47 protein-coding genes, 1 tRNA gene and 3 riboswitches (1 of these 51 cut by a window edge) are annotated in these 50,976 nt (G+C 55.7%); of the genes, 29 read left to right on the top strand and 19 right to left on the bottom strand.

Annotated elements, in window-relative coordinates; genetic code table 11:
• Window positions 1-474 (bottom strand): hypothetical protein (locus D8M41_RS07725; RefSeq protein ID WP_202975995.1); only part of this gene is annotated, 474 nt, incomplete at its 3' end.
• A gap of 1,751 nt (window positions 475-2,225) precedes the next feature.
• On the opposite strand from D8M41_RS07725, the gene D8M41_RS07720 reads away from it, so the two are divergent.
• From D8M41_RS07720 to D8M41_RS07680, 9 genes are all read left to right on the top strand, one after another.
• A complete protein-coding gene (locus tag D8M41_RS07720) occupies window positions 2,226-2,732 on the top strand; it encodes an asparaginase domain-containing protein (RefSeq protein WP_126926736.1) in 507 nt (168 codons plus the stop codon).
• A 35-nt stretch (window positions 2,733-2,767) separates the two neighbouring features.
• Window positions 2,768-3,244, top strand: a complete 477-nt coding sequence (locus D8M41_RS07715) for a hypothetical protein (protein ID WP_037233027.1) — start codon at window positions 2,768-2,770, stop codon at window positions 3,242-3,244.
• 159 nt (window positions 3,245-3,403) lie between these two features.
• Entirely contained in the window at window positions 3,404-4,609 is a 1,206-nt protein-coding gene (locus tag D8M41_RS07710) for a hypothetical protein (protein ID WP_126926735.1), read from the top strand.
• 229 nt (window positions 4,610-4,838) lie between these two features.
• On the top strand, window positions 4,839-7,403 hold the full coding sequence (locus tag D8M41_RS07705) for an APC family permease (protein WP_126926734.1): 2,565 nt from the start codon (window positions 4,839-4,841) through the stop codon (window positions 7,401-7,403).
• Window positions 7,404-7,562: 159 nt separating this feature from the next.
• Entirely contained in the window at window positions 7,563-8,243 is a 681-nt protein-coding gene (locus D8M41_RS07700; RefSeq protein ID WP_094758583.1) for a hypothetical protein, read from the top strand.
• Window positions 8,244-8,370: 127 nt separating this feature from the next.
• Window positions 8,371-9,033 (top strand): hypothetical protein, encoded by a 663-nt coding sequence (locus D8M41_RS07695; protein ID WP_126926733.1) that lies wholly within the window; start codon window positions 8,371-8,373, stop codon window positions 9,031-9,033.
• Window positions 9,034-9,208: 175 nt separating this feature from the next.
• Window positions 9,209-9,892: a hypothetical protein gene (locus D8M41_RS07690; protein ID WP_126926732.1), complete on the top strand. Its 684-nt coding sequence runs from the start codon at window positions 9,209-9,211 to the stop codon at window positions 9,890-9,892.
• Between the two features lie 186 nt (window positions 9,893-10,078).
• Window positions 10,079-10,825 (top strand): hypothetical protein, encoded by a 747-nt coding sequence (locus tag D8M41_RS07685; protein WP_126926731.1) that lies wholly within the window; start codon window positions 10,079-10,081, stop codon window positions 10,823-10,825.
• Between the two features lie 163 nt (window positions 10,826-10,988).
• Complete coding sequence (locus D8M41_RS07680) at window positions 10,989-11,807, top strand: hypothetical protein (protein ID WP_126926730.1); 819 nt, start codon at window positions 10,989-10,991, stop codon at window positions 11,805-11,807.
• Here D8M41_RS07680 and D8M41_RS07675 read toward each other — a convergent pair.
• A complete protein-coding gene (locus tag D8M41_RS07675) occupies window positions 11,804-12,133 on the bottom strand; it encodes a hypothetical protein (protein WP_126926729.1) in 330 nt (109 codons plus the stop codon). The genes D8M41_RS07680 and D8M41_RS07675 overlap by 4 nt on opposite strands.
• Window positions 12,134-12,227: 94 nt before the next feature.
• Window positions 12,228-12,887, bottom strand: a complete 660-nt coding sequence (locus D8M41_RS07670) for a DedA family protein (RefSeq protein ID WP_126926728.1) — start codon at window positions 12,885-12,887, stop codon at window positions 12,228-12,230.
• A gap of 391 nt (window positions 12,888-13,278) precedes the next feature.
• Between D8M41_RS07670 and D8M41_RS07665 the strand changes: the two genes are divergently transcribed.
• The 4 genes from D8M41_RS07665 (at window position 13,279) to D8M41_RS07650 (ending at window position 17,011) form a co-directional block, all read left to right on the top strand.
• Entirely contained in the window at window positions 13,279-15,477 is a 2,199-nt protein-coding gene (locus tag D8M41_RS07665) for a RecQ family ATP-dependent DNA helicase (RefSeq protein ID WP_126926727.1), read from the top strand.
• Window positions 15,478-15,507: 30 nt separating this feature from the next.
• The gene (tadA, locus tag D8M41_RS07660) at window positions 15,508-16,026 is read left to right on the top strand and encodes a tRNA adenosine(34) deaminase TadA (protein ID WP_094758590.1); all 519 of its coding nucleotides are present in this window, start codon (window positions 15,508-15,510) and stop codon (window positions 16,024-16,026) included.
• Window positions 16,027-16,163: 137 nt separating this feature from the next.
• Window positions 16,164-16,781 (top strand): TetR/AcrR family transcriptional regulator, encoded by a 618-nt coding sequence (locus tag D8M41_RS07655; protein WP_094758591.1) that lies wholly within the window; start codon window positions 16,164-16,166, stop codon window positions 16,779-16,781.
• A 143-nt stretch (window positions 16,782-16,924) separates the two neighbouring features.
• Window positions 16,925-17,011: transfer RNA gene (locus D8M41_RS07650), tRNA-Ser, on the top strand.
• Between the two features lie 542 nt (window positions 17,012-17,553).
• Here D8M41_RS07650 and D8M41_RS07645 read toward each other — a convergent pair.
• Entirely contained in the window at window positions 17,554-18,933 is a 1,380-nt protein-coding gene (locus D8M41_RS07645; RefSeq protein WP_094758592.1) for a hypothetical protein, read from the bottom strand.
• 616 nt (window positions 18,934-19,549) lie between these two features.
• On the opposite strand from D8M41_RS07645, the gene D8M41_RS07640 reads away from it, so the two are divergent.
• The 4 genes from D8M41_RS07640 (at window position 19,550) to D8M41_RS07625 (ending at window position 22,814) form a co-directional block, all read left to right on the top strand.
• On the top strand, window positions 19,550-19,921 hold the full coding sequence (locus D8M41_RS07640) for a hypothetical protein (RefSeq protein ID WP_126926726.1): 372 nt from the start codon (window positions 19,550-19,552) through the stop codon (window positions 19,919-19,921).
• Window positions 19,922-20,062: 141 nt separating this feature from the next.
• Window positions 20,063-20,515, top strand: a complete 453-nt coding sequence (locus D8M41_RS07635; RefSeq protein WP_126926725.1) for a hypothetical protein — start codon at window positions 20,063-20,065, stop codon at window positions 20,513-20,515.
• Window positions 20,516-20,832: 317 nt separating this feature from the next.
• Entirely contained in the window at window positions 20,833-22,311 is a 1,479-nt protein-coding gene (locus D8M41_RS07630) for an O-acetylhomoserine aminocarboxypropyltransferase/cysteine synthase family protein (RefSeq protein WP_126926724.1), read from the top strand.
• Window positions 22,311-22,814 carry a CoA-binding protein gene (locus tag D8M41_RS07625; RefSeq protein WP_126926723.1) on the top strand — a complete coding sequence of 168 codons (504 nt, stop codon included), beginning with the start codon at window positions 22,311-22,313 and terminating at the stop codon, window positions 22,812-22,814. The genes D8M41_RS07630 and D8M41_RS07625 overlap by 1 nt, the downstream gene beginning before the upstream one ends.
• 660 nt (window positions 22,815-23,474) lie before the next feature.
• Here the strand turns inward: D8M41_RS07625 and D8M41_RS07620 are convergent.
• Window positions 23,475-24,278, bottom strand: coding sequence for a trimeric intracellular cation channel family protein (locus tag D8M41_RS07620; RefSeq protein ID WP_006888541.1), 804 nt, complete (start codon window positions 24,276-24,278; stop codon window positions 23,475-23,477).
• Window positions 24,279-24,486: 208 nt separating this feature from the next.
• Between D8M41_RS07620 and D8M41_RS07615 the strand changes: the two genes are divergently transcribed.
• Together D8M41_RS07615 and D8M41_RS07610 are read left to right on the top strand one after the other, a co-directional pair.
• Complete coding sequence (locus tag D8M41_RS07615) at window positions 24,487-25,104, top strand: L-alanine-DL-glutamate epimerase (protein ID WP_126926722.1); 618 nt, start codon at window positions 24,487-24,489, stop codon at window positions 25,102-25,104.
• Window positions 25,105-25,212: 108 nt separating this feature from the next.
• Window positions 25,213-26,094, top strand: a complete 882-nt coding sequence (locus tag D8M41_RS07610) for an MFS transporter (RefSeq protein WP_238693497.1) — start codon at window positions 25,213-25,215, stop codon at window positions 26,092-26,094.
• A 282-nt stretch (window positions 26,095-26,376) separates the two neighbouring features.
• Here the strand turns inward: D8M41_RS07610 and D8M41_RS11975 are convergent, their stop codons facing one another.
• The 7 genes from D8M41_RS11975 to D8M41_RS07580 form a co-directional block, all read right to left on the bottom strand.
• Entirely contained in the window at window positions 26,377-27,096 is a 720-nt protein-coding gene (locus D8M41_RS11975; protein ID WP_238693496.1) for a transposase, read from the bottom strand.
• Between the two features lie 6 nt (window positions 27,097-27,102).
• Window positions 27,103-27,699: a transposase family protein gene (locus tag D8M41_RS11970; RefSeq protein WP_238693495.1), complete on the bottom strand. Its 597-nt coding sequence runs from the start codon at window positions 27,697-27,699 to the stop codon at window positions 27,103-27,105.
• Between the two features lie 159 nt (window positions 27,700-27,858).
• Window positions 27,859-29,499, bottom strand: coding sequence for a mercury(II) reductase (gene merA / locus D8M41_RS07600; RefSeq protein WP_001031935.1), 1,641 nt, complete (start codon window positions 29,497-29,499; stop codon window positions 27,859-27,861).
• Between the two features lie 28 nt (window positions 29,500-29,527).
• On the bottom strand, window positions 29,528-29,920 hold the full coding sequence (merR, locus tag D8M41_RS07595) for an Hg(II)-responsive transcriptional regulator (RefSeq protein WP_001863748.1): 393 nt from the start codon (window positions 29,918-29,920) through the stop codon (window positions 29,528-29,530).
• A gap of 518 nt (window positions 29,921-30,438) precedes the next feature.
• Complete coding sequence (locus tag D8M41_RS07590; RefSeq protein WP_126926721.1) at window positions 30,439-30,882, bottom strand: GNAT family N-acetyltransferase; 444 nt, start codon at window positions 30,880-30,882, stop codon at window positions 30,439-30,441.
• Window positions 30,883-31,014: 132 nt separating this feature from the next.
• A complete protein-coding gene (locus tag D8M41_RS07585; protein WP_023133585.1) occupies window positions 31,015-31,545 on the bottom strand; it encodes a carboxymuconolactone decarboxylase family protein in 531 nt (176 codons plus the stop codon).
• On the bottom strand, window positions 31,545-32,126 hold the full coding sequence (locus D8M41_RS07580) for a peroxiredoxin (protein ID WP_023133587.1): 582 nt from the start codon (window positions 32,124-32,126) through the stop codon (window positions 31,545-31,547). Before D8M41_RS07580 ends, D8M41_RS07585 begins: the two co-directional genes overlap by 1 nt.
• Before the next feature lie 186 nt (window positions 32,127-32,312).
• Here D8M41_RS07580 and D8M41_RS07575 point away from each other — a divergent pair, with 186 nt between their 5' ends.
• The gene (locus tag D8M41_RS07575) at window positions 32,313-32,897 is read left to right on the top strand and encodes a GNAT family N-acetyltransferase (RefSeq protein ID WP_126926720.1); all 585 of its coding nucleotides are present in this window, start codon (window positions 32,313-32,315) and stop codon (window positions 32,895-32,897) included.
• Between the two features lie 131 nt (window positions 32,898-33,028).
• On the opposite strand, the gene D8M41_RS07570 is transcribed toward D8M41_RS07575, so the two are convergent.
• Complete coding sequence (locus D8M41_RS07570; RefSeq protein ID WP_126854264.1) at window positions 33,029-33,346, bottom strand: acylphosphatase; 318 nt, start codon at window positions 33,344-33,346, stop codon at window positions 33,029-33,031.
• A gap of 108 nt (window positions 33,347-33,454) precedes the next feature.
• Window positions 33,455-34,147: an SDR family oxidoreductase gene (locus D8M41_RS07565; protein ID WP_126926719.1), complete on the bottom strand. Its 693-nt coding sequence runs from the start codon at window positions 34,145-34,147 to the stop codon at window positions 33,455-33,457.
• A 296-nt stretch (window positions 34,148-34,443) separates the two neighbouring features.
• Between D8M41_RS07565 and D8M41_RS07560 the strand changes: the two genes are divergently transcribed.
• Window positions 34,444-36,186: an MFS transporter gene (locus D8M41_RS07560; RefSeq protein WP_126926718.1), complete on the top strand. Its 1,743-nt coding sequence runs from the start codon at window positions 34,444-34,446 to the stop codon at window positions 36,184-36,186.
• 125 nt (window positions 36,187-36,311) lie between these two features.
• On the opposite strand, the gene D8M41_RS07555 is transcribed toward D8M41_RS07560, so the two are convergent.
• Complete coding sequence (locus D8M41_RS07555; RefSeq protein ID WP_126926717.1) at window positions 36,312-38,459, bottom strand: AMP-binding protein; 2,148 nt, start codon at window positions 38,457-38,459, stop codon at window positions 36,312-36,314.
• 5 nt (window positions 38,460-38,464) lie between these two features.
• Window positions 38,465-38,581, bottom strand: a riboswitch (SAM riboswitch).
• Window positions 38,582-38,886: 305 nt separating this feature from the next.
• Between D8M41_RS07555 and D8M41_RS07550 the strand changes: the two genes are divergently transcribed.
• The 6 genes from D8M41_RS07550 (at window position 38,887) to D8M41_RS07530 (ending at window position 44,798) form a co-directional block, all read left to right on the top strand.
• Window positions 38,887-39,237 (top strand): VOC family protein, encoded by a 351-nt coding sequence (locus tag D8M41_RS07550; RefSeq protein WP_006888509.1) that lies wholly within the window; start codon window positions 38,887-38,889, stop codon window positions 39,235-39,237.
• Between the two features lie 645 nt (window positions 39,238-39,882).
• Window positions 39,883-40,050, top strand: coding sequence for a hypothetical protein (locus tag D8M41_RS11580; protein ID WP_153269373.1), 168 nt, complete (start codon window positions 39,883-39,885; stop codon window positions 40,048-40,050).
• 596 nt (window positions 40,051-40,646) lie between these two features.
• Window positions 40,647-42,269: an asparagine synthase-related protein gene (locus D8M41_RS07545; RefSeq protein WP_161970777.1), complete on the top strand. Its 1,623-nt coding sequence runs from the start codon at window positions 40,647-40,649 to the stop codon at window positions 42,267-42,269.
• Window positions 42,253-42,564: a PqqD family protein gene (locus tag D8M41_RS07540; protein ID WP_126926715.1), complete on the top strand. Its 312-nt coding sequence runs from the start codon at window positions 42,253-42,255 to the stop codon at window positions 42,562-42,564. The genes D8M41_RS07545 and D8M41_RS07540 overlap by 17 nt, the downstream gene beginning before the upstream one ends.
• Window positions 42,557-42,973, top strand: a complete 417-nt coding sequence (locus D8M41_RS07535; RefSeq protein WP_094758597.1) for a lasso peptide biosynthesis B2 protein — start codon at window positions 42,557-42,559, stop codon at window positions 42,971-42,973. The genes D8M41_RS07540 and D8M41_RS07535 overlap by 8 nt, the downstream gene beginning before the upstream one ends.
• A gap of 67 nt (window positions 42,974-43,040) precedes the next feature.
• Window positions 43,041-44,798, top strand: a complete 1,758-nt coding sequence (locus D8M41_RS07530; protein WP_126926714.1) for an ABC transporter ATP-binding protein — start codon at window positions 43,041-43,043, stop codon at window positions 44,796-44,798.
• Window positions 44,799-44,813: 15 nt separating this feature from the next.
• Here the strand turns inward: D8M41_RS07530 and D8M41_RS07525 are convergent, their stop codons facing one another.
• Window positions 44,814-45,674 carry a transcriptional initiation protein Tat gene (locus D8M41_RS07525; protein WP_126926713.1) on the bottom strand — a complete coding sequence of 287 codons (861 nt, stop codon included), beginning with the start codon at window positions 45,672-45,674 and terminating at the stop codon, window positions 44,814-44,816.
• A gap of 293 nt (window positions 45,675-45,967) precedes the next feature.
• Between D8M41_RS07525 and D8M41_RS07520 the strand changes: the two genes are divergently transcribed.
• Window positions 45,968-47,059 (top strand): C4-dicarboxylate ABC transporter substrate-binding protein, encoded by a 1,092-nt coding sequence (locus tag D8M41_RS07520; RefSeq protein ID WP_238693499.1) that lies wholly within the window; start codon window positions 45,968-45,970, stop codon window positions 47,057-47,059.
• Window positions 47,060-47,158: 99 nt separating this feature from the next.
• Here the strand turns inward: D8M41_RS07520 and D8M41_RS07515 are convergent, their stop codons facing one another.
• The 3 genes from D8M41_RS07515 to D8M41_RS07505 form a co-directional block, all read right to left on the bottom strand.
• Window positions 47,159-48,091 (bottom strand): ABC transporter permease, encoded by a 933-nt coding sequence (locus D8M41_RS07515; protein WP_126926711.1) that lies wholly within the window; start codon window positions 48,089-48,091, stop codon window positions 47,159-47,161.
• 2 nt (window positions 48,092-48,093) lie between these two features.
• Complete coding sequence (locus D8M41_RS07510; RefSeq protein ID WP_126926710.1) at window positions 48,094-49,143, bottom strand: aliphatic sulfonate ABC transporter substrate-binding protein; 1,050 nt, start codon at window positions 49,141-49,143, stop codon at window positions 48,094-48,096.
• Between the two features lie 113 nt (window positions 49,144-49,256).
• Window positions 49,257-50,078, bottom strand: a complete 822-nt coding sequence (locus D8M41_RS07505; protein ID WP_126926709.1) for an ABC transporter ATP-binding protein — start codon at window positions 50,076-50,078, stop codon at window positions 49,257-49,259.
• 4 nt (window positions 50,079-50,082) lie between these two features.
• Window positions 50,083-50,164, bottom strand: a riboswitch (SAM riboswitch).
• A 176-nt stretch (window positions 50,165-50,340) separates the two neighbouring features.
• Window positions 50,341-50,450, top strand: a riboswitch (SAM riboswitch).
• Window positions 50,451-50,554: 104 nt separating this feature from the next.
• Between D8M41_RS07505 and D8M41_RS07500 the strand changes: the two genes are divergently transcribed.
• Window positions 50,555-50,976, top strand: partial view of an LLM class flavin-dependent oxidoreductase gene (locus D8M41_RS07500; protein ID WP_004006498.1) — the 5' end (the start) only. Its footprint extends 1,006 nt past the window's final position; 422 of the gene's 1,428 nt are visible here — the first part of the coding sequence; the start codon lies at window positions 50,555-50,557; its stop codon lies off the right edge, out of view.

Genomic DNA, 50,976 nt, shown 5'->3' with positions numbered 1-50,976 from the left:
CTTGCCGGTAATGTGAAGCCACCCACTGGCGTAGTCCTGGGTGTGGAGGGCTGCGATTTCTGAGCGCCTGAGGCCGGCGTGAGCGCCGAGCAGGATCATAAACCGCTCTTCGGTGGTAGCTGCTTCCACTAGGGCGTCGGTGATGATGCGGGTCGGGATAGCGCGGCACTGGTATCGAGGCTGGGGTATGGACGGGATAAGCCGTGTGGGATTGTCGTCTCGTGTGCCAGTGAGGGTGAGGTACCGGAAGAATTGCCGGATGGATTGGAGAGCGCTTTTACGGGTGGCGGGCTGCCAGCGGGGGTTTGCAAGCCATTGGGTAACTTGATCTTCGGTGATGGTCAGGGCCGTCTCGGATGGGTAGGTGCGCGCGAGGTACTGGATCCAATGTGTGCGGGTCGTAACGGTTGAGGTTGCTTTTCCGGAAGCGAGTTGCCAGGTCGTAAAGTTGCTCTGCTGTGGTTCCCAAAGCATGGTTTTTCTTCTCTCTGTGTGCTGTGATTGGTTGCACATCCAGAGTAGAAGGGCAAGAAAAAAGCCCCGTTGTGGGGCCGGTTGTTGATTGGCGTGTCGTGTGTTGGGTGACGCGCTGTGTTTGTTGGGTCTGATAATCCGCAGGTCGTGGGTTCGAGCCCCACAGGGCGCACTCTTCACCAGAGATCATCTGGTATGTCGCCCCTTTCGGTATGAAACCGATAGGGGCGACTTTTTTCTTGTTCTCTCCTCCAACTTAGGAGGGGGTAGGCGGCTTCATGTTGGCAATAGCCGTTGCCCGCAGGCTCACCCAACGCACAGTTGATAATGTCCTCGGTCCTTCTGTTATGTTCATAGACTCGCGCCATAGCGAGGAACCTTTGACAAAATGTGCATGCGAACACTACGGTTACAGAACAGATAAAACGTCGCGATAGGTACCAGAGCAGATCATCCGGTTGGGTGCACGAATGGAGAAGCCGCTCGGGCGGGCCTCAGGACTAATGGCCATTGCCAGTTCTGAGGCATCTTTTTATTTATGCGTTTAGTAATACAGCTAGTGCCAAACCTAGACGAGATTCTTTTTAAGGGCGGCAAAAACTTTTTACTGTTTTTGTTGCGTTTTTCGCTCCCACCAGCGGATTACTTATGAGACCCCTAACTAGGGGAACTTATTAACCCACTAAAACCAGCGAGGGAGCGATGAGGCCGATGGGGTGTTCTACGGTCAGCGGGAATGATGACGGCGAGTTTCGGAGGGGCACAGCGCAGCGCCAGAAAAATTTTTTGCTGTTTTTGTTGCGTTTTTCGCCTCCAAAAGCAAATTACTTATGAGACCCCCATCAGGGGGTACTCATAACATCCTCTGAAAGCCCAAAGGTGGGGCAGACACACTTGCGCCTCCCCACCCGTCTAAAAACAGGTAGAAAGGAAAATTTTTGTGATGCTTAACCTTCGCATACGGCAACCTTCACGCAGCGAGAAGAACTGCAAGTTCCCGTTACTGAAGTTTTTCGGCTCGAAGCAGACAGCCCCTACGGAAAACTTCAAAAATGCTTGGGAGAGGCGCTGTTGCTTGAACGCATATTTTTCTCGCTCTTCTTGCAAGCGTGAGTGCTGAATTTTGTTCAGCTGCCCCCAACACACTACAAGCTACTAGATCTTTTGAAAGGCTGGAAAGGAACTCTAATGGAAAAGTATTCCGCAGGCCGAACCACAGATACTGCTGGGGAAGCTCCCCTGCGGTCCCGAAAATTTTTGGGTGCAAAACATGGCGGGAAGGGCTAGAAACCAATGGAAATCTTAAATCTTGTGTGGTCAGACCCCAGGTTGATTTTGTGCGTTGGTATTATCGCCTTTTTATGGCGACCCATCGGGAAGGAGCTTTGCTGTTGTGCGGCTGTTGTGTGGCGGGAGGTCTCCTGCTGGGGCCGGAGGCTTCTAAAAGCTTTTCTGAAGACCGCGCTGCCTGCCCCCGAGGCGCTTGGGGAGCGGATAGGTCGGTGGGTGCGTTCTAAATGTGGTGTCAATGACAGGTGACGCGTAACTGCCTTTATCAGTGCGCCGTCATGGTTGTGCTGCTGCATTTTCGGCACGGTTTAGGAAGGGGCCGAAGCCACACTTCTGAGCCCCGTGCATTACCGGGTGTAACGAATGCGTAGGGTGTATGTGTAGAGCGCAGATCTTGCCATTCAGGTTCTTTATAATGGCTTCAGCCCTACCCAACTACGACGCACCGGCAGGAGAGCCTTGTGAGCAGCATCAGAAACCCCGAAAAAGTGACTATTCTGGCCACTGGTGGCACGATCGATAAGTTTTATTCGGTTGCGGGTACCCTCGATATTGGTGCACCGGCGGCCCAGGACCTTCTGGATCGGGTGATTACTGATATTAAGTTCGAGATCCGCCCGCTTATTGGTAAAGACAGTCTGGATATGACGGACGCAGACCGCGCGGAGCTTGCCGCCGCCCTCAACGCGGTTCGTGGTGAGCAGGTGATCATTACCCACGGCACCGACACGATGAGCGAAACCGCCCGTTACCTTGCGGAGCATGCGGATGTGGGGCAGAAAACCGTGGTGCTTACCGGGGCGATGCAGCCAGCCGTTATGGCGCGTTCGGATGCCGGGTTTAACCTGGGTGCGGCACTGTCTGCCGTGAACCTGCTGCCGCCTGGCGTGTACATTAGTATGAGCGGACGTATTTTTCCCGCCGCGAGTGTGCGCAAAGACCGGGCCCGCGGAATTTTTGAGGGTTAAACCGCCGCACCGATGAGGCACCGGTAGGGAGGACTATGGCTGAGAACCCGCCAAGAATAACCCCGCCACAGGGAAACCCCGGGCGTACCTCACTTGATGAGGGGCTGTACGTGTTCCGGGTGGTACTGTTAGCTGGCCCGGCCCTGATCATGGCGTGGCAGGCCATCCGTTTGGCTGTGCCCATTATTGCTGCTATTCCGTTGGCGTACCTGGTGGGTCAAAGCTGGTGTGCGTGGGCGTACCATAAGGGGCGTTCGCCCAAGATCATTATGGTGGCGAACTATTTTAGTATTCTTGCCGCTCTTGTCCCCATGGCTCCGGTGGGGGCTCTGCTGCTGTCTCCTTCCGCCACGCAGGTTGTTCTTAACTACCTGTGGAGTTCGCCGCTGCTGGTGCCTTTGACGGTGGTGTGGATTCTTATAGAGCTGCCTATTGAGACCGTCTTTTCGTTATTTTATGCCCGCCGCAGCGGGCGCAGGCTGAGCATTATGGCTGAAGCGTCGGCTGCGTAGATTCGGTTGTTCAGGGGACGTGAACTCGGGGCTGTGCCGCGCCTCAAAGGTTGCTGTGTGTGGCCGCAATAGTGCCACGTTAAGGATACTGCCCGTGGTACGGTAATGAGCATACGACGGCCTAGCGCCGTGTGAGGATGCTATACGAAAGGGGCGAGGGTGAGCGAAAACCCGCATTCCCATAATGACGAGGTTCAGGACTCCTCAGCCTCCGCCCCTGTGCATTCTACTGAGTATTCCCACGATGAGCAGGCCGATGCGACCGTGCCGTTAACCCCCGAGTATGCTGCTGAGCTTCGGGAACCTAACGTCCCGGCCGATGCGGACGCTGCCGAGGTGACGGTCCCATGGGGTACCCACCCAAGCACCGACACCGCCGAGCGTAAGGGGGGCGAGGAGCCGGGCAGTGAATCCGCTGAGCTGGATGCAACCCGCCCGATGCCTCCGCTGCTGGATGATCCGCAGTCTGGTGAACGTGACGAGCTGGAACCTACCCGTGTTCTTCCCGCCGATACGAGCCTTGAGGACGTTGAGGCTGAGGCAACCCGGGTGCTTCCTGCGGACGGTACCCAGCCCCTGACGGACGCCACGAGGCCGCTGCCGCCGCACGGGCACCCTGACAGCACGGTAAACGGTGAGCTGGAGGGGCCTGCCGTAACGGGGGATCAGAATCAGGCACCTACCCGCTATCAGGCGCCGGTGCGTCTGACGACCCCGCCACCGTTGCCGCAGCTGCCCGCGCCGATCCCGCCGCACCAGGCGCCGCCGCCACAGCAGCCGTATGTGCAGCATCCGGGGCCGCCGCAGTATATTCCGATGGTGCCGGTCATACCGGTGGTGCCCGTTATGCCTGTGGCGCAGTACCCTGCGGCGCTGCCGAACGTGTCCCCGCAGGCGCTTGCCCGCGGGCAGCGGGGGTTACGGAACACCCTGTGTGTGCGCCTGCTGGTGCTGGCCGTGATCGCCCTGATTGAAACCTCAATTATTGCCCAGTACACGCGTGAGATGGCAATGGCCTTTGGGGTGCTTGCCGTGCTTTATGCCGTGGTGCAGGTATGGCCCCTGATACGCCCGCCCCGCAATAACTCTGATGCCTCCGTATATATTGCGTGGGGTGTTTTCTCAATGATTAGTTTTGTGGGGGTGGGGCTGCTGCTGGCTCCCATTACGCTGATGCTTTTGGTGCTTGACTGGAGGGGTATTTCGCTGGGGATGGACCCCATGCTGATACTGTGTGTCTTGGCCGTGCTGTGGCTTCTTGAGGTGATCCTGTTATCGGTAACCCTCTACCGTTTCGGGAGCCTGCGCATGATGCTCACCCAGCAGGCGCCGCTCATGGACTACCTTAATACACACGGGCGGTAGATGCGTGCTCGGGAATCTCTCAAGTTATATAGTATTGAACACAACATAGTGCATGAATCCGTATTTTCGGATGTCTCTTGTTCTGTAGCCGCACTCTGTTAGAGTGAAAAGGTAATCATCTATAGGATGTGAGACGTATTCTGTACTCTATAAGAACCACGTCGGGATCGGACAGATCCCACACACCGCGAAAAGCACCGAGAAACCGGGGCTAAGGAGAACAACACCGATGAGCGAACAGTACGGCCAGGGCTCTGGCTCCCAGCAGTATGGGAACCGGGGCCAGTATGGGCAGCAACCACCTCAGTATGGGAGCCAGCCCCAGTACCAGCAGCAACAGCAGCAGGGGAACCAGGGCGCAAATAATGGGTACTCCCCGTACGCCGACCAGCCGACAGTGCCGCTAAGTTCCTTCATGTCGCAGGGGAACCAGGGGCAGCAGTCCCAGCCGGGTTCTGGCCAGCCCCAACAGCAGAGCCAGCAGGGCCAGGGGTATAACGCGTACGCATCCGGTGCGGGCGCCAATAACACTAATAAGCCGTACCAGCAGTCTCAGCCTTCGTATGCGGGGAACCAGCAGCAGGGCTACCAGCAGTCTCAGCAGGGGTCTGGGCAGCAGCAGAACCAGCAGGGCCAGTTCGCAGCCTCAGCTTACAATGCTTCTCCCGGCGCTTCAGCTTCCCCAACGGCACCGCCGCCGTCAATGCCCGGCAGCGTGAAAATGGCACGCACGTTTGGGTTTGTTGCGGCTGCCCTGGTGCTGGTAGACATTATTTTGGGTGTTGTGCTCAATACGATGTCTGCTTCATCAATGTTCATTGTTTCGCTCCTTCTGAATATTGTGGCTTTGGGCGGCCTCGTTGCTATGGCCGTGATGCTCCGTACCGCTAACCCGCTGATTCGGATCGGGTTGAGCGTGCTCTCGGGTATTATCGCGGGCGGGAGCTTGGTGAGCCTCATCATGGCGTTCATGAAGATCGGTGAGGTCAGCAACGCCTCGAATGAGGGGCTGCTCCCTGACGGTTATATGGCCGTGGCATACGGCAGCCTGGGTGTTGCGGTGCTCATTGTTTTGGCGAACATCGCGGTAATTGCGATGCTGTGGGTTTCTGGTTCTAGCGAGTTCTTCGCTCAGGGCGCAGCACAGAAGGCCGAGGCCCAAAACGCTGCGCAAGCTCAGAACGCGGCACAGCCTCAGCCGGGTTACCCCAACCAGCCGGGTGCCCAGTACGGTCAGCAGAACCAGCAGGGCCAGGCCTCTTCGCCGCAGGGCGCGCAGGGGCAAAACCAAAATGCGGGTGCACAGAGCCAGCAGAGTTCCGCTCAGCAGCAAGGTTTTGCTGCTCAGCAGGGCACCGCCCAGCAGCAGTATGGCCAGTCGGGCGCAGCGTCGTCGGCGCAGCAGTCTAGCCAGGCTTCACAACAGTACGGTCAGCAGCAGAACCGCTACCAGGCACCTTCTCAGGGGGTCCAGCAGTACGGTCAGCAGTCATCATCTTCCCAGTCTTCGCAGGGGCAGTACCAGCCGCAGGGTCAGGGCGCTCAGTCGTCCCAGTCTTCTTCGCAGAGCGGGTACGCTGGCGGTTATGGGCAGGGTTCCTCCGGGCAGTCTCAAAATGCTCAGAGTTCCTCTTCGCAAAACACCCAGTCGCAGGGGTACGCTTCCCAGGCGCAGTCCCAGCAGCAGTATGGCCAGCAGGGGCAGTACCAGGGGTACCAGAAGCCGCAGACTTCTTACCAGCAGTATCAGGCTCAGCAGGCGCAGTCAGCTTCGTCCTCACCCGCCGCTTCAGCCCAGTCAGCTGCCGCTCAGGACGATCCGGACGCGACCGTTCCACTGAGCCAGAAATCGTATGAGGCGTACACCTCTCCTCAGCAGTCGTCCTCTTCGTCCAAGCCGCAGGATAAGGATAAGGACCCGTCCAAGCTGCAGGCTGCTGCCGAGTCGTCTTCCTCCTCATCGGCGCAGCAGAGCCAGGGTGAGGATCAGCCGTTGGAGCCGGAGCCGGAGACTTCTCAGGTGCCCCTGCTCTCCCAGGGTTCCTCATCTTCGCAGAGCTCTGAGTCTTCCCAGAGTTCTTCGCAGTCGCAGCAGTCCCAGCCGCAGCAGCCACAGAAGGACTCAGTATCTGCTCTGAATGCTGACTCGGATGCGACCGTGCCGCTGAGCCAGAGCTCCTATGACGCTTATAACTCCATTACCCAGCCGCACGCCGCTCCCCGGCAGTCAGCGGGTTCTTCGCAGGGACAGTACCAGCCGCAGGCTCAGAACCAGGGTTCGGCCCAGCCGTCGCAGAACGCCCAGAGCCAGAGTTCGCAGCCTCAAGCTGCTCAGGGGCAGTCTCCTCAAGGGCAGCCGCAGCAGCCTTCGCAGAGCGGCTATCCTGCCGGTTACCAGCAGCAGGGGTACGCTGCTGCACAGCCTCAGCAGAATATGCAGGGCTACCCGGCGGGTCAGCAGGGTGCGCAGCATCAGCAAGGCTATGCTTCGGCGGCACAGCCCCAGCAGCAGTATGGCCAGCAGGGGCAGTACCAGGGGTATCAGCAGTCGCAGCAGTACCAGCAGCAGGCCCAGGCGCAGGCTGGTTACTACCAGCAGCCGTACCAGTACCAGGCACGTCCTCAGCAGGGCCAGTTCCAAGGGTACGGCTACCAGCAGCAGCCGCAGGCTCCGCAGCAGCCCGGTTCCCAGCAGGAGCAGAAGAGCGGTGACGCCAACCAGTCACAGCCCCAGCAGCCTGGGCAGACCTCTGCGCAGAACAACCAGTCGCAGGGTAAGTCTGAGAACGGCTAGTATGCGCGAAATAGCGTAGCGTCTTAATTTCCCCGCCCGTCGGATAACCGATGGGCGGGGAAATTTCGTGTTGTTAGGCAATAAAAGTATCGATAGTAGACATCGAATTGGTACCCTAACTAACAGTCAGGGTATACAGAAACCTTAAGGAGTGGAGCGGTGCCGAATACGCAACCGGCTCAGCAGCCGGTGAACCCCAGCGGTGGAGGTCTTGAACGAGTCTACGCTTTACTTCCCGCGCAGCGCCCGGCACCGCTGATCCCCGTGTACCTTGCTGCAGCACTCATTGCCTGCCAGGTGGTGATGTGGCAGGTGCTGGCCTGCAATATTCTTTTCACAGTGCAGTACCCCATTAATGCCCTCTCCGAGAGTCAGGCGAAGGCTATGGAGCAGATCCAGCAGTATTACCCGGCACTGGTGACCGGGCTGGGCATTATGTTTATCACGGGCATGCACATGTTTCTTCTGCTGAAGTACCTGCAGGGTCACCGCTGGGCTGCCCTGGTGCTTACGGTGCTTGAGCTGCTCGGTATGCTGTGTGCCCTGTCGATGGTGCTCATCGTGGGTGTGCTCATGTCTCAGCTTAACGGTGCCTCGTCTGAGCAGGTGGATTATTTGCTGGGGTCTTCGTCCCCGCTGTACCTGCCCGTGTACGCCGGGATGCCGTACCTGGTGATGAGCGTTATCGCGCTTGCGCTGCTGTGGAGCAGGGCCAGCCGCGCTTACACCGATGCCCGTAGTGCCTGGCGGCTGCGTCACCGGCTGCGTGAGCTGGAGGAACAGTGCGACCTTCTGATGCAAGCGCAGGCTGCTCAAGCTGAGATAGCTAAAGATACGTAAAGATTTAAAACTATTTCAAACAATAACTTTAATATTCATGTGTTTAGAATCTCTCTGGTGGTAAAGTAAAGAAGAACGTACCGCCCGTTGTGACTTTGTGCGGTATGCCCAACCAAGGAGAAAATACATGAGCGATCAGTACGGGAACTTCCAGGGGGTGCCGCAGACCCCGGCACCCGCACCCTACCACAAACCACCGCACGGCAGACTGGATCAAGGCTACCCTGCAGCTGCGCAGAAGCCGCGTCCGGGTATCACTGTTATGCTGGCTCTTGCGGCCATACTGATCTTGGTCGCGCTGCGAATTGTGGACTTCTTCCTTGCTGCGTCTATAGATTCTCTTGATGCATCAAGCTGGCGCTCTCTTCTATTCACAATTTTTTACATAGCATGCGGTTGCCAGGTGTATCTGGGGAGGCGTTCGGGCTCTATTGTCCAGACGATATTATCGGCGCTTGCAATCGCCGTGAATTTAGCCTACCTGCCTGATGCGATAAAGGCTAAAGAAGCGATAGACATGCTCGCTCCCAAGTATTCCGGTACGGTAAATATGGTTATTCTGCTGACGATTGTTTCTACGGTGTTCAGTGTTATTGCCATTGTTTTGCTGTGGCTTCCGGGTACCCTTCAGTACTATAAAGAGACTGCTTTGTACCGCCAGGCCCAAGCTGGGCAAGCAGCCCCGCAGTTTCCTGTGCAGCCGCAGCAGCCAATGCCTCCGCAGCAAGGATACAACCAGCAGTACGGGCAGCAGCACCCGAACCAGCCGCCTCAGTATCCTCAGCAATAATCTCACCATATAGGTGTGTAATATGCTCACACGTGGGCGCCGCCCTCATGCACAGGGTGCCCACGTGCGGGGCTATGGCGGTGTGCACAAGCATAGGGTGATATACAGGGGTGCAGCTGACATAATGAGAAGAGAATCCCCTGTTACCGTTGTGCACGAGTGAAAAGGAAAACTTTTGGAACAGCACCCTCCCCAGCCATCGGAATATCAACAGTACGCGCCGCAGAATGTTTACGGGTACCAACAAGTGGTGACCGAAAAACCGGAGCGCAATAAGACCGTTAATATTGGGCTGATGCTCCTGTACATCTACATAGGGATAACAGTTCTAAGCACCGCTCTTGAGGTAGTTATCTCGTTCGCCACCAACAGGTATGAGCATCTGGCTGAGCTTCAGAACTATGACAGTTATAGCAGCGGCGTCACCATTGATACTGGCACCTATACAGCTATGGTAATTACTATAACCATCATTATGCTGGTCGTTAAGGTCAGCCTGATGGTTCTGTTCACTCTCATGTACCGTGCGGGGCGCACATGGGCGCGCATATTGAGCGCTGTCCTTGCGATTCTTGCCGCATTGCAAAGCTTGTGGGGGTTAATCTCTATCCCATTTCTTGCCGCCATTGACCCCGGCATTGTGCCGGACTACTTGCATTCTGCGGTGGTGGCGGCTAAGGACACTGCTATTTTCACTTTTGCTCTCAATGCTGTGGGCGGTGCCAACGCAGTCGCAATCGCCATTTTCCTGCTGAAGAAAGAAGCCTCTGACTACACCGCACAGTACGCAGCGTGGCGCACCTACCGCAGGAGCGCCACCGAGCACGCTATCTACGGGTCGCAGCAGATGCGGTACTAGGTAAGGCCGAGTCTTCTGCCGGTAACCGGCAGAAGGAGCTTCGCAGCTTTTTCGGTGCTTGAGAGAAGCACCGCAGATGCTGGCTGCGCACATCTTGGCGGCAGGCAGGTACCTGCCTGGCCCAAGAGGCAGGGTTTGGTACGGTGGTAGGGAGAGAACCTGTCGCACGTTCATAAGGAGAGAGTCATGAGCCACGACTTTCCCAACCCGCAGAATCCTCACCCCCAGGCTCAGCACCACGGGGACGCAGCGCCCCACGGTGTTGCCGATTTAAGCGCCCTAGGCCCGCACGGGACACCGGAACATTACGAGACGCATCAGGTTTATGAGCACCTGCCTACTGAGCCTTCGCGGCCTTCCGCCCAGGTGCGGCTCGGTATAAAACTCATTTATGCGCATGCCGTGCTCATAGTGGTGCACGGTGTGGCGAGTTTCTACCGTGACACGATCCCCACCAGCACTACAGTGTACGCCCAGCACGGCGCCGCAGCCATGGACGTCACGATTGGGAAGATTGCCGTTTTGTACGCGGTCATCACCCTCGTGCTGGTGGCCACCAATATTCTGGTGGGAGTGTTCTACTCGCGGGGGTACACGTGGGCGCGTATTACTGCGGCGGTGCTGGCCATACTTGGTGCCATGAATAACCTCCTCCTTGGCCTGCTGACCCTCATTGGCGTGTTCGAGCTTTTTGCGGCGCTTTCGCGGGCGTCAGATTCGGCAGACCCCGGGTACATTGAAGCGTACCGTTACGCCACCATTTTTGTGGTGGCTTCGGCGGTACTGTACCTGGTGGGGCTGCTGCTGTGCATCATTATTGCCGTGTACATGTTCAAGCCGCAGGCGGCGGCATTTACCACGAACTGGGGCATGTGGCGTGCCTACCAGAAGAACCCCAGCATGTACGTTCAAATACCGCCAGCGCACTTCTAATACCTGGCGGGGCGGCAGCTAGGTGGGGTGTCTTCGACCCTGCTCTCACGGTGGCTGCGGTATCTGGTTTATGCATATGGGGCGTTATTTCCCCTTAGCGGGGCGGTATTTTTGGTAGGGTGGAGACGACAGTCACTACATTTACCCCGTGAAGGAATACACCATGAGCCAGTACCCGCCGCCTTCCGGTCAGCCTCAACAGCAGCTGCCGAGTTATGCTCAGCCCCCCGGGTCTTCCGGGTATTATGGGGCACCGATCGGGCAGCAGCAGTTTCACATGCCTGTGCCGGATGAACCGCCGCAGAGCAATAAGAAGGTGAACTTCGGTGTGCGCCTTATCTATATCTATGTCGGGTGTCTGGTAGTGGGCCTGATCGTGGATTTTCTGCCCGGCTACCAAAACGATGGTGACCGGGTGGGGGAAGTAATATCACGCGGGGCGCCGCTCGTCGTTAATATGCTGATAACTGCGGTGTCGATTACAGTGGCGATTGTGGTCGCCATGTTCTACAAGAAAGGGTATACGGCGGCGCGGATCACAGCCGGAGTGCTCGCTATTGTGCAGGGGCTTTTCCTGCTTATGCAGGTAGCATTGGCTACAGTGGCGATTCTTGTGGCGTGGACGCTCATCTCTGACGCAGATAAAGACAATGTATTTAGGGTAGCATCCGAGAACCCCCTGGCTGTTGCTGCCTTCATAGCAGCAGCACTGCTGATGCTGATAAAACTGGTGCTGTGCATCATGCTTACCTGCAGCGTGTTCAAATCTGAGCCCAGCAAATTCACTGCCGACTGGGGCGCATGGCGTAACTACCAGAACAGTGTGGCGCTCACCCAGCAGGTTCAGGCATACGCTCCGCAGCAGCCCACCGCACCCGGGTTTTCTGCCCCTGCTGCGGCAGCGCCTAACCACTATGAGGCGTACAGCCAGCAGAACAGCCGTCATGAGAGTGACAAGAACGAGGGCCCTAAGCTCAACTAGTGCTTGTACGCCTGCGGGTTATCGCAGGTGAGGTGTACCGCCTCCACACCCGCAACCGCTGAGTGGCTGGAAAAGGCATCAAAAAGGTGGCCTATATCGCCGGTGAGCACCCACTGACGGCCCAGATGACCGCACAGTTGAAGAAGCCCATACACGTGGTGCTCCCAGCTGTGTATGGGCTGCTGAATCTCAAAAATATTCTTATCCCGCGCGGTGACAGTCAGGTTCAGCTCCGTGAGCTCTCGCCGTACCCTATTCAGCACGCGTTCGGCGGCAGCATCGGATGTGGCCGCTAGAAAGAACGTCAGCCGGGTAGTCGCTATCATCGGTGGCCTTACAACTGCGCGCGGCCCCCCACTGAGGAAATAACGAGAAAGTAATTCCCAATAGGGGCCGCCGCAAGTACAGCAGCAGCGAAAACTACTCGCTCAGAGCCTTCTGCTCCTTCTTACGGCCACGTATGTACTCAATAGCCACCGGAACCACCGAGACCAGCACAATAATCACGGCCAGAAGCTCAATGTTCTTGTGCACAAACTCGATACCGCCCAGCAGCACCCCGGCGGTCCCAATCAAGCCGATCCACAGCACCGCACCCAGAATATTCCACAGATTAAACTTACGGTGCGGGTACGAAGAAATACCGGCCGCCAGCGACACGAACGTGCGCACAATCGGCACGAAACGCCCCAACACCAGCGCCACCCCGCCGCGCTTAGCGAAAAACTCCTCAGCCGCGTGCAGGTTCTTAGTGCTCAAAAACTTCGCGTCATCCTTGAACAGGTTACGTCCGTAACGGGCGCCCAACTGGTACCCCACCTCGCCGCCAGCGACGGCGGCAACAATCAGCACCGGGAACGCCAGCCACAGCGAAAGCCCCATACGGTCATGCAGCATGCCGAGAGCAAAAATAAGCGAATCACCCGGCAAAACCGGGAACAGCACGCCGGACTCAATAAACACGATGATCGCCGAGACCACCAGCACCCACGGGCCGGTGCTAATAAGAATATCCTCAAGATTAAAACCGAGAAGCGCCACGGGCATATGCGCAACCAGCGCAGAGGCGAGAAGAGACATCACAATCCTGAAACGTAAATAGGTCTATAAAAGTCAGTGTGCGCGGTGCGCAATAGCAACAGCCTAACCCCCGCACCTGAGGCACGGGTAACGGCACACTATGCGGAAGCTGTGTAACACTGTGCCCAATTCTACCTGTAGCGAGCAGGAAAACACATAACCGGTGTCCTGCCGCCGCCGTGATACGCACCGCCTCAGACGCAGCCAACCGGCTGACCCCGAAGAGCAAAAACCGGTGGTGCTGGAAGCAGAACCCCGCACCAGCACCAGCCCATCAGCAAGATGCTGCCCTGCGCCCAGCAGACAGTAGCTGGCACCAATACCACTACAATAGAAGCCTTTTCTGACATGATGGAAAGACAACCGTGAACCCGCACCCCAAGAAGGCACCGTGAACAGTAACCACCTTGCGAGCCCACAGGCGCAGCCTCTGCCCACGCGCGCCCGCACCCTACTAGCTGCGCTCACCAACAACCCACACGCCGCCTTCCATACCGGGCAGTACCAGGCGATCGAAGCGCTCGTGGCACACCGCCGCCGCGTGCTCGTCGTCCAACGCACCGGGTGGGGAAAATCCGCCGTCTACTTCATCGCCGCCCTGCTGCTGCGCGAACAAGGGGCCGGGCCAGCACTCATTATCTCCCCGCTGCTCGCCCTCATGCGCGACCAAGTAGCCGCCGCAGAACGCGCCGGGGTGCGCGCCGCCATGCTTAACTCCTCCAATGTGACCGACTGGGACGACATCCGCACCCGCCTAGAATCCGACCAGATCGATGTGCTCCTCATCAGCCCCGAAAGGCTCAACAACCCCGCCTTCCGCGACGAATGGCTGCCGCAGCTCGCCCCCCGCCTCGGGCTGCTCGTAGTGGACGAGGCGCACTGCATCTCAGACTGGGGACACGACTTCCGCCCCGACTACCGGCGCATCGGTCGGCTCATTGACGACCTGCCGCCGCGCATACCCGTGCTCGCCACCACCGCAACCGCCAATGAGCGCGTGGGCGCAGACATTGCAGAGCAGCTTGCCGCGCATCCGCCAACCGGCCGCACCCCAGACCCAGACAGCGCCGAACCGCAAAAAGTACTCACCCTACGCGGCCCCCTCACCCGCGACTCCCTCCGGCTGGGGGTGCTGCACCTGAAGGAGCCCGCAGAACGCATCGGCTGGCTCATCGCGCACCTGAACACCCTACCCGGCTCCGGCATTATCTACACCCTCACCGTATCGGCGGCGCAAGACACCGCTCGAGCACTGGCTAACGCTGGGTACCGGGTTTTGCCCTACACCGGCGGTCTGGACGCTGAAGAACGCATTACCGCCGAAGAAGCACTCAAAAACAACCAGGTAAAAGCCCTCGTGGCGACCAGCGCCCTCGGCATGGGGTTCGACAAACCCGACCTGGGGTTCGTGGTGCACCTGGGGGCGCCCTCCTCCGCGGTCAGCTACTACCAACAGGTAGGGCGCGCCGGCCGCGGGGCCATTAACGCCGACGTGCTGCTGCTGCCCGGCCCCGAAGACACCGCCATCTGGGAATACTTCGCCACCGCCTCAATGCCGGACGAAACCAACGCCCACGCCGTGCTCACCGCCCTCGCTGAAGAACCTGAGGGGCTCTCAATCCCCGCCCTGGAATCCCGCGTGCAGCTGCGCCGCACCACCCTGGAGCTGCTGCTTAAAGTGCTCAGTGTTGAAGGGGCCGTACACAAAAATAAGTCCCGGTGGGTCAGCACCGGTACGCCCTGGACGTACGATGCGGCCCGCTACGAGGCGGTGGCACGCGCCCGAGTGGCCGAGCAGAAAGCCATGCTCGCCTACGAAAACACCACCACCTGCCGTATGGTGTTTCTCGCCCGTGAGCTTGACGATAACACCGCAGAACCCTGCGGCACCTGCGATACCTGCACCGAACCCTGGTACCCGCGCACCGTCCCGCAGGAGGCGCTCACCGCCGCCACCGGCTCCCTCACCGCAGCAGGGGTGGAGATCACCCCGCGTAAACAGTGGGCTTCTGGGTTGGACAAGCTGGTGGGGGACGCCGCGCCCGCCGGAACCCGCATCCCCGCCGATGAGCAGGCAAACACAGGGTATGCGCTGGCCCGCCTGAGCGATCTGGGGTACGGGGCGCAGCTGCGTGAACTGTTCACAACCGACGCCCAGGGCACCCCGCACGATGCCCCCACACCCGCGCCCCTCGGTAAGGCGTGCGTGAATGTGCTCGCCGCCTGGGACTGGGGCGACACGGGCCGCCCCGCCGCTGTGCTGACCGTGCCCTCACCGGTGCGCCCGCGGCTTGCGCGTTCACTGGGGGAAGGACTGGCAGGTGTGGGGAAACTAGCCTACCTGGGAGAGGCCGTGCTCACCGATGCTCCACGGTTTTTCGGCGGCAATAGTGCGTTTCGGTGCGCGGATGCCCTGCGCTGTTATACGCTGCCAGACCGGGTGCGTGACTACCTGCATGAGCATCAGGTGCCGGTGCTGCTGGTGAGCGAGCTGGTGGATTCGCGCTGGACCTTCACCGTGCTTGCCCGCGAACTGCGGCGTGCGGGCGCGAGCGCGGTGTACCCGTTTGCGCTCGCCTACAACGGGTAAGGCCTATCGGATAGGGGAGTATGAGCTGTTATGGATGATGAAGAGTACACGGTAGATGCTGGTGATTCCGCTGTTCTTGGCGATGCCCCGGCGCTGCCGGAGCATCAGCGGTGGATGCGCCTGGCCCTGGACGAGGCCCGCGCCGCAGCCGGTGAGGGTGAGGTTCCTATTGGGGCGGTAGTTATTGACCCTGCCGGGCGTGTTATTGGTGCGGGGCATAATATGCGTGAGCGGCACCATGACCCCAGCGCGCATGCTGAGGTGCTTGCTATTCGTGCCGCCGCCCAGCAGCTGGGCACGTGGCGGCTGCAGGGGTGCACCCTGGTGGTGACTGTGGAGCCGTGCCTCATGTGTGCTGGGGCGGTGCTCATGGCGCGTATCCCCACTGTGGTTTTCGGGGCCTGGGAGACGAAGACGGGTGCGGTTGGGAGCCGGTATGATGTGCTGCGTGATGCTCGATGTGCGCCGCCGGTGCGGGTGTATGCGGGGGTGCTGCGGCAGGATTGTGCGCGTGTCATGAGTGGTTTCTTTGCCCGTAAACGTGACTAGTGCGCGGGGCGGCTGGGGGAGCGGGCCTCACGGTGGGGCTGCTGCGGTTCGTGTGAGGGCTCTGAAGCAGTTAGCCCCCACGGTAGCAGTCTAATAGTATAGAGGTAATAGTACTCACAGGAGGGGAGGGCTTAGCGTTGCAGCGTCCCGTTGCCGAGGCCGCGACTCGTCGCCCCGGCCGCACCAGCAAAACCCAGCTGAAGCTTTTTAACGCGGCCATGGAAATCATGGGACAGCGGGGGCCAGAGTTCGCGACCGTTGAAGAGGTTGCGCAGCTTGCCGGCGTTTCGAAGGGCACCGTCTACTACAATTTCGGGTCGAAGAAAACGATGATCGACCAGCTTTTGCAGTACGGAACCGACCTGCTACTACGCCAGATGGAGGCCGCCGCTCAGATGCATAGCGACCCCCGTGAGGCGCTGAGGGCCAGCATCTACACGGCACTGAAATACCTTGAGGACCGCCCGGGGTACGCCCGGCTGTGGATAGCTGAGGTGTGGAAGAGCATGAACGACTGGTCGGAGAGCATGGTTGATAGCCGTCAGAGCCTGCTGGACTTTATTGAGGCCAGGGTGGCTGCCCTGAGCAAACGGTACATGATTGACAGGGCCCACGATGTGCGTTCCACCTCGGTCGCTATTTTTGGTGCCGCCTATATGCTGTCAATGGACCGGGTGATTCACAGTTCGCCCCGCACCGCTGAAGACGCCACGCGCGCGGTCATGCAGGTGGTGGACGGGTACATCCGTAGGTAGCTAGAGAGCCGCCCACTTGCAGGCCGCAGCACGGACGAAAAACAGACCGCTATAGTGCGGCCAGCCCCATAGGCCCTGGCAGCTGTGGAGGTCTGAGGGGGTTTTGCGATGCCCCAGACGGTGCGTTAGAATAGCTTAAAGCTGGTGGTGTGTCCGAGCGGCCGAAGGTGCATCACTCGAAATGATGTTTGGTGTAAAAGCCAACGGGGGTTCAAATCCCTCCACCACCGCTTCTGAACCCGCCGGGTGTCTCGCACTTATGCGAACCCCCGGCGGGTTTCTTGTGCAGAGTGTCCTCCCGGGAAGTCTGGGTGGGCACGGTGTCTCTACACCTGCCTTTGTGATGAGGTGCATTAAGCGTCTTGAGTACACCACATCCCTGGATCTTCTGATTACTTAAAGTTATATTTCGATCATTCTCTCCCATATCGTATTATCCATCATTCTATTGTGCGGATGATGAATAGTATGACGGCATCATACAGTAAACAAATACATCGTTGATTTGACACACAGGAGACGGTAAATAGGTGAGGATTTAGCAGACGAATGTCACTTCAGGTGTTTACTCTCTCGTATGAGCAGAACGAGGAGTATTCCCGGGTAGGCGGGTATCCTTACTTTATTCTTCAGAATGATCTGTGCTAGTTTGCAGCGGGCGCGGGTTCATTTGGCTCGTTGCCTCGCCAGCCTCGGAACGTTATTTATTGCTGTGCGCAGGAATAACGTCCCTCAGCGGCTGAAAACCATCGTTTCTGCTTCGCGCGGGTGATTAGCGGTGCTTAGCCAGATACTCCAGTTTCATGGTGTTAACGGTATTTTCAACGGCTTGATAAGAAGCATTCTTTTTGCCTACGTTTTGAGGATCCCAATCCACTAATTCCATAATGTTTTTGAGACTTCCAACAATGCGAGCTAGGTTCTCTTTGTTGCCGTAGAACTCAATCGGGTTTACCGCCCAGCTGAGGGTTCCATCTGCTGCGCGGTCAATGATTGCACGCATGCTGTACATGATGGGCATCATATAGGCGCGAGGGGGAACTTCATGTTCAATAGGTTGTTCGGCAAAAAGAGTGTACTTATTTTTATTTTTGCTGGATTCGGTTTTTACCGCGTCAATACCAGCAAAACGTCCCCTATTGCTGTTGTACGCATCCTTGTACCCTTGGTAGACCAGGTCATAAACCTTGGTGACATCTTCGACCATATCAAGGGCCGATTGAATAGGCATACTCTTTAATTCCCAGGTGGTCATGTCATCTGACTTCTGAGAAATACTATCTGCTGAAATAAGATCCTGGTACCGTTTGATGCATTCACTAACGCTACTATAGGCTTGGGAACCGGGTATCGGGGTAATATTTTTGGATTTACCTTCGCTGTCTACTACCTTGCTGAAATCAACCTTTCCTAACGGAACCCATACGAGTGATAGGAAATTACCTACCGGGATACGCCCGGAGCCATTGGTTTTCCAGATTATTGCCTCACGAATATAGTTTGGTAAGGACTCTTTCAGAGAGTCGAATATCCCATCCTGATTTGCAATAGTTTCATTTTTGAGCTGCACATTATTGTTGCGTGCTGCACAAATGAGCAGGATGCTAGAGAGAAAACTATCAATGCTTTCTTCATCACTATGGTTGGGAACAAGGATTTCTACAGGAACCATCGCGTCATGGGATCGACTTGCTTTGGTTTTGAGCTTTTTAAGATTGAGAATATTCTTCTCCCATAATTTTTTCATCTCCTTCCAAGTGCGAGCTTTGCCGAGAGCCTTGTGGGGAACTCCTGCCTCAGCCAGCAGGTACAGCCCGATAGCAAGCGTGTTATGGCCGCCGTCAAGAATTCCCTCAAGTTTGCGGTCTTTAAAGTTCAGCTCGTAGCTGCCGCGTCCTAACTCTTGAAAGGCGGAGGCACCTAAGAGAATTCCTTTTGATTTGAAAGGATATAGCTCGGGGGTTTTCTGGATAGTTTCGATAATCTCTGCTGTAACTGAGGAACGTTTTGCACTGCGTGGATTCGCGTCTAGATCGAGCTCGGTAATGAGATCTATCATCCCGCGGACTTTGATAAAGCCCGAGATGCGACGAATATTGTCTAGTGAACGGGTTTCAGGATACTCAACTTTGAGCGTTATTGAATTGTACATTCTGAGGACTTCCTAATGGTCTAGTGAGTGGAATAAATGCTCTCAAGATCAAGGTGAGAAAATTTTAGTTTCGACATTGATCACTTTATATTAGATCAGGTTTGACTATAGGGATACAAATAGACTATCTAGAAGAGAAGAGCTGCCCCGTCATGATCCGGCACAAACGACATAATGCTACGCGCACTTGGCGTATCCGGAGAACGTGGCACAGTATAGGGTTGAGTACCTCTGTTTCCCCTTGGCGTGTACACCAGTCTTACCAAGCCAACCAGAAGTCATTCATGGCTAAACATGCTTTCAGATCCCACACCAAAACATGTTCCCCTGCGCAACCGAGAATACCCGCCAGTGCGAGGTTAAGGGTCTGGGTGCACCTCTAAGGAATAATCCTTATATGGAGGATACCCTAAAATTGAATTATCAGTTTGAGCTGTGAGTGCTCGTGAAGGTATTGATATTACTGTAGCTGCGAGTGGAATGGTTGAACCTGGTAGTAATGGCATATCTGCGTCTGCCTCACCTGAAGATCTTCTCTCACAGACGACCTGCTGAACGCAGCTGAACTGTTAAAGGCCCAGTTTGGTAAATTGATACGAGTGGCTTAGGCGATGATGTGAAGTATGTTCCAGATAAACCTGGATATCGGATAATTCAAGCCTCTAAAAGAATGACTTTAGAAAGATATAATCATGCCTTTGAGCCTATAAGACGTAAGCCCACAAAAACGGATTCAATAATGCTCAGTGATTATGATAAAAAATTATTATCAGAAATAATAAAAAATCAGGAAACATCTCTATTGGAGATTAAGGAGTATCTAATTAATCTGCAAAATGAGAATGTGTCCCAAGATGAATTATATTCATTGCTAGAAGAACTTCGTTCCGATGCAAAAACAGAAAGCGAAGAAGACCGCATTTTAGAAATAATGGATTTAGTATGCGGATGGTGTTCATGGGATTTACAAATTTATCCGCAAAAATGATTGAGTTAAAAATTTGGAGGCTCTGGTTCGCAAAAATAACCCAGGAATACCTGGCGTATGTTCAAACTGGCATATTAATATACAATAGTTCTGGACTCAGATGCTATAAAATATTGACCACACATATACCTGGAGGCTTCTATGGATTTATCTCAAATAGTTAAACACTATAGAAACTGTTTGTCCGTATTGCCTGATGCTCCTTTATATGGAAATATTCCTCAAGGGGCTGATAAAGTGAGTGGGAAACTAGACTCTTTTTTGACGTTGGAACATAAACAGTTTTTATTATTGTGCAACGGAGGGTCTTTTGGGGATATAGAGTTGTGGGGCGCGGAAGAAATATTGGATAAACAATACAGGGCGCCAAAAAATTTGCAAGATTCTATGTATGAAGCGGGACAAGTTTTATATGAGCCAATTTTTTTAAATAGAATCAATAACCAGGTAACATTTAATGTTGATGGCGAAAAAATTGTCCCTTTCTCTTCGTTCATCGAGGAATACGTGTTTGGGGAAAAATATAAATATATATTTGATGATGCTGATATAGATGATATGTGGTACTTCTTCCTGCACGACAACCCTATTTAGAATCTAATCGATCAAGCCATAGTCCTCATCCCAAAAAGGCAGTGCGTGCGGAACACACGCACATGGTTTCCCGCTTTTCAGGCGGCTTCCTCACCCTATGGGGCCTCTGAAACCGAAACAAAAGACGATTTTCAGACATGCTGAATAGGCGAGCAGTAAGGCAAGGAGCGAGACACCGTGTCATAAACCGACACAAACGACATAATGCTACGCGCACTTGGCACGCCCCTGCCTGGTGGCACAGTATAGGGTTGAGTACCTCTGTTCCTCGACCTTGGCGCATCCTTCGGCTGCGCTAAGCCAACCAGGAGTCATGCATGGCTGAACATACTTTCGGATTCCGCACCCGCGCACTGCACGCGGGCGGCACCCCGGATGCTGAACACGGCGCCCGCGCGGTCCCTATCTACCAGACCACCTCGTTCGTTTTTAAAGACACCGACGATGCCGCCAACCTCTTCTCACTGCAGAAGTACGGCAACGTCTACTCGCGCCTATCGAACCCGACCGTTGCCGCGCTGGAGGAGCGCATCGCATCCCTAGAGGGCGGTATTGGGGCGGTGGCGACCGCATCCGGCATGGCCGCCGAGTTCATCACCTTCGCCGCGCTCTGCCAGGCAGGCGACCATATTGTGGCATCCTCCCAGCTGTACGGCGGAACAGTCACCCAGCTGGATGTCTCCCTGCGCCGGTTCGGCATCGAAACCACCTTCGTGGAAGGCACCGACCCCGCGGATTACAAGGCGGCGCTGACCGAGAACACCAAGGCAATCTACACGGAGGTTGTCGCCAACCCCTCCGGCGAGATCGCAGACCTTGAAGGGCTCGCCGCTGTAGCCCATGAGGCGGGAGTCCCCCTCGTCGTGGATGCCACTATCTCAACCCCGTACCTGATTCGCCCGCTGGAACACGGGGCCGACATTGTGATTCATTCCGCCACCAAATTCCTGGGCGGGCACGGAACCACCCTCGGCGGCGTGGTTGTTGAGAGCGGACGGTTCAATTGGGCGAACGGCAACTTCCCGCTCATGACCGAGCCGGTGCCTTCGTACAATAACGTCTCGTGGTGGGGGAACTTCGGCGAATACGGGTTCCTCACAAAACTGCGCTCCGAGCAGCTGCGCGACTTCGGCCCCGCACTCTCACCGCAGTCAGCATTCAACCTGCTTCAGGGCGTCGAAACCCTGCCGCAGCGCATGGATGCGCACCTGGCCAACGCGAAAAAGGTCGTGGACTGGCTGGTTGAGGATGCGCGCATCGCCTACGTGAACTACGCAGGCTTGCCGGGGCACGCGCACCACGAACGCGCGAAAAAACTGTTGCCGCTGGGCGTTGGGTCTGTATTCTCCTTCGGGGTGAAGGGCACCGAGAAGGCGAGCGGCCGCGTGGTTGGCGGCGAGTTCATTAGCGCGCTCGTGCTGGCATCGCATCTGGCGAATATTGGCGACTCGCGCACCCTGGTGCTGCATCCGGGCTCGACCACACATCAGCAGCTTTCCAGCGAGCAGCTTGCCGCGGCGGGCGTGGGCGAAGACCTGATCCGTATTTCGGTTGGGCTTGAGGATGTTGAAGACATTATTTGGGACCTTGACCAGGCGCTCACCCACGCGACTGGCTTGAACCACGCGGGTGAACGTGTGGGAGAATCCAGTGCTGATAAGCTCGTTGCGGCGCAAGAGGCTCTCACCGCCGAAGAGGCTGACCCGCAGCAGGGTGCCGCCTGCGCGCTGCCGAAGAGCACCGCAGCTTCGGGCGCCTCAGAGTCCAAGGATGCACCCGCGAAGGAGGGCAACTAATGACTGAGAAACGTACCTGGGTAGGCCCGAGCGCCCCCGAGCGGCTGAACATTCTGCGCAATACCCGCACGATCGCGATTGTGGGGATGAGCGATAAGATTTCGCGCGCCTCAAACTTTGTGGCAACTTACCTGCTGTCTTCGTCGCCGTATACGGTGTATTTTGTGAACCCGATTCTTGCGGCGAAAGGCAAGACCGTGCTGGGGCAGCCGGTGTACGCCTCGCTTCAGGACCTACCTGAGGTGCCCGATCTCGTCGAGATTTTCCGCCGCAATGAAGACCTCCCGGGTGTGGTTCAGGAGGCGGTTGATCTGGGCGCAAAGACCGTGTGGATGCAGCTGGGCTCGTGGAATGAGGAAGCTGCCGCTATCGGTGAGGCAGCTGGGCTGAACGTGGTCATGGACCGATGCGTGAAGATCGAGCACGCACGCTTCCATGGCGGCCTGCACCTTGCGGGCTTCAATACCGGCGTGATTTCCTCGAAACGACAGGTCACGGTGTAACTCGGCGACTGTCACAGGCCTAATCTTCAAAGCGGCGGCTGTTTGGGAGTAATAAGCTTCCAAATGGCCGCCGCTCTCGTGTGATAAGGTGCGCATCTTCCTACCCTACAGAAATGGGGGGGTATGATCCGCATCTGGGGTGCTTGGCTGGTTATCATCACAACGTCTTCACAGCATCATTACAAAAAATTGTGAAGATACTGGGGTAACCAAACAGTCGCAAAAACCTTGAAATATCAGGGGTTTTTCTCTATGAGACGCAACGACAACAAGCGTCATAACAACATCTTCACAAAAAAGTTGTGATGATATTGGGAAGATATTGTGATGATGCTGTCCCTCTGCCAGCGGAAGAAGGCTGGACGGGTCAGGAGGGCCGAAAATAGGGCTGGTTGGGGTGTTTTAGCGCGGTCGTATCGCTGCCGCACGGAGCCTATCCTTAGAAAATGGTGGGCATATGGGGTATGCTAATACGAGTACCTTGCGGCTAAAGGATTTCGCGGCGGTCGCAGGGTACTTTTGTGACGGCGGGGCGTTTGGCACACATGAACACCCAGCCGTCTTTTAGTTTTCGGGGTTTAATATGACGGTGTGCCTCTTCCCGGTGTAAAAGGTTTACGGTTTACCGCCGGGGCGGACAGGGTCTGTGTGAACCGGTGGCTAGTCGCCGCGTTGTTCCCGTTCACGGTGCAGCTGCTCGCGGTACGCCTGAATCTGATCCTCTGTAATCACATCCAGCTGGTTTGTGAGCGGCGTGCCCGGTGCCCAGCCCTCGTTCTCAAGGTGTTCGTGGTCGCGGCGGAATACGTCCAGCAGGCGCGGGCGCTGAACCTTCAGTGTGGTAGGCATCGGCAGCCGCCAGTCGCGCCACCGCGCCACAATCCCCAATACCGTGCAGGTGAGCACAGACACGGCGACCGCCACGTTAGGGCGTTCCAGTATCTTGAAACAGATTGCGGTCTCGGCGGCACCCACGAACGCCACCGTGGCGTAGAGCGAGTTTCCGCCGAAGATAGCGGGGATGCGGTTCACCATAATGTCACGGATCACCCCGCCGCCAACCGCCGTGGTCACACCCAGCGCGATAGCTGGGAGCCAGTGCAGCCCCAGGGTAAGGGACTTGATGGTGCCGGTAGCCGCCCAGCAGCCCATACCCAGAAAGTCCACGACCACTAGGGCGCGGGTGGCCCAATTCGAGCTCAGATCCAGCACATACGCCAAAGCCGCCGAGGTAATAGCACCCACCCAGTACCAGCCGTCGGTGAGCGCTATCGGAAGCCCCGCGTTCAGCAGCACGTCACGGATCATGCCGCCGCCCATGCTACAGACAACCGCCAACAGCAAGAAGCCCACCATGTCAAACCGCAGGGCGCGCGCCACTGCTCCGCCGAGCAGGCCGTTAGCCACCACGGCTGCAATATCTACGACGCGGAACAGCGTCTCGGGCTCGATGGTGCTGAGCACGGTCTGACTCCTTTCGGGGTGAGGTACGGCGAATAATATAGGTCGCATAAGGGCGGATACGGCCCGCAGTTTTAGGCGCAACGTCTGCTATCTTACCGCGTGTGCTGCCGCTACGATACCCGCAGGTTTGTGGTGTGCCACATACACCGGAGCCGTGCGAGACAATGGAAGAAAGTAAACGCAGGTTGAAAGTGCTGAGAGGAACGCCATGGCGGTTTCACGTGAGCAGGTTTTTGAGGTTCTTCAGCGGGTGCGCCCGGTGCTAGAGCGGGGTCTGCCTGGCTGGTCGGTGCGCCCAAATATTACGGGAACCGGCGCGGTGGGGCTGTATCTTGACGGTCCCGAGCTGCCGCTGATGGGCGTGAACCTGGCGGGCGAGCCCGTGGCACGGCATCTGTGCGGGACGGTCCAGAGCGCCGACCGTGGCCTTCCCGACGGGCTGGATCAGGTGCGGTATCAGTACATTCTGGGTGTGAGCGTGACCGAGCGTGACGAGGAATATCCCGAATTAACCGACCTGCCCAAGACGGGGGAACCCAGCTGGGTTAACGCTCTGCGGGTGCTGGATCAGCAGGTTCTCGCTAAACGCAGGGATGAATTTTTCATTAGCCGCGGTGGTTATGTGCCCGGTCGTCGAGCTTTGGGGAAACGCCGGGTGGCGCTGCGGCGCGAGTTCTTCCCCGGCAAACCCTGGCTGGGTCTGGGCACGATTGACTGGTGCGCGGGTGTGCGGTCCACTCCGGTCTACGCCAGTGAGCTGGATGCGCTCGCCGCCGCCGCGGTGCGCCTCGCCTCCACCTGGGACGCGGCGCTCCGGTCGGTCTAAAATTCATCTGACAAGTGGTTTTATAGGTGGCCTACCTAATCTATGCACAATATACACAAGTTATGCGCACCACCTGCATGGGGGAGTGGGGGGGGGCTCTTAACGCTCGTGACGCCCGCAGTTTTCACCTGTGCGGGTAAAACCCCACAATACTCTTCTATCGTGCGTGATATGTACCAGGGCGTGCGTGCGGCACAGGTACTTTCTACTCTTGTGCTTATTATGGCGATTGCGCCGATTGCCGGGCCGCTTCTTGGCGGGTTTCTGGTGGTATCGGGTGGGTGGCGGCTGACTTTCTGGGCTATTGTGACCATCAGTGCCGTTATTCTGCTTTTGGTCTTTTTCCTGCCTGAGAGTCTGCCTGAGAATAAGCGTGAAAGTAGTACGGTACTTGCGGCGTTTAGAAGTTATCCGCTTCTGCTGCGCCGCCGCACTTTTATGCGGTACGTGCTGTGCGTGTGTTTCTTTTACGTGGCGATTTACGCTTTTATCACGGCATCGTCGAGTGTGTATATTACGCGGTTCGGGGTTGATCCGCGCTATTACGGTCTGCTTTTCGGCGTGAATATTATCGGGGTGATGGTGCTCAGCAGTTTCAATCGACGATTTGTGCAGCGCTATAGTCTGGATTTTCTGCTGCGTATTTCGACTGCGGTTGCCGGGGCGGCTTCTATACTCGCCGTGATAACTGTTGCTGCGGATGTGGGTGGTCTGTGGGGTGTAGCGGTTCCGGTGTTCCTGGTGTTTAGTATGAACGGCATCGTTGCCGCCTGTACGAACGCCGCCGCCCTAAATTCTGTGGAACCTGCCATCGCCGGTTCCGCTGCGGCACTCTTAGGGTCGTTCCAATATGGAAGCGGTATTATTTCCTCGCTCCTGCTCGCGGTGATTCCGGGGGAGAGGACGATTCTGATGGTCTCTATTATCTGTGCGTTCGTCCTGCTCTCGGCGGTGATGGGCTTCCCGAAAGCACCCGCAGAAAAAGCCTAAGGAACAACCTCAGAGGCAGGAAGCGGCTTAGAATTTATTGTCCTACTCGCATCTGCATCTGAACTTGCGTAGGTAAAACTCTGGGTATAGCCCGGTGCCTCAGGGATTGAGAGTAAGAGGGAGCAGCTGATTCAACTGCCCCCTATTCACTTTAAGTTAAGCTGCCGCTAGCCCCTTAACAAGTAGTTCGCGGGCAACTTCAGAGGTGCTTTGTCCTCGTTGAGATGCTAGGTCTCGGATAGTATTGTTAAGGGGTATTCGGATTTTATGGTGGAAAAGGGCTTATAAATCACCCTTCTCCAAATTCTTAATAAGTGTGGAAAAATCGACACCTAAGTTGTCTGTAATGTCGTGATCATTCACTTCATACCAATTGAAAGTATCGTATAACATAGCTTTATTGAAAGCACTTGAATTAAATCGTGGTTTACGCTTTTTATGGAGCTTCTCATTGAAAAGGATTTTGGCTCGTAAGGCATCAAACGAGTAACCTCTACCCATTCGCTCTACCTGCCTAATAATGCTGTTAATTGACTCCGTATAAGCATTAGTGAGCCTTTTATCAAAGTAGTTGAATATTTCAACATGCCAGTTGTCTACGGCTCTCACGAGGTCTTTATATGCGTCTTTAGAGTTGCTGGACATACAACGGTGTCTCCATTGACTATAACGAAGATGACCTTCATCTGGATCAGGAGTATCCCATATCCAGTAAAACTCTTCTTTGAGTTCATAGGCTTCTTTTAAAGCAGGAAGATTACCTAACCAAGTATCTAAGAGGAATGATTCACGTTCATTTAGATCGTGTTTACGCTTTAGAAGGATAAACCTTTCACGCATAAGGGTACGTCTTTCTTTTTGGCTCATATGGGCTTTCAAAGACTTTCTGACGTTATCTAAGGCTTGATTAGCCATTCTAACTACATGAAACTTATCTACGACAACTTTAGCGTGTGGAAGGATAGTGTTCACTGCGTCTTTGTAGGGCTTCCACATATCCATTGTGACTTACTCAATGTAAGTCCTGTCACTGATTTCTGAAAGACGTTGGATGACTTTTTCCTTGTTACGGTTAGGCTTGATGTCATAAATAGTCCTGCGTTCAATATTAGTCAATACAAGCCGAGGTCTACGGATAATATGTATCTCGTCTATCCCAAGCCACTTAGGAGTTTCAAACTGGTATTCACGTTCTTTGAGTGCCACATAGTCCTTAAAAACGTTCCTAATGGTTTTCTCGTCAACACCAACGCTTTCTGCGACTTCTACAAAGGTCTTAGACATGGATTGCTCTTGAATGGACTTTAAAAGCCTTTTGGTCATACTACGCTTTTCATCTACAGATATTAGGCGTTCCCAGAAGGTAGATCCGCATTCACGACACTTGTATCGTCTACGGTTCAATTGTAAGCCCACTCGCTTTAAACAAATGGGCAAATCCATAATTAGTTGATTTCTTGAACTGTGTTTGTACAACTTGTCAAAACCACATTCAGGACAACGTTCAGGTGGTCCGACTGCTTCAACTTTAAACATCATATCGGTTTCATTTTCTTGTGGCGGTTCTATTGTTTTAATGTCTGGTAGGGATAATAAGTCTGACATATTATTCATCCTTTATTACTCTGCGGTGTTAAGGTATCAATTATAGATTTGATGTCGAAATCATCAGTGTTAAATTATTTTTGTGACCACAAATTCACTTAGAAAATCCCTTAAAGCATTAGCTGGTTCACTTGAATAGGGAGTTGTAAAAAAGTTCCCTTAGCCTGCACAACAAGATAATTTCGAAATATCTTTATCGAACGTAAGTGCAACTAATTTTAGCCCTTCAGCCATTGTTAAATATGGTGCTAGGGTTTCTGTTAAATCTTCTATCGTTAAGCCAAATTTAACAGCTAATGATGCTGCATAGATGACATCTCCTGCATTTTCAGATACAATATGAACCCCTAATACTTTTAGTGTTTCTGCATCTGCTACTAGTTTAAATACACCGGTTGTTTCACGGTTTACAATTGCTCTTGGAACAGCATCTAAAGGTAATACAGATGTCTTCACATCATACCCTTTCTCTTTTGCTTGTTCTTCTGTTAAACCAACCGTTGCAACCGTCGGATTCGTAAACGTAACAGCAGGAACTACCGATAAATCTATTTTTTTGTTTAATCCACCAATAGCATTATCAGTAATAATTCCACCTTCATAGGCTGCTACATATACAAATTGTGGTCCTAAAGTCACATCTCCTGCTGCATAAATCTTTTCATTACTTGTTTGACCAAAATCATTGATCAGGATTTCATTATTTTTTCCAGTTTCAACACCTGCTGCACTTAAATTTAAAGAATCCGTATTTGGTTTTCTTCCAGTGGCAACAAGTAACTGATCTGATTCAATGACTTCTCTACTGCCATTTACTGTTACGTAAACCCTTTTTATCTCTCCACTTTGTTCAACACGCTCAAAAGTTGCCCCTTTGACAAGGTTTATACCCTGTTCAATTAACGCTTTTTCAACTGACTCTGAAATCTCAGGATCATACTCCTTTAAAAGTCGCTCACTTCTTTGCATAAGCGTTATTTCTGAACCTAAATGATGAAATAGTTGTCCAAGCTCCATTCCAATGTATCCTGAACCAATTACAGTTAATCGTTTTGGTATTTTCTTTAACTCAAGAAGTGTTGTACTAGTTAAATAGTCCATTTTTTCAAGTCCTGAAATTTGGGGCAACGAAGGCGATGCACCTGTTGCAATTAAAAAGCGTTTTGCAGATAACTTTGCCCCATTGACCTCAACCGTACTAGCATCAACGAATTTTGCTTCACCTTTAATTAAATCAAAATTATATTCATCAATTAAATCCATATATTTTTGATTCCGAAGTTCGCTCACCAATTTATCCTTTTGCGTGATTAAACTAGCTAAATCCACTTCTCCAGCGGATGTTTGTAAACCTATAAACGGATTGTCTTTTGATAAATGATTGATTTCCCCTGCCCTAAGAAGAGTTTTTGACGGAACACAGCCAATATTCACACAGGTTCCCCCAACCGTTCCACGCTCAATCATTCCAACTTTTGCACCGTATTCTATAGCTTTAATTGCCGAAGAAAAGGCAGCAGCACCAGAACCAATAATAAGAAGGTCATAATTGTCTTCATTAATTAACGCCACGTTTTCTAGTGATGATACTTCTTCAATTTCTCCGGCTTGGTAATTTGCTTCATCAATCGCCTTTATTGCACTTTCAACCTCAATATCATCGGGCAGTTCAAATACTGCTTCACCACGACGATAACTAGACTCAATATTTTTAGCACCTATCTTTTCAAGTGCTGATTCTACGTGTTTTTCACAACCCGTACAAGTCATTCCTGAAATGTTTACCTTAAATTTATTCATAAAAAAGCTCCTTTCGTTAATTAATCTCTCATGTTAATGTTTCTATTATTGGACACGAATGTAATTGCTTTTCATCTGGACATCGTTGTTTTAAGTCGTCTAACATAGTTTCAATTCGTTTTAAATCCTCTATTTGTTTTTGCACTTCCTTTTGTTTTTTAGAAACAAATTCGAACATATCTTGACAACGAACTTCATCTTTATCTACAACACCAAGTAATTTATAAATCTCGCTTAAAGAGAAACCAAGTTCCTGTATTCGTTTAATAAACCCAACACGCTTAACGTCATCATATGAATATATCCGATAACCAGCTTCCGTTCGGTGAGGTTCTTGTAATAAATTTTTTCGCTCGTAATATCTGATCGTTTCTTTATTAACTCCACATTTATCTGCAAACTCACTAATGCGATAAATCATCTTATTTCACCCCCTGAATATTATAAACCATGTACCATAGTACACGGTCAAGTAAATTGGACTATTTTATTTTTTTCCCAAAGTATCACTCGTATGTGATTGATACTTTTATATAATACTATTGATTATCCTAACATCCCACCAGAAAATCCGATTTAAACACCAGTTGTTTTTAAACTATTAAGAAAGTAATTCCACTATATATTCCGAAGACCCTTGTTAAGTTCTTCAGGCAGTCGCATATGCAGTACTGGTGAGTGTTGAGATGCTTGTTCTTTCTGCTCTGAGAGCTTGCGGCGGCCGCGAGTCATCTTAACGAGCTCTGTATAATCATCAGTTCCTGTTGCCGCTTTGAGCATTGCCAAAGCAGACTGCCGAGCTTCTTCCCCGGTGAGTAGAGTATTAGGAACGGGGGTAAATTCTCCCCTTTTGGCTGCCTCCGCATTTCTTCAAAATATTTGTCATTGTATGCAGTCATAGGTCTTAGCCCCTTCCAGTTCTGTGGTGTGTGCTAGTTTCTAAAATACATACTTCGCGAGGGTCACGCAACCGTTATCCTGCACCGGAGTGAAGCCGAAGCGCCGATAGAGCTCGATGACGGGTGTGTCCACAATATCTGTAGTGATGAACCTCTGGCGAATGCCTTCCCGGTCAAAATCGGCGATGATTTTTCCCAGCAGCGCCGACCCGATGCCGTGGCGCTGAGCCTGCGGGTGCACCAGTAGATCCTGGACATACGCAATGGTTTGTCCATCACCCACCGCACGTACCAGACCGATAAGCCGCTCGGCTCCTTCAGCCGTGTTCTCACGCGCCACATAGAGGTACCGCGACCCATCCAGCATAGGAACCAGCCGTTCGGGTGTGCGAGTGTAGACACTCCAGCCCACCGCATCGTACAGCTCAACGAGCTCTTCGGTGCTCGGCAGGGAATTCTCGGCGTTCAAAATACTGTACTGCATACCCACATTATCCTACGCTCGCGCACTAAAAGGCTCTTCTCCCATTAGCTTGCGTCAAAGACGCCGGTTGGTTCGGGAGAAGAGCCTTTTAGACGAGATGTCTGCGCTGTGAGGCCAACGGGGCCTGTGTGTTTAGCCCAGGGCTTCGGCCAGCTGGATACCCTGCGCCACGCCGCCCAAGGTTGCTGCAATGCGGATCAGGTCGTTAACCTGCTCCTTGGAGGCGCCCTCCTCGCGGATGGTGTGCTCGTGGGCAGCCACGCAGTGCGAACAACCGTTCACGGCAGAAACTGCGAGCGCCAGCATCTCAAAGTCGAGCTTGTCGATACCGCCATTTTTACCGATGATCTGCATGCGCAGGTTTGCGCGCTGATCGTCGTAGGCGCCGTCGAGGAAGCCGCGGGTGCGGTAGAAGATGTTGTTCATCCCCATGATGGTTGCCGCGCCGAGTGCCGCATCGTAGGCGGTGTCGCTCAGGTGCTCTTTCGCCTCTGCTGCGATCTCAACGATAACGGAATCAACCTTGGTTGCCGCTGCGGTGGCCAGGATTGCACCCCAGAGCTGCTGCTCGGTGAGCGAGGTGATGCGCGGCAGCGAAGACAGGTTCAGGTTCATGTCCTTCGCGTAGGAAGGCAGTGCATTACGCAGGTTCTCGATGCTCATTACTTCATCTCCTTGAAGGCGTCGATGGTTTCTGCACCTTTCTTCCAGTTGCAGGCGCACAGTTCGTCGGACTGGAGCGCATCCAGCTGGCGGAGCACTTCGTCGGTGTTGCGGCCGACGGAATCTGCGGTAATGGACACCGACTGGATGGTGTTGTGCGGGTCGATGATGAAGGTTGCGCGGTCTGCCACGCCGTCCTTGTTGAGGATGCCCAGGGCGCTGGTGAGCTCGCGCTTGAGGTCGGATGCCATGACGATGGGCAGATCTACGAGCTCTTCGTGGGAGCGGCGCCATGCGTAGTGGGTGTATTCGTTATCCACGGATACGCCGATAACCTGGCAGTCGCGTGCCTCGAACTCATCGGCGAGCTTGCCGAATGCGGCGATTTCGGTGGGGCAGACGAAGGTGAAGTCCTTGGGCCAGAAGAATACGACGCGCCAGGTGTCTTCGTCCAGACCCTCGGAGGAAACGGTGGTGAAGTAATCTTCGGGCTTGTTTGCCTCAATCTCGGCGAGCTTGCCGGGAACAACGCCGGTCAGCTCGTAAGCGGGGAACTGGTCGCCAATGGATAGTACAGCCATTTATGCCCTTTCAGGTTGTGGTGTGAAGCTCCCGAACGATAGTGTGCGGTCTTTCGGAAACTGTATTTTTGGTGCCCTCGAAGGGGAAGTAACTCCATATTATTATGAGTAATTCATAATTACAAGGCGGCAAGGGCCTCTGAGTATGTGTTTTGTATCACTCTATGGTGTGTGTATACTCGTGCCATGAAAATTCCTGAACTCATCACCGAAAAATTCACCCTCAGGCCCCTGCGTGAAGCTGACCTCGACGAACTGGTACAGATCTGCACCGACCCCGAAACCGTGCGATGGACCACCGTCCCCCTGAACTACACACGCGACGACGCGCAAACCTTCCTCACCTTCACCCAGCGCGCCGCAGCAGCCGGGCGTGAACTCACCTGGGCCATTGATGACAGCGGGGTGCTCGCGGGGGCTATCTCCCTGCGCCTGCCCGAAGGCTCCGCAAACGCGCCCGGAACATACGCAGACTTAGGGTTTTATACAGCTGCCCAGATGCGCGGACGCGGCATTATGACCGATGCGGTACGCACCGTCCTCGGCTTCGGCTTCGACCCGCTCGGGCTGGGACTAGACACTATCGGATGGGCAGCACTAGTGGGAAACGCGGCATCCGAACGGGTGGCGGTAAAAGCCGGGTTTACGAATATTACCGACGGAACCAGCACCAGCGCGGCCCGCCCCGATAAGTACGGCAACCGGAAGGCTGTCGCCGTGCGGCAAGCAACCATGACCCGCACCCAATTCGCTGAAATCTGGCGTGATTAGGCGTTGGGTGTACGTATCTTGGCCTCTCTCGCCGCTTCCGTCGCGTAAAAAGGCTCTTGATGTGAATAAAGCGGAGTTTCTAACGCTTTATTCACATAAAGAGCCTTTTTAGCATGGGGAGTGGAGGGGCGCTACCGGATCCCGAACCCCTTGAACGTGCCCTGCGGTTCGCTGAAGGTGGCATCCACAAAGTCCACATGCCCAGCCGTATCACCCGAGTTGAGCGCATCCAGCAGGCGCTCGCAGGAGGCGCGGGTCCCCTGCGCGATAACCTTCACACGGCCATCGTCCAGGTTCTCGGCGTACCCGCTCAAACCCATCGGTTTGGCGGTGCCAGCGCACCACCAGCGGAACCCCACCCCCTGCACCCGCCCGCTCACGTACGCGGTGAGCTGCGCCTCGGCAGGTTCGGGCGCGGTTTTATCGGTGAAATAGCTGAAGAAGCCCATACGGACGCCCCTTTACCGGTCATTACTCGTGCTCATAGCCATTATCTAAAACTGCGGCCCGGATTGCACGAATCCGGGCCGCCACCTGCCACACATACAGGGACTGTACTAGCGCAGCTTATTGCTGTTGGGTGCCGACGCGAGAGCCTGAGCGATCGGGGTGGGCCCGCCAATAAACGGGAGCGCCTTCCCAACCGTGGACGGGTCCTCAATAACCGCCGCCAGCACCTGGGCAACGGTGGCCCGCGGAGTATTAGATTCGGCGCCGGGCGTGTGGGCGGGCTCAATCCCCAGGGTAATGCCGCCTGCCTCCTCAAGGGTGAGCATCCCCGGCCCCAGGATCGTGTAATCCAGCCCCGAGCCGCGCAGGTACTCATCGGTGATCGCCTTCGACTCGGCGTAGGCGTAAAAACTGTTATCAGGGCCAATGCCGTGCCCGGAACCCGCGCCCAGGTACGATACCATCACGTACCGTTTAATACCGGCCAGCCGCGCCGCATCCATCGACCGGATCGCGGCGTCACGGTCAACCGCGTAGGTGCGTTCCGGCCCGCCGACGCCGCCCGCACCGGCGGACCACACCAGCACCTCGGTACCCAGCTCAGTCAAAAGCTTCGCCATCTCCTCGGTGCTCAACGCGGTAATGTCAGTGACCACCGGGTTCGCCCCGCGCGTGACAATATCCTCTGACTGCTCCGGCCTGCGAATAAGCGCATTGACCGCATGCCCGCGCTCCACCAGCAGCGGCTCGGCCAGAAGCGCAACTTTCCCGTGCCCGCCAATAATCGTTACAACAGCCATCGTCTCCTCCGTATGTTGGTGAAAATAGCCTACATATTCAGGCTAGGTGCGCTGGGTAGTGATGTCTACACGCGCCTCTTCCGCGTAAAGAGAAAACGGGCGGGTGCGGCCTGCACACACCGGAACAGCAGACTCGCTGCCACGGGCGCGGCACGTCAGAAAGCACGTCTTCACCGGGAAGGCACAGCTGCGAGGATCACCATCGCCTACTCGTTCACGAACGCAAACAGAGCTATGATGAAGTGCTAGGTTTTTATCGCTCGGCGGTACCGCACAGAAGATGAGGCAGGGGATTTATGGCTGAAGAAGCCGCGCCGAAGAAGCGCCCACACACACCATCCATCGAACACGCCGCCGAGAAACCGTGGGTTGCCATGTGGTCACTCGTGATCGGGTTCTTTATGATCCTGCTCGATACCACTATCGTCACCGTGGCGCTGCCCCATATGCAGCATGAGCTCAACGCCTCGCTCTCCGCCGTGATTTGGGTGACCAGTGCCTACCTGCTCGCCTATGCGGTGCCGCTGCTGATTACCGGTCGCTTAGGCGATAGGTTCGGGCAGAAGCAGATGTACCTGCTTGGTATGGTGGTTTTCACCCTCTCCTCGCTGTGGTGCGGGCTCTCGCCCAATGTGGAGATGCTGATTGTTGCGCGCGTGGTGCAGGGGATAGGCGCCTCCCTGATGACCCCGCAAACCATGTCGATTATTACGCTCATGTTCCCGCCGAATAAACGTGGGGTGGCGATGAGCGTGTGGGGTGCGGCGGCCGGTATCGCATCGCTCGTGGGTCCTATCGCTGGCGGTCTGCTCGTGGATGGCCCCGGCTGGACGTGGATCTTCTTCATCAATATCCCTATCGGCGTGGTCGGCATCTATCTGGCGGTTCGGAATATCCCGCATTTTCCCTCCAAACAGCACAACTTCGACTGGCTGGGCGTGGTTCTCTCCGCTATCGGCCTGTTCCTGATGGTCTTCGGCATTCAGGAGGGTTCTACCTACGACTGGGGCACTATCACCGATTCGCTGTGGGAAACCGGAATCCCGGTAAGCGTATGGGGCATGATTATTGCGGGCATCATCGTGTTCACCCTCTTTATCGTGTGGCAGGCCGTTAACCGTAAAGAGCCGCTGGTGCCGCTGGGACTGTTTAAAGACCGCAACTTTTCGGTGTCTAATATTGCTATCGCGGCGATGGGCGCGCACACCCTGACGCTGGCGTTCCCAACCACCATTTATTTCCAGCAGGTGCGCGGTATGAGCCCCACCCAGGCGGCACTCATGACCGCCCCGCTCGCTCTGTTCTCGGGTGCTCTCTCTCCGCTGGTTGGTAAACGTTTGGGTACGTCAAACCCCAAATGGTACGCCGTTTCGGGGTTTGCCCTGCTGGTGGTTGGATTTGTTGTTCTGCGCGCTTTGATGACGGCGGATCAGTCCCTCGCGCTTCTGCTTGTACCCTTTGCGATTTTGGGTATTGGCAACTCCATGATTTGGGGTCCGCTGGCGGTGACCGCAACCCGCAACCTGCCGCCTCGTTTAGCGGGTGCCGGGTCGGGCGTGTATAACGAGACTCGCCAGGTTGCCAGTGTGCTTGGTTCGGCGGGTATTGCCACGTTCATGGGCGGCCTGATTACCGAGCAGGTTACACAGGCCATGCAGCGGATGCGTCCCGCAGGTGCCGGTGCAGGCGGAGGCGCTATGAGCGCCCCCGCCGTCAGTGGTGAAGGGATGTCCGGCGGTCAGGTTCCCGATTTCCTGCGTGAACCTATTGCCACCGCGATGAACGACTCACTGATTCTGGCGCTGGCTCTGGCCGCCGTGGGCATGGTCGCGTGCCTCTTCTTCGCCAAGCCGGTAGATAAAGGCGCGTGGGCATCCGGGCAGAACGTTTCGGATGCGCCCAGCAGCGAAAACACCAGTACCAAAAATAGCAGCGCCGAAAACCCCGGCGAGACTTCCAGCGCGGAAGCCCCTAAAGCCACCGGCGAATCGGATCCAGAGCCCTCTGATGAAGGGGCAGAAACAGGCTCAAAACCCTAACGATACGCAACAAGACGAAAGCGGGAGCGGTTCCTTCATCAAGAAACCGCTCCCAATATGTAATGCGCTGCTTCTTATCCAGTGTGCTCTCGAAAGAGGGCGCATACCGCTCGGCGATACGCTCCCTACGCTGCCGCCTGATCCTCGGCGAACGCCTCTGGGTCTACTCGCCCGGTGTCCACGAGCACCTGTGCGATAGCGCCGAGCGCCTCCTCATTCTGAAGCGAAGAAATATCGCCCAGCTTATGCCCCTGGTAGAGCTCACCCAGCAGACGGCGGGTAATCTTCCCTGAACGAGTCTTAGGAATATCGGCGACCGCGACCACATCCTTGGGTTTAGCGATAGGACCAATATGCTCGCGCACATGCTCGGTGAGTGCAGTCTTCAGCTCATCTTCGGTGAGTGCCCGACCTTCGTCGGTGAGTGTCACATAGGCGACTGCCTGGTGGCCAGTTAGCTCGTCCTCCACGGGGCACACGCCAGCCTCCACCACGGCCGGGTGCGTCACGAGCGCAGACTCAATTTCGATGGTCGAAAGGCGGTGCCCAGAAATGTTGATCACATCGTCGATGCGCCCCAGAATGTACACGTTGCCCTCATCATCGACCTTCGCACCGTCACCGGCGAGGAACCAGCCGCGCGTACCGTAGTGCTTCCAATAGGAATTCAGGTAGCGTTGCGGGTCGCCCCAGACAGTGCGCGCCATGGAGGGGCCGATCTTATCAACCACAATGAAGCCCTGTTTGCCGGGCTCAACGAAGTCACCGTGCTCGTCCACCACGCGCACCGAGACGCCGGGGACTTCGCGGGTGGCGCATCCGGGAAGGGGAGTGCAGTGCGGGGTACCTTTGGGGAAGGTCCCTTCGGGCGCGAAGGCGGGGTCGTGTGGCCGTGGGGAGCAGATGGTCGAGCCGGTCTCGGACTGCCACCACGTATCAATAAACGATGCGGTACCCCCACCCACGTGCTTGCGCAGCCACTTCCACGCCTGAGGGTTAATGGACTCGCCCACAGACCCGAGCAGACGCACGGATGAGAAGTTGTATTTTCCGGGTTCGGGGCCGTCAGGAAAAGCCCCCATGAGGGAACGAATCAGGGTTGGAGCGGTGTAATAGTTGGTGACGCCATAGCGTTCGATAACCTCGAAATGGCGGCCATAATGCGGAGTATTGGGGGTACCCTCGAAAATAACCTCGGTCACCCCATTCACGAGCGGACCATAGATTTCATAGGTGTGCGCGGTCACCCACGCGAGATCGGCAGTACACCAGTGCACAGTCGATTCAACCTTCGCCGGATCGTTCACGGCAGACAGCTCATCGGGGCGCAGCACCCCGTCGTCATCCACATAATCCGGCAGCAGATCGTACAGCAGCGCGTGGGTATATGCGGTCTGCACCAAATACCCTGCCATCGTGTGCACCAGGCCCTTGGGTTTGCCCGTGGTGCCGGAGGTATAGATGATAAACAGCGGGTCTTCGGCATCGTGCAGCTCGTACTCATGGGTATCGGGCTGATCGTCCACCAGGTCGTGGTACCAAATATCGCGCCCGGCCGTCCACGGAACCTGCACGTGCGCCACGGGGTCTGCGGCGCTTGTACGGTCCACCACAATCACATGCTCGATATTGTTCTCACCCGAGCATGCTTCATCGGCGTTCACCTTCACAGGCACGACCTTGCCGCGGCGGTTCTGCCCGTCGGTGGTGATCAGAACCTTCGCGCCGGTGTCTTCCACCCGGAACTTCAGCGCCTCCGCCGAGAACCCGCCGAACACGAGCGAATGAATTGCGCCGATCCGCGCGCACGCAAGCGTGAAAATAATGGTTTCGGGAATAACCGGCAGGTAGATTACTACACGGTCGCCTTTACGCACGCCGAGTTTGAGCAAGCCGTTGGCGGCGCGGGCGATGCGTCGCTGCAGTTCGGCGTAGGTGATAGCTTCACGATCGCCGGGTTCACCCTCGAAATAGAGGGCTACTTTGTCGCCGCGGCCCGCCTCCACGTGGCGGTCCACGCAGTTGTAGGCGACGTTGAGTTTGCCGCCCTCGAACCACTTAATCTCGGGTACGGAGTATTCTTCGATGCCCTCAGCATCGGTTCCGATAACCTGCGGTTTCTGGAAGGTGTGTGCGTTGTCCCAGGCCTTGCCCCAGCTTAGGCGCTCGGCTTGTTTTTCCCAGAACGCTACCCGCGCCTCGTCAGATTCATGCGCGGGGTTGGGGGTAGGGGCTAGCGGGTTTGTGAACGAGAAGGGGCTGGGCAGTCCCACAGTATCTCCCATCGGTTGCTGGCGTTAGCACCTTCGGCGTTATAAGGGCGCATGATGCGCCACCGCAGGCGAGGTTGCTGCGACGTCGTCGAGCCAGGTCTCTCGGTCGCTCTAGATGGATTACCAATCTAGTAAACCCTGTAGCTGGCGCAGGTGCAAAGGCATCCCGTCATATTGCGTGTGTGCACACCATGTTCGTAACATTCCGCAATATTTGTTTGATCCCGCACCCAGAGATTAGCTCTCGCGTCGCATACACCCCAGGCGTACAGCCGGCCGGGCGGAGAAACTCTAATCCGCAAATCTAATGAGCTTTAGACTTAAACTCGTTCTTAATCTTGCCCCGTAGGCTTGCATCTCTTGATAGGCTTCATCGTAAGTGCCTGAAGATTGAGCCAAAATAAAACACTCACGGAAGGGGCGTCTGATGGCTGTTAAGCGTATCGTTACTAATCTTGCCGCTGATAAACCTGAGTCAGCTGCTGCTTTTTACCGGGACATCCTGGGCCTGGAGCTGCTCATGGATCACGGATGGATACAGACTTATGGCAATGCGGAAACTACGACTGTGCAGGTCAGCATAGCTAGTGAAGGCGGATCAGGTACTCCGGTGCCTGATTTATCGGTTGAAGTAGATAATCTTGATGAAATCCTCGCCCGCATTCATACGGCAGGTATTACGCTTGAATACGGTGTTGCTGAAGAGCCCTGGGGCGTGCGGAGGTTTTTTGTTCGCGATCCGCTGGGGAACCTGGTGAATATTTTGCAGCATATGTAGCGGATATCATCAAAACTATCACCAGAAGATGGGTTATTAGATTGCTATAAGAGCTGCTGGAAGCGCAGGGGCAGGCGTTATCCTACAGAGATAAATATTTGCAGCCTATAAAATTTGCGGGTAAATGATTGTTTTTTAAACTATGAAATAATGTAAAAACTCTTGTGTGGTGCAGGGAATTTAAGCTAGGCTACACCACAGTAGGCTAGAAGAGCCTATGTCCAAGAAATTTGGGCTTATGATGATTGGATAATGCAATGTACACCAAAGCAACGTTCACTAAAATTACCTCTTTCCGGGCCGCTACTCATGGATGGTACTGGGGGAATCGTCGTGATATTTACGGAGCCCTCCGGTACGCTAATAAGTAGTATCTTTGCCTTTGGGCAGAACCGGAATAACATACTTTTTATTTAGAAACTTCTGGAAATTCATGCACACATTGTGTAATGCAATATATTCCACATATTGTTTTTAGGGGCGTAATGTATAGTAAGCCAGAATTTAAAAAGATTTCCTCTTTCGCACATGTTACCCGTGGCTGGCTCTGGGGAAGTTACCGTGACGTTTACGGAGTATGGCATGGCCCCAGGACTAATTTCAACGGTGCCGGAGGTTCAAGCGGCTGGTAATAGAGGATAGGTTATGTACACTAAAGCACAATTTACTAGGCTTGGCTCCTTCGAGGAAGCTACTCACGGCTGGTTCTGGGGAAGCTATCGAGATATTTTCGGCGCGCTCCGTGGACCTAACTCTGGGTTCGAAGGTGGCGGTGGCTTCACCGGCGGAGGCGTCAGTGGAGGCTCATGGTAGCTTCCCGCCAAGGCTTAAAGTGGGTGCCTCTTCTGAGGCACCCACTTTTCTATTGCGTTGCCAACCAATGTTTGCAGAGTCCGTGCCATTCGCAGCGCACCTTTTCACGCATCGGGTGCCTGCTATGACATTAATTGTTTCTGCTCATATGCAGGAATTACCGGTGCTGCTGGTGGCGGGCAGTTCGTGTAAACCCGCTATTTTAAGCAGAAATACTTTCAGGAAAAATTAAAATAATCGTGAGAATCCCTTGCAAACCATACAATTTACGGGTTAGGGTAAATCTGTGTAGATAATATATGTAATTTGAGAACTTTAAAATATTTAAGAAAAGGGGAAGAATATGTATATTAAGGCACGTTTTATGAAGATGAACTCTTTTGCAAATTGCACTCACGGCCTTATATACGGGAAATACCGGGATGTTCTCTCCGGTGCCCGGCTTGTGACTCCTCCTGAAGTTGCTCTATAAATAGCGCCCTGCGCGCCAGGTGACTTGTTTATTATTCGCAGAAATCCTCATAAAAGTGGGATGCGGTAAAAAATAATTAAACGAGCCCATATTTTTAATGTGGAAAGTGACGATAAGGAATCCTGTGGCAGAGCTATACACAACATCCGGTAACGTGCAGAAGATTTCTCACTTTCTTCGTAGCAGCTCGAACAATATAACTGTTCGCCCGTTACCCACTCATGAGGCTTCCGCATCAAACACCGACTCCACCGCAGGTAGCGAGCTGGTATCTTCCGTCTCGCGGCACCGCAGCGTGTACCGTTCAAAGCTGGGGCCGGTGGACCTTCTGAGTACATCAGTAAAACCCCTAGTGGACGCCCTTAATCCCGCTATTAATATGTCTCGGGTGGCTCTCGGGCTATGCCGTAACCCGCCGGGGTGGGTGCGCCGCATCTCCTACTGGGAGAACATTGCGGCGCTGCCCCCAGCCACCACCGTATGCGAAGACGAGCACGGGTCTGTGCAGAGCACCTCGTACTTCGCAGACGCCCTCAGCCTGCAGGACAGCACCCTATCTTTTTCCGATGTGTCACAGCACGTATACACCGTTCTGAACTCGGTTCTGAGGCGGCTGGCTGAAGGGCGCACCCACGTATCTGCCGATCTGTCCGGCGGCGTGGACTCCACGGTCATCTCCGTGCTCTTCGCAGCGCAGAATGTTCCCTTCACCGCGTTTCACGCCGGGACGGACGATAAAGACAACCGCGATACGCAGCTCGCCCAGAAAATAGCCGAACACTTCACCATAGACCTCATCAAGCTTGACTCATTTACGAAAAGCACCGCAGGTTTCACCATCCCGGATGAGCTTCGCGGGTTTTCCGAGGCACCCCGCGCATGGCACGCTAACCTGCCGCACCTTACCGCCCTTGTGCGCAGCGCGCGGGAACGCGGCTCCAGCATCCACTGCCTGGGAATTGGCGGGGACGAGCTGTTTGAGCCCATGCCCGTTCAGGCGCTGCTCTACTTCAAACAGGGCGAGAAAATGCGGGCTATTAAAGCCATTAGCTCCGTCGCGGCCGCCGCCCGCTGGCCGAAAGTATCGACATTACGTGCCGCTTTCTCCCCAGAAACGAAACAGCGTGAGCTGCAGCGGCGCCTGACCCGCAGGGACCAGAACATCCCTGAAAACACCGATGCTTTCTCCTGGTTCCCGAACTTTACGCTGCCCTCCTGGCTATCTGAAGAAGCTACCGAGCAAGTCATTGAGCTCATAAAAACGACCCCCATCCCTCCGGAGGAAGAAGAACTGGATAAATACCGGTTCCACATCTACGGGTCCCTGGAATTTCAGGGGGAAGTGCTTGGGGGCATGAACGAGTATTTCAGCGAAACCGGCCTGGAATTCGCCGCCCCCTACCTTGAGGACGACATGATCCGCTCTTCCCTGGTGTACCCGGGTGTTCTGAGCGGGCACGGGATGAGCAAACCCGTCATCCTGGAAGCCATGAAAGGCACCCTGCCCGAGTTCTTCTACCGGGACATCTACAAAAGCGACTACAGCTTCGACCTGTACCAAGACTACGAACGCAGCAAAGAAAACTTCCTGAAAATGATCGGCGACAGTCTCCTGGCGGAGCTGAACCTTGTGGATATAGACACTGTCCGCACGATCGCAAACAGCCCCCTGGGCAGCTCAGAGACACTCTACGATTTTGAACGTATGACCCACATGGAGGTATGGCTACGTGAAAACTATTTATAAACGCTACGCGTCACTGCCCGAGAGGTTCTGCATCGCCGATGGCGTCAAAATCTCGGGCACCGAGTCCGGCATCGTGGTTTTTGTGCCCGCCCGAAGCGCCTATTTTCAAGGAAACAGCACCACAGAGCACATCTTGGACCTCGTGGAGCAGGGGCGCCGCAACTCAGAAATCATTGACTCCTTCATTCACCGGTACACACAATCCGACCCGGACGAGATTCGGGAGGACCTTGAAGGCACCCTGCGGGAACTGTGGACGATGGGCGTCCTGGAGAAAGGCGAGGACCATGGGTGATAACCCCACCACCGCAACAGACGCGCACACCGTCAGCAGCACCAAAGCGCGCCTGGCGGTTTGTGCGGCAAAGATTATTGCGCGCCTGCCGGTCACCGTTATTGTTCGCCTGCTGAAAATGTTCCGGCCCCTGCAGAAAAGCTCATCCATTCAGCAGGCGCTCGCGGTTGATGCGAAAGTGCGTGAAGTTTCCCCACTGTGCCGTGGGGAGCGGGGGTGCCTGGCACGGTCCATCTCAACCTACCTTTTGCTTTCTCTCATGCGCCGGAAAGTGGTGTGGGCCTCCGGGTTCCGGGTGAAACCGTTCCTTGCACACGCATGGGTCACCGTCGAGGGGGAACCCATTAATGAGCACCACGATGTGCAGGGGTTCGTGACTGTCGCATCCACCAACCCAGAAGCCCGCTAACGCCGTAACCATTCAGGCAAAAACAGGGTGAGGGCGGCGGCACCCAAGAAGTGAGGCGCATGAGACTATGGTGAAAGCTAAAAATAATGGGAAGTCATCCTGGGGGGTAGTTTTTTCGTATCTATCCCCTTTTAAGGGGCTGCTGACTGTTATCTGTTTAATGAGTCTCACAAGCTCAGCCGCGTCGCTTTTGCAGCCGTTAATAGTGAACGATCTTGTTGATTCCGCAGGGTCCGCCCGGGGTATCGGTTACCTGCCGGTTCTCATTATTCTGGTGCTCATTATAGGGGCCATCCTCAACGGTGTTCAGCAGTACTTTATTCAAAAAATCGCCGAATCGGTGGCCCGTGACGCACGTACGCAGCTCGTGCGGAAAATACTCCGCATCCCCCTGGACGCCTTGGAGAAATACACCAAAGGAGACATCCTATCCCGCGTCATTAATGACACGATGCTGCTGCGCCGCTGCCTCACGGAAGGGTTCGTGCAGTCATTCGTGGGTATTTTCACGCTCATTGGGGCAGTGATCGGGATGTTCTTCATCGATCCTCTGCTGCTCGCTATTTCCGCCGTCATATCCCTGCTGGCGGTCGTGTCCGTCACGATGGCAACCTCTAAGGTCGAAAAATCCAGCGCGCAAATGCAGCAGGCGGTGGGGGAGCTGAGCTCGGATGTGTCCAGCGTGCTGGAGGCCTCCTCACTCGTCCGGACGGAGAACGCGGCGGGGCACCAGTTTAAGCGGCTGCAGCAGAAAGTCGATAATGCGTGGCTTAAGGGGATCGGAGTGGCACGGCTTGTCGCCCTCATCACCCCCATCTCTGCGGTGGCCATGCAGATCACGTTCCTGGTGGTTCTTGGCGTTGGCGGGGTCAGGGTCGCGAACGGGATAATTACCGTCGGCAACCTGGTCTCGTTCGTCATGTTCCTGGTTATGATGATCATGCCGCTGGGGTACATTTTCGGCACCATGAGCAATATTGCCGAAGCCAGCGGAGGCATTACCCGCATCCAGGAGATCCTGGGTATCCCGGACGAGTACCCCGAACAGCTGGACACATACCACGAAAACCGTGATATCCGCTCCATCCTGCTGGATAACGTCAGCTTTAAATACGGTGCCGAACCTGAGGAAGGGGCCTCACCCTACCTGATTTCCGGGATGACGCTCAGCATCGCCCCGGGGGAGAAGATTGCCATCGTGGGACCCTCCGGGTCGGGCAAGAGCACCCTGCTGCGGCTTATCGCCCGGCTTTACGAAATCTCAGGCGGGAACCTCCTCTACTCCGGCACCGCAAGCTCAGACATTTCCATCCCAGCTGTGCGCGCCAAAATCGGTCTGGTGCAGCAGGAATCCCCCCTGATTCTGGGCACGCTCCTCGATAACGTCTACATCTCGGGGCGCGGCACCGATAGCGCTGCCGCGCACCGTATCCTCAAAGATTTGGGGCTGGAAAAAGTGCTTGAACGTTCAGGGCACGGCGTGGACCTGAACATTGGCGGCAGCGGCACGTCCCTGTCCGGAGGCGAGAAGCAGCGGCTGGCCATAGCCCGCGTGATCCTGAAAAACCCGCAGGTGTACCTGCTGGACGAGTTCACCTCCCAGCTTGACGGCATTAGCGAAGAGCTGGTGGTGTCTGTGCTGAATAATAACGCCGCCCCCGAGTCAACCATGATTATGGTTGCCCACCGCATGTCCACCGTCGTTAATGCGGACATGATTTACGTGATGGATCACGGCAGGATCGTCGCCCAAGGCACGCACGACATACTCATGGAGTTCTCACCCCTCTACCGGGAGCTTGTCTCTAATCAGCTCATCCATTAGCGGCGTGCGCAGGGCCTACGCGGGGGAGTGGGTGATAGCGGCACTGGCGGAAAGCCCCGCAATATTCTGCTCGGACGGGGCCGCACTGTTCACCGGCTCCAGCAGCAGGGTCGCATCCACCACGGTCACGGTTGTTCGCAGGCTAAACGACTCACCCACCTGGTCGTAGTACACAGGCACCTGGCTCAGCAGTACCTGGTTAAACACCTGCATCCCCTCAGCTGAGGCCACCGCGTCCTCAGTGGTGACAACGTCGAGGGTGCCGCGCCACTCCGTCCCGTAGCTGTCTGATTCCCGGAATACCGCGGTGAAACCGGCCCCGTTGAACGCCGCAAGCCGCGGGTTGTTCGACCGGGCACCACCGGCGCTTTGAGCGAGCGCAGCCACCTGCTGCTGTTCCCCGTCCTCCCACAGCAGGGGCGGGCGGGTCTGTATTTCGTCGGCGAACGTGAACGTGTACTCGACGCTGAAACGTGCCCCGGCGCGCAGGGTGGTGGTTCCCGTGTATTCGCCGGATGCTGTGTGCGGGGCAGCGAACCATAGCCCGGCACCCCCGTAGAGGCCGTTGCCGACGCTGCCGCCGGGGGTGAACGTGCCCCCGCCTGCGGCGAGCAGGCCCTCCCACTTGGTGGTGCGGGATGCGCGCGTGTCGGTGAGCTGCCCGTGGTACGAGTCGAGCCCGAAGAAGGTGCTGTTGGGGTTATCCATGGTGGTGTTAAACGCCTGAGTGAATACCCCGTAGTCGACGGCAACTACTTGGTCCGAGGCTGCGTAGGCTGGGGCCGTTGCGGATGCGGCAACGGCGGGGGCGGACCATGCGGCGCCAGCGAGTGCGCGGCGCCGCGTGAGGCCGCCCCTGGAGGGTGCGTGGGTCACGTGGACTCCTGTATGTATTTGAGAGAGTGTGAATGTATGCGATGTGAGTGAATACGACCTATCCAGTGTAGTAGACAAGTGTGCCTGCGCGCTGTAATGGCGCTATTATGTGTAGGAAATATTTGAAAATTTGTGCACTTCAACCCCGGATATAGCGGATTTTTATGCATTTTTGTGCTGGTGCGCGTCGCAGCGCACCGCGCGTACCGCGTGTCGGGGGCGGTTATGGTGCGCCAATTAGCTGTATTTCATTCACTCAATTCACAAGCATCCTAGGAGCCACAGTGGCATTCATGAAATCTGCGCGCCTTTTTGCCGCGACCGTAGTTTTAATCGCAGCCGGTGCCGTCCCCGCCAGCGCAAGCACCATCAACACGTACGATACGGACGGTGATGGCATCCCGAACGCATGGGAGACCAGCGGCTATGACGCCGATGGCGACGGCACCGTTGACGTTGACTACCCGGGTATGGGGGCCAACCCGTACCGTAAAGATATTTTTGTTGAGATGGACTACATGCCCGGTGAGCTCGCCACCGAAGCTGACCTTGACCGCATTACCGAGGTGTTTGCCTCCCTGCCGTTACGTAACCCTGACGGTACGCGGGGTGTGAGTATCCACCTGGATGCTGGGCCCGCCCGCAGCGCGAAGTACAACCTGGGCGGCGGGAACGAGATTCCGCATCAGAAGCTTAACGGTATGGGGGACTGGGCGGCACTGAAGAACCGTCATTTCGCCTCGGCCCGTGACGCTGGTTTTCACTACATGATCTGGGGCGACTATTACGGCAATACGAGCTCTTCGGGGCTGGGTTTCACGGGCGCTCGCGGGTTTATTGTGACCGTTGGGCACACCTACTGGCGGGGTGCCAGCAGCGATATTCGGGTGGGCACATTCATCCACGAGCTGGGGCATAATCTGGGGTTGCGGCACGGTGGGGCCGATGAGGAGAACTACAAGCCGAACTATCTGAGCATTATGAACTACGAGTACCAGCTCAGCGGCGTGCCGCGCGCCGGGGGTAAGAACTACTTCGGGTATTCAACGCACGAGCATATGCCGCTGGATGAGAAGAACCTGGATGAGCGGCGCGGGCTTGGGGCGAATGCCTACGGGTACTTGTATAAGGGTAAACCTGCGCACCGTAACGTGGATTTTAACAAGAACGGCGTGATTGATGCGCAGCCGGTTGCCGCTGATGTGAACGGTAACCGGCGCATGAGCACGCTGCGGGCGAAGAGCGATATGAAGACTCTACGGTTTGCGGCCAGCGCGACGTCTCGGGGTGTGACGAGTACCCCGCGGACGGACCCCTATGAGGTTGAGGTGGACTATAACGAGGTAACCGCTGAATTCGCGCGGGAACGTGGCCTGCTGCCCTAACTGCTGTAGAGGATAGGCAGCTGAGTGGCGCCCCGGAAGGAATATCTTGGTCTGTACTTCACCAAGGTTTCCTTCCGGGGCGCCGCACGGCTAAGGCGCCTAGTTGCTGGGGTATTTTGCCTTCACCCAGCGCTCAAACACGCCAATGAGCGCATCTGTGAGCTTACCCAGCACCGCCAGCAGCACAATTGCCAGCAGCAGACGGTCGGTGCGCCCGTTGTTCTGCGAATCTGTGAGCAGGTACCCCAAGCCCATGGAGGCCCCCAATAGCTCGGCAGCCACCAGGAACAGCCAGGCCTGCGCTAACGCCAGGCGCAGCCCCGACACCACGGACGGCAGCACGGCGGGCAGCTGGACGGTAGTGAAAAGCTTAACGCCCCGGTATCCGAAGGCGCGTGCGGCCTCTACAAGTTTAGGATCCACGTGCGCCAGTGCCGCCGAGACGGTGGTGTAGACGGGGAAGAACGCGCCGATTGCCACAAGTGTTACTTTAGAGTTTTCGCCGATGCCGATCCACAGCAGCAGCAACGGAACCCAGGCGAGTGAGGGCACGGCGCGTAACGCCCCAATGGTGGGTGCTGCGGCGATGCGCGCGGGCCCCCACAGTCCGATAAGCGCCCCCAGAACCAGCCCCAGCACCGCGCCGATGCTGAACCCGAGTACCACCCGCTGGGTGGAGATTACCAGGTGGGTTGCTAGCTCGCCGCGTTGGGCCAGCTCGGTTCCGGCGGCTATGACGCGGGTGGGGGAGGGCAGCTGCACCGCGGTGAATACCCCGGCGGTGCTCAGCACGTACCACAGCGTGATGAGTGCTGCGGGCAGGATAAGCCCCACATAGTTTTTGGCACCCAGAGGCAGGGCGCGCTTTGGCCGGGGCTGGCCGCGGTGGGAGCTCGCCAATTGGGTGCGCCCGGCAGCGGTGCTGGCAGCTGCCGTGCGGGCTGCGGCGGTTTCTGCGGCTGCGGATTTCGTGTGTTTGGGGGTATCTGAAAGTTCTGGGGCGTTGGAAATTTTGTCGAGGGTTACACTCATGGCTAGCTCACCGTCTTCTTCACGTTCTCAATGGCGGCGCTGTCGGCTTTCTTGGCGTATGTGTCGTCCACGATGCTGCTCAGCGCCTTATCAATGTCTGACTGGTTGGGGACGTCCCCGGATTCGACGAGGATCGGGCCAACACCTTTGAGCACCTGCACCTGCTTGTCCCCTGGGATTGGGTCAATATTCAGGTGGGTTCGTTCCATCACGAGTTTGGCGGTTTCTAGCTTAATACCGGACTCGTCGGCGAGAATCTGGGTTGCTTCAGCAGTGTTTTCCAGCGCCCATTTGCGGGCATACTCATACACGTTCACGATGGTTTGCGCCGCTTCCGGGTTGTCTTTGAGGAACTGCTCGGTGGCGTTGAGGAACCCGTACGTATTGAAGTCTAGGTTGCGGTAGAACAGTACGTCGTGGCTTTCGATTTCCGCGCTGGCCATAATCGGGTCGAGCCCGCTCCAGGCGTTGACCTGCCCGTTATCGAGGGCGGTCCGCCCATCGGCGTGCTGCAGGTTCTGGATGGTTACCTCTTTCGCCGCGATGCCTTCCTTCTTGAGCGCTTGGAGCAGCAGGAAGTACGGGTCGGTTCCTTTGGTGACCGCCACCGACTTACCCTTTAAATCTGATACTGCATGAATATTCGAGTTTTTGGTGGTGACCAGCGCCGACCATTCGGGCTGTGAGTACAGGTCAATCACCTTAATGGGTGAGCCGTTCGCGCGGGCCAGCAGCGCGGCAGAACCGGCGGTTGAGCCCACATCAATGTTTCCCGAACGCAGAGCCTCATTGGCTTTGTTTGACCCGGCTGATTTGACCCATTCTAGTTTTTTACCTTTTTCCTGCAGGGCCTTCTCTAACCACCCTTTCTTTTTAATAACAAGGGAGAGCGGGTTGTAGGTGGCGTAATCCACGGTCACGGTGTCTTTGCCTTTCGCGGCTCCCGCGCCGGGGGTTCCTGCGCCTTCTCCGGCGCATCCGGCAAGAACGGTGGTGAGGGCGCTGAAGGCCAGCAAGCCCTTAAGAGCTTCGGCTCTGGTGATGGTTGTCATGGGTAATCCTTGGGTGTCTGATGGGGTGAGAAAAACAGTAAGAAGATGAATAATTATTCACTAAGAGGGGGTGCGCAGCGGCTCTGGGCGCACGCGGGAGGCTGTGCCCTGCCCTAAGCGGGAACCGGGGTGGTATCGGCTTTTTCCACGCCGAGCTCTGTCAGCAGCTCAGCCCGCAGGGCAGTTAGCTCTTTGCTGGCCCTATCACGCGGGTGGGCGTCGCTAATGGTGACTACACGTGTGATCGTTGCGGGTGCATCGGGCGCGGGCTTACCAAGCACAATCACCCGGTCTGAGAGGTACAGCGCCTCTTCCACATCGTGGGTGACCAGCAGAACCGTGGTCGGGTCTTGCTGGTGAATATCCAGCAGCAAATCCTGCATTTTAATGCGGGTCAGCGCATCCAGTGCCCCAAACGGTTCGTCCAGCAGCAGCACCCCGGGTTCACGCGCCAGCGCCCTCGCCAAAGAAACCCTCTGAGCCATTCCTCCGGAGATTTCTTTGGGGCGGTGCGTGGCGTAGTTGGTGAGCCCCACCAGGCGCAGCAGCTCGCGGATGCGCTCCTGCGCTCGTGTCTTTGGGATACCTTGGGGCAGTCCGAGCGCCACATTATCGGCGACGGTGCGCCAGGGCAGCAGGCGCGGCTCCTGAAAACCGATTGCCACCCGCTGATCAAGCCCGCTCACCGGGGTGTCGCCGATGCGCACCTGCCCGCCCGTAATGCGGTTCAGTCCGGCGGCGGCCCGCAGCAGCGTTGACTTGCCGCATCCTGAGGCACCAATGACCGAAATAATTTCTCCCGCGGCGGCGGTAAAACTTACTTCGCGAAGCACCTCGTGCGTGTTCTTGCCGGACTGCGGGAACGACTGGCTGACGGCGTCGAAAGTGATCGTCTGGGCGTTGGCGGGTAGCTGGGTGTGGTGATTCTGTGTCATGTTACTTCCATCGGTCCTGGCGTTAGCACCCGCGAGGGTTGCTGCGACGTCGTCGAGCCAGGTCTCTCAGTCGCTCTGGATGGGTTACGCCTATAACCCTAGAGGAGCGTGCCATTGCAGCGAAAACACATGACGTACCGTGACTAACGGTGACTAAATATTGCATGATTCATGCGAAATATTACGGTGCGGAGTCACAAAAATTAATGTTCGTCATATACTGTTCACCCCCATCTGCGAGGGGATACACTCAAAACGCAAGGATTATGAGTCCCGGCGTAAAGCTCTGGCTAGCCGGGCGGCAACCCTCTCCCGTAGCGGGGTGCCCCAGATGATGATCTGGCTTCAAGGAACACGAAGCAAGTACGGCGCGAATGCGCCACCTGCACAACTTGGAACACCAAGAAGGCCACCACCTATAAGGAGGTGGCGCGCGGGGTGCAGGAACACCCAAACATTCGCGAAAGGATACGTAGATGGCTGAGCAGAAGAAGCGCATCGCAGTTAACGCATTCGACATGACCTGTGTGGGTCACCAGAGCTTCGACCTCTGGCGCCACCCCCGCTCCCGGGCTACCGAGTACAACACCATCAAATACTGGACTGACCTGGCACAGATCCTTGAGAAGGGCTTCTTCGACGGCGTATTCCTAGCCGATGTTGTGGGCATCTACGATATTTACAAGAACTCCGCCGCACCTGCTATCGAAGGCGGCGCGCAGGTGCCCGTGAACGATCCGTTCATGCAGATCTCCGCAATGGCCGCCGTAACCGAGCACCTGGGCTTCGGTGTGACCTCAGCCGTGACCTACGAGCAGCCTTACACGCTCGCACGCAAGTACGCTTCCCTTGACCATCTCACTAACGGGCGTGTGGGCTTTAACGTGGTGACCTCATA

This window comes from Rothia sp. HSID18069, assembly GCF_003989155.1.
Taxonomy (GTDB): domain Bacteria; phylum Actinomycetota; class Actinomycetes; order Actinomycetales; family Micrococcaceae; genus Rothia; species Rothia aeria.
This window is presented reverse-complemented; position numbering and strand designations above follow the sequence as displayed.

Coding starts and splice junctions, on each gene's coding strand:
- D8M41_RS07590 (WP_126926721.1), bottom strand. CDS start 30,882: ATGCAGTACAGTATTTTGAACGCCGAGAATTCCCTGCCGAGCACCGAA.
- D8M41_RS07580 (WP_023133587.1), bottom strand. CDS start 32,126: ATGGCTGTACTATCCATTGGCGACCAGTTCCCCGCTTACGAGCTGACC.
- D8M41_RS07505 (WP_126926709.1), bottom strand. CDS start 50,078: ATGACACAGAATCACCACACCCAGCTACCCGCCAACGCCCAGACGATC.
- D8M41_RS07670 (WP_126926728.1), bottom strand. CDS start 12,887: ATGTCTCTTCTCGCCTCTGCGCTGGTTGCGCATATGCCCGTGGCGCTT.
- D8M41_RS07675 (WP_126926729.1), bottom strand. CDS start 12,133: ATGATAGCGACTACCCGGCTGACGTTCTTTCTAGCGGCCACATCCGAT.
- D8M41_RS07515 (WP_126926711.1), bottom strand. CDS start 48,091: ATGAGTGTAACCCTCGACAAAATTTCCAACGCCCCAGAACTTTCAGAT.
- D8M41_RS07585 (WP_023133585.1), bottom strand. CDS start 31,545: ATGAGCATCGAGAACCTGCGTAATGCACTGCCTTCCTACGCGAAGGAC.
- merR (WP_001863748.1), bottom strand. CDS start 29,920: ATGATTTATCGCATTAGTGAGTTTGCAGATAAATGTGGAGTTAATAAA.
- merA (WP_001031935.1), bottom strand. CDS start 29,499: ATGAATAAATTTAAGGTAAACATTTCAGGAATGACTTGTACGGGTTGT.
- D8M41_RS07560 (WP_126926718.1), top strand. CDS start 34,444: ATGGCTGAAGAAGCCGCGCCGAAGAAGCGCCCACACACACCATCCATC.
- D8M41_RS07615 (WP_126926722.1), top strand. CDS start 24,487: ATGGCGGTTTCACGTGAGCAGGTTTTTGAGGTTCTTCAGCGGGTGCGC.
- D8M41_RS07530 (WP_126926714.1), top strand. CDS start 43,041: ATGGTGAAAGCTAAAAATAATGGGAAGTCATCCTGGGGGGTAGTTTTT.
- D8M41_RS07695 (WP_126926733.1), top strand. CDS start 8,371: ATGAGCGATCAGTACGGGAACTTCCAGGGGGTGCCGCAGACCCCGGCA.
- D8M41_RS07625 (WP_126926723.1), top strand. CDS start 22,311: ATGACTGAGAAACGTACCTGGGTAGGCCCGAGCGCCCCCGAGCGGCTG.
- D8M41_RS07645 (WP_094758592.1), bottom strand. CDS start 18,933: ATGTACAATTCAATAACGCTCAAAGTTGAGTATCCTGAAACCCGTTCA.
- D8M41_RS07630 (WP_126926724.1), top strand. CDS start 20,833: ATGGCTGAACATACTTTCGGATTCCGCACCCGCGCACTGCACGCGGGC.
- D8M41_RS11580 (WP_153269373.1), top strand. CDS start 39,883: ATGTACACTAAAGCACAATTTACTAGGCTTGGCTCCTTCGAGGAAGCT.
- D8M41_RS11970 (WP_238693495.1), bottom strand. CDS start 27,699: ATGTCAGACTTATTATCCCTACCAGACATTAAAACAATAGAACCGCCA.
- D8M41_RS07520 (WP_238693499.1), top strand. CDS start 45,968: ATGAAATCTGCGCGCCTTTTTGCCGCGACCGTAGTTTTAATCGCAGCC.
- D8M41_RS07715 (WP_037233027.1), top strand. CDS start 2,768: ATGGCTGAGAACCCGCCAAGAATAACCCCGCCACAGGGAAACCCCGGG.
- D8M41_RS07685 (WP_126926731.1), top strand. CDS start 10,079: ATGAGCCACGACTTTCCCAACCCGCAGAATCCTCACCCCCAGGCTCAG.
- D8M41_RS07535 (WP_094758597.1), top strand. CDS start 42,557: ATGGGTGATAACCCCACCACCGCAACAGACGCGCACACCGTCAGCAGC.
- D8M41_RS07635 (WP_126926725.1), top strand. CDS start 20,063: ATGGATTTATCTCAAATAGTTAAACACTATAGAAACTGTTTGTCCGTA.
- D8M41_RS07705 (WP_126926734.1), top strand. CDS start 4,839: ATGAGCGAACAGTACGGCCAGGGCTCTGGCTCCCAGCAGTATGGGAAC.
- D8M41_RS11975 (WP_238693496.1), bottom strand. CDS start 27,096: ATGGATATGTGGAAGCCCTACAAAGACGCAGTGAACACTATCCTTCCA.
- D8M41_RS07570 (WP_126854264.1), bottom strand. CDS start 33,346: ATGGGCTTCTTCAGCTATTTCACCGATAAAACCGCGCCCGAACCTGCC.
- D8M41_RS07575 (WP_126926720.1), top strand. CDS start 32,313: ATGAAAATTCCTGAACTCATCACCGAAAAATTCACCCTCAGGCCCCTG.
- D8M41_RS07565 (WP_126926719.1), bottom strand. CDS start 34,147: ATGGCTGTTGTAACGATTATTGGCGGGCACGGGAAAGTTGCGCTTCTG.
- tadA (WP_094758590.1), top strand. CDS start 15,508: ATGGATGATGAAGAGTACACGGTAGATGCTGGTGATTCCGCTGTTCTT.
- D8M41_RS07550 (WP_006888509.1), top strand. CDS start 38,887: ATGGCTGTTAAGCGTATCGTTACTAATCTTGCCGCTGATAAACCTGAG.
- D8M41_RS07680 (WP_126926730.1), top strand. CDS start 10,989: ATGAGCCAGTACCCGCCGCCTTCCGGTCAGCCTCAACAGCAGCTGCCG.
- D8M41_RS07510 (WP_126926710.1), bottom strand. CDS start 49,143: ATGACAACCATCACCAGAGCCGAAGCTCTTAAGGGCTTGCTGGCCTTC.